The organism is Flammeovirga agarivorans (assembly GCF_012641475.1).
Taxonomy (GTDB): Bacteria; Bacteroidota; Bacteroidia; order Cytophagales; family Flammeovirgaceae; genus Flammeovirga; species Flammeovirga agarivorans.
Window position 1 is genome coordinate 555,989 of record NZ_JABAIL010000003.1, and the last position, 57,671, is coordinate 613,659.

General features: G+C 35.2%; 38 protein-coding genes (2 of these 38 running past the window's edge). 22 read left to right on the forward strand and 16 right to left on the reverse strand.

Annotation, left to right across the window (positions count from 1 at the left end):
• The 10 genes from HGP29_RS11310 to HGP29_RS11355 all read left to right on the forward strand — a co-directional run.
• Positions 1-1,625 carry the 3' portion of a helix-turn-helix transcriptional regulator gene (locus HGP29_RS11310; protein WP_168882513.1) on the forward strand. The gene continues 532 nt to the left of window position 1, outside the view, so the window shows 1,625 of its 2,157 coding nt (coding positions 533-2,157); its start codon lies beyond the left edge, outside the window; the stop codon is at positions 1,623-1,625.
• Between the two features lie 3 nt (positions 1,626-1,628).
• Entirely contained in the window at positions 1,629-2,747 is a 1,119-nt protein-coding gene (locus tag HGP29_RS11315) for a hypothetical protein (protein ID WP_168882514.1), read from the forward strand.
• Positions 2,748-2,868: 121 nt separating this feature from the next.
• Entirely contained in the window at positions 2,869-3,525 is a 657-nt protein-coding gene (locus HGP29_RS11320) for a DUF3299 domain-containing protein (RefSeq protein WP_168882515.1), read from the forward strand.
• A gap of 7 nt (positions 3,526-3,532) precedes the next feature.
• On the forward strand, positions 3,533-4,870 hold the full coding sequence (locus HGP29_RS11325; protein ID WP_168882516.1) for an amidohydrolase family protein: 1,338 nt from the start codon (positions 3,533-3,535) through the stop codon (positions 4,868-4,870).
• Between the two features lie 79 nt (positions 4,871-4,949).
• The gene (locus tag HGP29_RS11330) at positions 4,950-5,666 is read left to right on the forward strand and encodes an ABC transporter ATP-binding protein (protein WP_168882517.1); all 717 of its coding nucleotides are present in this window, start codon (positions 4,950-4,952) and stop codon (positions 5,664-5,666) included.
• Positions 5,638-6,858, forward strand: a complete 1,221-nt coding sequence (locus HGP29_RS11335; RefSeq protein WP_168882518.1) for an ABC transporter permease — start codon at positions 5,638-5,640, stop codon at positions 6,856-6,858. The genes HGP29_RS11330 and HGP29_RS11335 overlap by 29 nt, the downstream gene beginning before the upstream one ends.
• Before the next feature lie 12 nt (positions 6,859-6,870).
• Positions 6,871-8,151 carry a carbohydrate porin gene (locus HGP29_RS11340; protein ID WP_168882519.1) on the forward strand — a complete coding sequence of 427 codons (1,281 nt, stop codon included), beginning with the start codon at positions 6,871-6,873 and terminating at the stop codon, positions 8,149-8,151.
• 10 nt (positions 8,152-8,161) lie between these two features.
• Positions 8,162-9,340: a DcaP family trimeric outer membrane transporter gene (locus tag HGP29_RS11345; RefSeq protein WP_168882520.1), complete on the forward strand. Its 1,179-nt coding sequence runs from the start codon at positions 8,162-8,164 to the stop codon at positions 9,338-9,340.
• Between the two features lie 7 nt (positions 9,341-9,347).
• The gene (locus HGP29_RS11350; RefSeq protein ID WP_168882521.1) at positions 9,348-10,343 is read left to right on the forward strand and encodes a hypothetical protein; all 996 of its coding nucleotides are present in this window, start codon (positions 9,348-9,350) and stop codon (positions 10,341-10,343) included.
• 11 nt (positions 10,344-10,354) lie between these two features.
• Complete coding sequence (locus HGP29_RS11355) at positions 10,355-11,080, forward strand: outer membrane beta-barrel protein (protein ID WP_168882522.1); 726 nt, start codon at positions 10,355-10,357, stop codon at positions 11,078-11,080.
• On the opposite strand, the gene HGP29_RS11360 is transcribed toward HGP29_RS11355, so the two are convergent.
• Complete coding sequence (locus HGP29_RS11360) at positions 11,077-11,913, reverse strand: sugar phosphate isomerase/epimerase family protein (protein WP_168882523.1); 837 nt, start codon at positions 11,911-11,913, stop codon at positions 11,077-11,079. The genes HGP29_RS11355 and HGP29_RS11360 overlap by 4 nt on opposite strands.
• Before the next feature lie 199 nt (positions 11,914-12,112).
• The gene (locus HGP29_RS11365; RefSeq protein WP_168882524.1) at positions 12,113-12,703 is read right to left on the reverse strand and encodes an NAD(P)H-dependent oxidoreductase; all 591 of its coding nucleotides are present in this window, start codon (positions 12,701-12,703) and stop codon (positions 12,113-12,115) included.
• Positions 12,704-12,803: 100 nt separating this feature from the next.
• Here HGP29_RS11365 and HGP29_RS11370 point away from each other — a divergent pair, with 100 nt between their 5' ends.
• Positions 12,804-13,733 (forward strand): LysR family transcriptional regulator, encoded by a 930-nt coding sequence (locus HGP29_RS11370; protein ID WP_168882525.1) that lies wholly within the window; start codon positions 12,804-12,806, stop codon positions 13,731-13,733.
• 136 nt (positions 13,734-13,869) lie between these two features.
• On the forward strand, positions 13,870-15,522 hold the full coding sequence (gene pafA, locus HGP29_RS11375) for an alkaline phosphatase PafA (RefSeq protein ID WP_168882526.1): 1,653 nt from the start codon (positions 13,870-13,872) through the stop codon (positions 15,520-15,522).
• Between the two features lie 94 nt (positions 15,523-15,616).
• Here the strand turns inward: pafA and HGP29_RS11380 are convergent, their stop codons facing one another.
• The 4 genes from HGP29_RS11380 to HGP29_RS11395 all read right to left on the reverse strand — a co-directional run bounded on the left by HGP29_RS11380 (position 15,617) and on the right by HGP29_RS11395 (position 23,135).
• Positions 15,617-16,921 carry a TolC family protein gene (locus HGP29_RS11380; protein ID WP_168882527.1) on the reverse strand — a complete coding sequence of 435 codons (1,305 nt, stop codon included), beginning with the start codon at positions 16,919-16,921 and terminating at the stop codon, positions 15,617-15,619.
• The gene (locus HGP29_RS11385; protein ID WP_168882528.1) at positions 16,921-19,953 is read right to left on the reverse strand and encodes an efflux RND transporter permease subunit; all 3,033 of its coding nucleotides are present in this window, start codon (positions 19,951-19,953) and stop codon (positions 16,921-16,923) included. The genes HGP29_RS11380 and HGP29_RS11385 overlap by 1 nt, the downstream gene beginning before the upstream one ends.
• A 4-nt stretch (positions 19,954-19,957) precedes the next feature.
• Entirely contained in the window at positions 19,958-21,046 is a 1,089-nt protein-coding gene (locus HGP29_RS11390) for an efflux RND transporter periplasmic adaptor subunit (RefSeq protein WP_168882529.1), read from the reverse strand.
• A 193-nt stretch (positions 21,047-21,239) separates the two neighbouring features.
• Positions 21,240-23,135 carry a hypothetical protein gene (locus HGP29_RS11395; protein WP_168882530.1) on the reverse strand — a complete coding sequence of 632 codons (1,896 nt, stop codon included), beginning with the start codon at positions 23,133-23,135 and terminating at the stop codon, positions 21,240-21,242.
• Between the two features lie 293 nt (positions 23,136-23,428).
• Between HGP29_RS11395 and HGP29_RS11400 the strand changes: the two genes are divergently transcribed.
• The 7 genes from HGP29_RS11400 to HGP29_RS11430 all read left to right on the forward strand — a co-directional run bounded on the left by HGP29_RS11400 (position 23,429) and on the right by HGP29_RS11430 (position 34,929).
• On the forward strand, positions 23,429-24,991 hold the full coding sequence (locus HGP29_RS11400) for an arylsulfatase (protein WP_168882531.1): 1,563 nt from the start codon (positions 23,429-23,431) through the stop codon (positions 24,989-24,991).
• 89 nt (positions 24,992-25,080) lie between these two features.
• Positions 25,081-26,073, forward strand: a complete 993-nt coding sequence (locus HGP29_RS11405; RefSeq protein WP_168882532.1) for a helix-turn-helix domain-containing protein — start codon at positions 25,081-25,083, stop codon at positions 26,071-26,073.
• Positions 26,074-26,278: 205 nt separating this feature from the next.
• Complete coding sequence (locus HGP29_RS11410) at positions 26,279-26,851, forward strand: hypothetical protein (RefSeq protein WP_168882533.1); 573 nt, start codon at positions 26,279-26,281, stop codon at positions 26,849-26,851.
• Positions 26,852-27,198: 347 nt separating this feature from the next.
• A complete protein-coding gene (locus HGP29_RS11415) occupies positions 27,199-28,632 on the forward strand; it encodes a sulfatase-like hydrolase/transferase (RefSeq protein ID WP_168882534.1) in 1,434 nt (477 codons plus the stop codon).
• A 19-nt stretch (positions 28,633-28,651) separates the two neighbouring features.
• Positions 28,652-31,828 carry a glycoside hydrolase family 2 TIM barrel-domain containing protein gene (locus tag HGP29_RS11420; RefSeq protein ID WP_168882535.1) on the forward strand — a complete coding sequence of 1,059 codons (3,177 nt, stop codon included), beginning with the start codon at positions 28,652-28,654 and terminating at the stop codon, positions 31,826-31,828.
• Between the two features lie 59 nt (positions 31,829-31,887).
• On the forward strand, positions 31,888-33,447 hold the full coding sequence (locus tag HGP29_RS11425; RefSeq protein ID WP_168882536.1) for a sulfatase: 1,560 nt from the start codon (positions 31,888-31,890) through the stop codon (positions 33,445-33,447).
• Between the two features lie 3 nt (positions 33,448-33,450).
• On the forward strand, positions 33,451-34,929 hold the full coding sequence (locus HGP29_RS11430; protein ID WP_168882537.1) for a sulfatase family protein: 1,479 nt from the start codon (positions 33,451-33,453) through the stop codon (positions 34,927-34,929).
• A 155-nt stretch (positions 34,930-35,084) separates the two neighbouring features.
• Here HGP29_RS11430 and HGP29_RS11435 read toward each other — a convergent pair whose 3' ends face one another.
• From HGP29_RS11435 to HGP29_RS11445, 3 genes are all read right to left on the reverse strand, one after another.
• The gene (locus HGP29_RS11435) at positions 35,085-37,724 is read right to left on the reverse strand and encodes a beta propeller repeat protein (RefSeq protein ID WP_168882538.1); all 2,640 of its coding nucleotides are present in this window, start codon (positions 37,722-37,724) and stop codon (positions 35,085-35,087) included.
• Between the two features lie 97 nt (positions 37,725-37,821).
• On the reverse strand, positions 37,822-39,369 hold the full coding sequence (locus HGP29_RS11440) for a sulfatase family protein (RefSeq protein WP_168882539.1): 1,548 nt from the start codon (positions 39,367-39,369) through the stop codon (positions 37,822-37,824).
• 3 nt (positions 39,370-39,372) lie between these two features.
• The gene (locus HGP29_RS11445; protein ID WP_168882540.1) at positions 39,373-41,199 is read right to left on the reverse strand and encodes an arylsulfatase; all 1,827 of its coding nucleotides are present in this window, start codon (positions 41,197-41,199) and stop codon (positions 39,373-39,375) included.
• 250 nt (positions 41,200-41,449) lie between these two features.
• On the opposite strand from HGP29_RS11445, the gene HGP29_RS11450 reads away from it, so the two are divergent.
• Positions 41,450-41,890, forward strand: a complete 441-nt coding sequence (locus HGP29_RS11450) for a DUF523 domain-containing protein (RefSeq protein WP_168882541.1) — start codon at positions 41,450-41,452, stop codon at positions 41,888-41,890.
• Positions 41,891-41,963: 73 nt separating this feature from the next.
• Here the strand turns inward: HGP29_RS11450 and HGP29_RS11455 are convergent, their stop codons facing one another.
• Positions 41,964-42,320: a winged helix-turn-helix transcriptional regulator gene (locus HGP29_RS11455; RefSeq protein ID WP_168882542.1), complete on the reverse strand. Its 357-nt coding sequence runs from the start codon at positions 42,318-42,320 to the stop codon at positions 41,964-41,966.
• Positions 42,321-42,433: 113 nt separating this feature from the next.
• On the opposite strand from HGP29_RS11455, the gene HGP29_RS11460 reads away from it, so the two are divergent.
• Together HGP29_RS11460 and HGP29_RS11465 are read left to right on the forward strand one after the other, a co-directional pair.
• The gene (locus HGP29_RS11460; RefSeq protein WP_168882543.1) at positions 42,434-43,423 is read left to right on the forward strand and encodes a haloalkane dehalogenase; all 990 of its coding nucleotides are present in this window, start codon (positions 42,434-42,436) and stop codon (positions 43,421-43,423) included.
• A 75-nt stretch (positions 43,424-43,498) separates the two neighbouring features.
• Positions 43,499-44,125, forward strand: a complete 627-nt coding sequence (locus tag HGP29_RS11465; protein WP_168882544.1) for a short chain dehydrogenase — start codon at positions 43,499-43,501, stop codon at positions 44,123-44,125.
• A 105-nt stretch (positions 44,126-44,230) separates the two neighbouring features.
• On the opposite strand, the gene HGP29_RS11470 is transcribed toward HGP29_RS11465, so the two are convergent.
• The 6 genes from HGP29_RS11470 to HGP29_RS11495 form a co-directional block, all read right to left on the reverse strand.
• Positions 44,231-46,810: a VPS10 domain-containing protein gene (locus tag HGP29_RS11470; RefSeq protein ID WP_168882545.1), complete on the reverse strand. Its 2,580-nt coding sequence runs from the start codon at positions 46,808-46,810 to the stop codon at positions 44,231-44,233.
• A 2-nt stretch (positions 46,811-46,812) separates the two neighbouring features.
• Complete coding sequence (locus HGP29_RS11475; RefSeq protein WP_168882546.1) at positions 46,813-50,412, reverse strand: VPS10 domain-containing protein; 3,600 nt, start codon at positions 50,410-50,412, stop codon at positions 46,813-46,815.
• Between the two features lie 123 nt (positions 50,413-50,535).
• Positions 50,536-52,014 (reverse strand): hypothetical protein, encoded by a 1,479-nt coding sequence (locus tag HGP29_RS11480; protein WP_168882547.1) that lies wholly within the window; start codon positions 52,012-52,014, stop codon positions 50,536-50,538.
• 11 nt (positions 52,015-52,025) lie between these two features.
• Positions 52,026-53,678, reverse strand: coding sequence for a RagB/SusD family nutrient uptake outer membrane protein (locus tag HGP29_RS11485; RefSeq protein WP_211093271.1), 1,653 nt, complete (start codon positions 53,676-53,678; stop codon positions 52,026-52,028).
• Between the two features lie 12 nt (positions 53,679-53,690).
• The gene (locus HGP29_RS11490; RefSeq protein ID WP_168882549.1) at positions 53,691-56,792 is read right to left on the reverse strand and encodes a SusC/RagA family TonB-linked outer membrane protein; all 3,102 of its coding nucleotides are present in this window, start codon (positions 56,790-56,792) and stop codon (positions 53,691-53,693) included.
• Between the two features lie 261 nt (positions 56,793-57,053).
• Positions 57,054-57,671, reverse strand: the final stretch of a protein-coding gene (locus HGP29_RS11495) for a hybrid sensor histidine kinase/response regulator transcription factor (protein WP_168882551.1). 3,570 nt of this gene lie beyond the right edge of the window; the window shows 618 of its 4,188 coding nt (coding positions 3,571-4,188); its start codon lies off the right edge, out of view; it ends in the stop codon at positions 57,054-57,056.

Consider the following 57,671-nt stretch of genomic DNA (forward strand, 5'->3'; position numbering starts at 1 on the left):
CAATCATTGATGATGTAAAGAATAAGGCATCATTGTATTACAAAGAATATAATCCTATTCAATCGATCCAACTTTTACTGGATATTAATAAAGTGGATGAGGCCGTAAATACTTTTGATGAATTAAGAGTTCAACTAATGAACAAGGGGAAATGGGAAGAATTGCAAACTGTATTCCATGCTTTTAGTAAGGTCAGTGAAAGTACATCATGTTTACCGTTAATAGCAACAGAACTTTGGTTGAGCCATTTTGATAGTAATCTGGTTAAAATGAAATCGCTATTGTCGACATTTTTAGAGCTTCTTCATAAGAACGATAATAAAGATAATTTTGATGTTTTTTTAGGTGAGTATCATATTCTTAGAGCCTTTGTAGCTTACAAGTTGGAAATAGATATGGCAATGGCACATAAACATGCACATCAAGCTATTCAACTCTTGGATAAATATAATGAGTACACCTTGGGTATAGCTTGGGTTTTCTATGCTGGAGCATTACAAGGCCTTGGAAAGAAAGAAGAGGCTAAACATGCCATTTATCATCAATTAGAGCTAGGATGCTCTCTATCCTTAAAAGTAAATTTATACATGACTCTTTGTTATATCTATTGGTTTGATGGGGAGTTAGATGATCTACTATTAATTGCTCATCAGTTGGAAAGAGTGAGTAAGAAGTCCAATAACTTGGAGGGACTGGCGAATGCTCATTATTTTCAAGGTATAGGCTATTATTATAAACATGATCTATATAATGCAGAATCACACCTTGAGATATTATGGGAAAACCGAGAAAATACCATTCTTTCTCATAGGTTTTATGGAGGTATTGCCTATGCTTTAAACCTGTTTGAGGATGGTCAGAAAGAACAGTGTAAAGTTCTTATTCAGGAAATGGAGGATGAGGCTTATGATCATGGAAGTTCCAATTATTTAAACTTAATCAAAGCTGTGAAATGTTACTTTAATTGGTTTATTGATGCTGATAGAAGTGCTGTGGAATGGTTTATTAAAAATAAGGACTTACCTGTTACTGCATTATCAAATTTTACATCATTACAACTTTTACAGGTTAAAGTTTTAGTGACAGATCAATATGAAGGTTCTTGGAACATTGCTATATCCATTTGTGATAATGCTTTATCACAACTAAAAGGTAATTTTAATCTCATCTTCAATGTGAGATTTAGTATTGTCAAAGCGCTAGCACTTTACCGATTAGGAAAAGTAGCAGAAGGTAAATCTGTAATAGAAAAGGTATTGAAAAATGTTCAAGGGATGAAATTGGAAAAAGCCTTTATGTTTTATGGAGCAGTGATGAGAGAATTTCTAAATCAGACAAAATTTACGGAGCACAAACTAAATGTATATGTAGAGTATATCTTAGAATTCTTATTAAAGCATGATCACCAATTGGATACTTCTTCTAGTAATATCAATGAAAATCATTTAACAAAAAGAGAAAGTGAAATTATTTTTCACCTTCAGAAAAATAGGTCATACAAAGAAGTTGGTATGGAGTTATTTATCTCTGAAAGTACAGTAAAACGACATATTGCAAATATCTTTAAGAAGAAAAAGGTAAACAATAAAAAAGATCTATTGTCACTCTATTCTAAAACATCCTAAATAATGAAAATTTCATTTTCGAACTCTGGTCTATTTGCTTTTTTTCTTCGTCCCATCAAATCGAATAGTTTAAAGACGCTGTTGATCATTCTGATCGTATGGCTACCGATTGTTGTAGGAGCTTTTTTAATGAAAGGTGAGCATACTACTCTCTCAATAGTCAATGATTTTGAGTTTCATATTCGCTTTCTAATACTTATTCCATTAGTCATTCTGATGGAGAAAAAAGTAGATCAGCCTTTTAATGATTTTTTAATCCAAACGAAGGGGATTATTCTTAAAGATGAAGCCAATAGATTTCAAAAAGTAATCAATAATATCGCTTACATCACAAAATATAATGTTGCAGAACTACTGTATTTCGCACTGTTCTATTCCTTGTTATTTTTATATTGGGAGGATGTAGTTACCTCTTCAAATAAGGAATACTTTTTTGATATTGGAACAAAAGATTTGAATAGTATAGGGTGGTATTATTTGCTTGTATCACTTCCTTTTTTTCAATTACTTATTTTCCGTTGGGTTTTTAGGTGGGTAATTTGGGTTTGGATGTTATATAGAGTAAGTACTTTGAAATTAAATATTGATCCCGTACATGCAGATGGAATGGGTGGACTAGAGTACATAAATCTTATTCCATTTTTATTTAGCTTCTTGTCATTCTTAATCTCTTCAATCATTGCCACTCATATGGGTTCTGATATTGTTTTTGGGGCTGAAAAGCTAAAAGCATTGTCTATTCAAATTATCTTCTTTACTATTTTCTTTCCTCTTTTAAATTACCTTCCACTTCTGTTTTTCGTTAGAAAAATGTTTAAGGCAAAGACTGAAGGAATTCTTATGTTTGGGCGTCTGATCAGAGAGCACAATACTGATTATTTTTCGAAATGGATATACAAACGAGATGATAAGGATACCTTGTTAGGCAGTGTAGACAATTCATCACTTGCTGATATTAATGGCAGTTATGCAATGAATCAGTCTCTGCGTTTATTTCCAATAAATTCCAACTTTTTCCTCATTACAGTCGTAGTTAGTGCTTTCCCTTATTTTCCATTATTACTTACTCAATACTCAATAATAGACCTGTTTAAACAGCTTGTGGTACATTTCATTTCTTAAAAGTTAAAAAAAGTTAACCAAATTCAAGGTGAATTACACCTTTTTTTACACCCTTGATATATTGCAATTTTATGTGTCAGTTTTGATATTTGTTTACACGACTATTTTCTACTGACTTTCGATGAAAAAAGCACTCTTTATATTAATTACAGCCTTTCTATCTTTCAATCTTTCTGCTCAAGACTATCAAGAGTTGGATTGGGATAACCTGTTACCTGAAAACATTAGTTTTGATGATCCCTTTAAAGATTTATCAAGGTCTCAGTTATTGGATTTGAAAGAAATAGCCTATCTCATCAATAAAAAGAAGGCTTCACCTGAAGACTTTCCTGAGGAGCACCAAGAAAAGCTACAACAAAAGGAGCAATCACTAAAGGAACAAGGTATTGATGCTCATTTCTTCCTTTCCAAAAGAGAAGAAATTAAGGAAAAACGACAGCAATTTGCAGAGGCTGTTGTAGAGGAACTTAACCATGAACAAGTTAAAATTCCTGGATTCTTATTACCCCTTAACTTCTCGGGACTTGAAGTGACAGAGTTTTTATTAGTTCCTTGGGTTGGTGCTTGTATACATACACCTCCACCAAATAAGAATCAGATCATTTATATCAAATTCGATAAAGGATATGAAGTAACCTCTCGATTTGAATCGGTCTGGATAACCGGAGAAATGACAACTCAAAGTGTATCAAAAGAACTTTATTTAGTGGATGGGAAAAGTGAGATTTTCACAGGTTACTCCATTCATGCAAACCAAATTTTATCATACGTAAAATAATAGCAAAATGAGAAAACTCTATCTAACTATATCTCTACTCTTTATGAGTGTGCTCTTAGTAGTGGCGCAAGCAAAGAAAGAGACAACACATATTCTTATTCAAAATGTGAAGGTATGGGATGGTAAAGGCAAAGAAATTGTCGATGCTGATGTCCTTATTGAAAATAACTTGATTAAGGAAGTAAAAAAGGGAATTAAAAAACCAAAAGGTGCTACAGTCATCGATGGAAAAGGATATACTTTAACACCCGGTTTGATCGACATGCATACACATATTATGCTTAATGGCCCCAAAGCTTTTTATACAGGGCAAGGCGATTATGATATGTTTGCTGTAGGTGCATGGGCGTACAGAGATATGAACCTTTTATTGGATCAAGGCTTTACTTCAATTAGAGATATTGCTGGTAATTCATTAGGTATTGCCAAAGCGAAGAAAAATAAATTGATGCAAGGTCCAAGAATTTGGTCTTCGGGTCCTGCGTTTAGTTCTACAGGTGGACATGGTGATGCTGGTTTATGGAACCAAATGCCGGATGAAGACAACCAACCAAATAAAACAATGAACTTGGCTGTTGCAGATGGTATACCTGATATTATCAAATTCGCGAGATGGAACTTTAGACACGGTGCTGCCTATGCTAAAATTATGGCTTCTGGTGGTGTTGCTTCTGAGTTTGATCCATTAGAGATTACTGAATATACAGAGGAAGAAATGCGAGAAATCGTAAAGATATGTGAGGACAATAAAACATATGCTACTATACATGCTTACCATGATGATGCTATTAATAGAGCATTAGATGCGGGTGTAAAGTGTGTAGAACATGGCTTCTTGATGTCTGAGAAAACAGTAAAAAGACTTGCTAACGAAAATATTGTTCTTTCTCTTCAGGGGTATGTAAGTACCGTCCAATTTGCTCAAGCATCACAAATTCCTTGGTTCTCTCCTGAACAAGTTAGAAAAGCAACGCAAGTAAATGAAGGGGCGAAACAAATGATTGAGTGGGTGAAAAAATACAATGTGTTTGTAGTGAGTGGTTCTGATATGTTTGCAGAGAATACTCCAAATGCTAAAATGAACATTACAGTCGAAAAGAACTTTGGTTGGGAACCATGGGAAATCTTACAACACAACACATATAATGCAGGAAAGGTATTAGCCATGTCTGGCCCGGCGAGAAACCCTTACAGAGAAGGTCCTATTGGGGTAATTGAGGTAGGTGCCTATGCGGATATTCTAATTTGGGAAAAAAGCCCTCTTGAAGATATTGAAAATGTAATGCCTAATGATAACATCAAATTGATGGTTCAGGACGGCGATGTATTAAAAAATACTTTATAGTCAATTCATAAAGCAGTGAGGTAAGTTATAGATATGACTTACTTCACTGCTTTTTGCTTTATAGTGAACCAAAAATTGAATGGAATCAGTTATTCATCTTTCAGATATAAGTTTTAATTGGAAGGATAATACTACACCTCTTTTCAATATTCCATCACTCACAATTCAAAAAGGGGAAAAGGTTTTATTGCAAGGGAGAAGTGGTAGTGGTAAGTCGACCTTTCTTCATTTAATTGGAGGTTTTTTGTCTTCAAATAAAGGAAAAGTATCCATTCTAGACCATGACCTTTCTGTATTTAGTCCTGCTGAAAAAGATCAATTTAGAGCAGATCATGTTGGCTATATTTTTCAGCAATTTAATTTAATTCCTTATCTATCGGTGATTGAAAATGTGGTATTACCGTTGCGCTTTTCTACCATTAGAAAATCTAAAGTAAGGAAAGAGGTGAATACAGAAGCCGAAAAACTATTATTGAAATTAGGAATTACTGTGAATTTACATGGTAGTGAAATCAATACATTAAGTGTAGGACAACAACAAAGAGTAGCAGCAGCAAGGGCTTTTATTGGTCATCCAGAAATTATACTGGCAGATGAACCTACTTCAGCCTTAGACAGCTATTCTAAAGCTCAATTTATGGATGTTTTACTTCAATTATGTAAGGAGAATAATGCTACATTAATTATGGTTAGCCATGATGAGACCCTGACATCTTATTTTGATCAAATTCTTCCAATTTCTACATTCAATTCTACTTCTGAAGCTCTTGAAAACAATCATTTACCTTTCATATAAAAGTATCAAGTACCGTAGATATACGTTCTTACTCAGTGTTCTTTCAATCGCTGTGAGTATCACTTTATTGCTGAGTGTATTGAAGTTAAAGCATCAGGTAAGGGAAAGTTTTGTAGATGGTATACAAGGTATAGATTTGATTGTTGGGGCTAGAAACAGTGAAATTTCCTTATTACTTTACAGTATCTATCATATTGGGTCACCGAATAATAATGTAAGTGAGCAATATTATCAGAAGCTAAAATCAAATAAAAATACTCGATGGATCGCTCCTTTTTCTATGGGTGATTCTCACAAAGGTTTTCCAGTTATTGGTACTACTTATTCGTATTTCAATCAATTAGAAAAGCCTGATATGGTGATATCAGATGATTTAAAAAGTAACCATATCATCATAGGGGCTAAAGTAGCGAATGAGCTAGGATATAAAATAGGAGACCAATTAATATTATCTCATGGGAATGGAGAACATAGTTTTATTGACCATGAGCATATTCATTTTAGAGTGTCCAAGATTCTTCCTTTACAAGGGACACATCTCGATAAATCATTATTTATTGGTATTGAACAAATGGGAGAGATGCATCAGCAGTTTCACTCGCAAGTGTTTGATCCTTTTGATGATACATCTATTGACCAAAAGAAATCTTACAGCGGATTAATTTTGAGTGTAAAGGAGAAGAATGGTTTACTTGGATTACAAAGAACGATCAATGATGATAAAGTCGAAGCACTAACGGCCATCTTACCGGCAGTAACAGTTTTAGAACTTTTTGAATTTATTGCTCCAATTGAGAAGGCATTAATAATGATCTCAATAATTGTATTTATTGTAGCTGTAATTGGTTTAATGACCACAGTATTGACCAGTTTAAATGAAAGAAAAAAGGAGATGGCTATTCTTCGTTCTCTGGGTGCAAGTCATATTCAGATTTTCTTCTTGATCGTTGTTGAAACTTGTGGTATCACTCTAATTGGTGAAGTATTAGGCATTGTGATTTATCAATGTTCAATTTTAGTGTTATCGCCATATATAACATTAAAAACAGGAATCACTTTAACACATCATTTTGAGTGGATTGAAATAATATCACTGCTCTTACTCTTTTTAACTAGTATTATATTCGGATTTATTCCGGCATATCAAAATTATAAAAACTCACTTCATAAAAATTTGATTATTGCTTATTAAATCATCAACTATATGAAAAAAGCTATACTCTCAATCTTATTTCTTCTGAACTGTATTGTTGTATACTCACAAGAAGAAAAAACGGAAGGTTACCAGAATGAAGACCAAATGGGTGGTCCAAAATCTATTGGTAGTCAACTAGAAGAAAATAACAATAAGTACACTTTTGAGTACCGCTACCCCATTAAAGTAATGAAGGGGTGGTACGATCTTAAGCAAAAAATTAATGACAATTACGGTATTCAATTCGGAGTGAATTATACTAGTTTATATGTTCATTCTACTGAGACGATTACTTCAGATAATAATCCAAATGCGGCAAGTGGAATTTTAGATATACAAGCCGGGTGGACTTTCCTAAACCGTAAAAAAGGAAAAAACACGGGTACGCTTTATTTTAAAATTGACTCTCGACATAACTACAATGGAAGAGATGCTACTTCACCTATGTTTCATGGTATTTTTGAATCAGGCTATTATGGTTTGCCAGGTGTAGGTTACAATGACTATACAATTCGTATGAGAGAATTGAACTGGCAACAGAACCTATTTGATAACAAACTCATCTTTGTGGTTGGTAAAGTAGATGTTACCAATTATTTCAATTTCCATGGATTAGTTGTTCCATGGCAACACTTTATCGGTTATGGTTCTTCTGTATCAGGTACAGTGAATTGGGCTGATCCAGGTTTGGGTGGAGTATTTTCTTATCGTCCAACGGAGTCTTTCTATATTATGGCCGGGATTACAGATGTAAGAGGAGAGTTGTATGAAGATGGGAAATTTCTAGATTTTGGAAATTATTTCTCGGATGGAAGGTTTGAATACCTAGTAGAAGTGGGATACGTACCGACGTTTGCAGAACGTTATTTCAAGAAAATTTCTGTGACCGCATGGTTATCTGATAGTTACACAACAACGACAGGAAGTGCAATTGGTCAAGGTCAAGGTATTGCTTTTTCTTCTCATTGGTTCTTCAAAGATCGATTCGCACCGTATGTCCGTTTTGGATTCTCTAATGGGGTAGGTGAAAATGCTTTTTACAAAAAGGATGTTCAAATTGGTCATGGACTACGCTTTAGAAACTATGACCTGTTAGGGACATCTGTAAGTTGGAATCAGCCAAATGTTGATGGTGCAAAAGACCAGTATACTGCAGAGGTATTCTATCGTTTTAATCTTACCGCCCACTTTGAAGTAACTCCAAGTGCTCAATTTGTTCAGAACCCAACTTTCAACCCAGAAGCTAATAACCTCTTTTACTTTGGTATTCGAGGTAGAATAACCCTATAATATAACTTTCATGAAATACTACACTACACTCTTTCTAGCATTTTTCTCTTGTTCGTTATTTGCCCAAGAATCTGATAATCTTTCTACTCCCAATACAACGTTTAAGTTTGGTGGGTATGTGAAAGCTGATTTTTTATTTACGAACTTTCATAATGGTGAGCTACCAAGAACAAGTCCAATGCGAGACATTCATTTTCCTGCGCAAATACCCGTTGGAGAAGAAGACTCGTTTAAGGATACCGACTTTCATGTCAAAGAATCAAGATTTAATTTTGATGTAAAAACTACCAAGTTAGGGAAAGAAATCCATGGTTTTCTTGAATTGGATTTTATGCTTTCAGGTCAAGGAAATGAAAATGTATCGAATTCATATGCGCCGAGATTAAGACACTTTTACTTTGAATGGGATCGTATGTTATTTGGGCAAACTTGGACCAACTTTATGGTAGTAGTGATCCCTAATGATTTGGACTTTTCTGGAGCACCTGAAGGAATTGTTTTTGTGAGACAGCCTCAGATAAGATATAAATACAAGACATGGTCGTTCTCAATAGAAAACCCAAATACAACAATCACAACAAACGATGTGACCAATATCGCAACAGCCAATAGCTATATTCCAGATATTACTGCAAAAAAGAAATTTCCATTGAAAAAAGGATTTGTTTCTGTTGCTGGAATAGTAAGGACTTTATTTAGCTCACAGCCCGAAGATTATAAGAGTTTTGGTTTTGGAATCACTTCTGGTGGCTTAATAAAGGTAGGAGAAAAAGGGGATGATTTTCGTTTTATGGCGACTTATGGAAATGGCTTGGGTAGATATATTGCATTAGGTTTTTTAAGTGCTGGATATGACAACGATACATCTCTGGAAAATATTTCTTCTATCAATGGTTATGTTGCTTATAATCACTACTGGTCTAAAGTCTTAAGTTCATCTTTTAATGTTTCTGGACTTACGTCAGATAATCCTTCAAATATCAACCCACAAGCCAATAAAGTAGCGTATAGTGCATCCGTCAACTTAAAATATGAACCGATAAAAGAAATGCTTTTAGGTATAGAGTTTAATTATGGATATAGAGAATTGGTGGATAATACATCAGGAGCATTTTCGAGAATACAATTAGCCGCTAGGTATAAGTTCGGTTACCATAATTCTGAAACATCAGAGAAATATATAAAGTAATACAATTATGACTAATAGAAAACTACTCTTACTAATACTATACACTTTTTCACTTTCCTTATTTTCTTTTAGTACTGTTAAAGCACAAGGGTTTGATTCTACACAAATAGGAAAAGAGTATCCTTATATATTACCTATTTTGGGAAAGAAGGCGTATACAAAAGGATATAAACTACCCAAACCTTTTGGTATTATGGCCAATTCGATTTTTACAAAACAAAATATTGTTCTTGAAAACTTCGCAATGGACTTCGTTTCATTAGGAGAAGAGCCGGAATTGGTAGATCTTAGTAGTATTATTGATTTTGGTACATCAAAAGTGAAGGTACTTACGGCAAACGCTAGAATTGATGCTTGGATCTTACCATTTTTAAGTGTGGGTGGATATTACGGACGCTTTAAAAGTGAAACAACTATTGCTCTTGAAAAACCTTTAAAACTAAATGCACAATCCAATAGTGATGGAGCTTATTGGGGCTTTAACTTCTTAGTAGTTGCTCCGCTTGGGCCTATTAATTTAGGAGTGGATTACAGTTGGTCTTGGTCGGATAACAATCTATTAGATAAACCTGTACTAGTGAATGTTGCTGGGATTAGAGCCATTAAAAATTGGCCTATACGCAATAAACCAGATATGTTTATTGGCGCTTGGGTAGGAGCACAGTTTCAGTTTCTAGATGCAAAAACATCAGGACAGGTAAGGTTGGGAGATGTAATAGATATCGATGGAGGAGCAAGACAGGATTTAGAGGATTGGTATCAAGCCATTGAAGACCCTAGTAGTTTACATGACTACCTTTACAATAAAATTGATGAAAGTTTGGATGATGTTGAAAATACTACCGTCTATTATGAGTTCGACAAAAGGTTAGAAAAAAATTGGAACCTTGTTGTTGGTGGACAATGGCAGATTAATAGAGAATGGCAAATTCGTACGGAAGCAGGCTTTTTACCAGGTAAGTACCAAATAATGCTCTCAGGTAATTATAGATTTGGTTTTTAAATATAAATTAGATGATCTCAACTTTTCGCAAGTTCTTTCTTATTAGCATTTTATTGACAGCCAGTGTAACTGTTAGTTATGGTCAGGCGGCTATCTTGGTTTTAATTTTTGGAGATAAAGTAGCTTCTGAAAATTTTCACCTCAGTTTGGATGTGGGGGCAAATACTTCTTTTTATGAGAATGCTCCCGGTGATACTCAAATTGGTTGGAACTTTGGTCTGGGGACACATACTAAAATCTCGGATAAGTTTCAGTTAGTTGGTGAGTTTAAAATGGTGAGTGACCGTAGTAGAAGAAATACTCCTCGTATTTTACCTGTTCCTGATTTTGCGGATACACTGATTTCTAAAAGCTCTACCTCATGGGATGTAAGATACTTTGATATTCCAATATTAGTACGCTATTCTTTATCGGATAGTTGGCACTTGAGTACAGGCCCCCAATTTTCATTTAAAGCCAAAGCAACAGAAATAACAGAGCTAGATCTTACGAATGGCAATGAAGCGACAATCAATCAAAATATTAAAGATTCATTCCGTTCAGTGAATTATAATTGGGCTTTTGAGGTAGTAAAAAGTTTTGGAAAAGTAAGAGAAGGAAAGGGTTTAGATGTAAGGCTACGATATGTTTTGGGTATGTCCAATGTATTTAGTGACCAAGTCTCGTTAACATCAAGAGTAGATGTTTTACAATTTATCGTTACCATTCCTTTTATAGAAACAAACCCACAAAACTAAAACAGACTTTTAATGTACATCAGACTTGTTTTAATACTTTCGTAAGTATCCTGAGAATAATCTTGTTCAATAAAGTAGCGACTTACTTTTTGCCTTTCAGCTTCTTGGAGTATTGTTGGGAAATCAATAATCCCTTTTCCAAGAGGTACATATTGATCTTGCGGCATTTTTTGGTCATCATATCTTTTTTCATGAAAAGAATGAATATCCTTTAGATGAATAGAAGAGACTCTATGCTCTAAATTCTTCAACATTTGTATCGGATGGATACCTGCAGCTTTTAACCAAAAGACATCTATTTCAAACTTAACTAATTCATTTTCTAAACGATCTATTAAAATTTGAAAAGGTGTAGTATGGTTATCTTCTATAAATTCAAAGGCATGGTGATGATAGGATAATGTGATGTTTGCTTCTTTACATTTTTCACCCATTTGATTGAGTGCGTCTGCCCACTTCTTAAAATCATCGATGGATCTTTCTTCTTCAAGTAAGTATCCTAAGGTAAGGTGATTGATACCTAATTGGTAGGCAAAATCGATAAGTGCATCAATAGTTTCTATTCCTTTGATTTTATGGATTCCTCTTTTATTTGCCAACGCCCAATTGTTGGTAAGATACGGCCATTGAAAGAACGAACTTTTTATTTCTAGACCAATGTTTGAAGTGTATTCTTGTAGGGAGGCAACCTGTTGTAAGTGCATACCTTCGAATCTTCTATAACCCAATTCATATAATTTCTGTAAACAGCATTCTGGATTTTTTTCTAATTCATGACGAACAGTCCATAATTGAAGGCCAATTTTATCTAATATTGATGTATCTAATTTCATTACAGAAAAGGAATGTTTTATAGAAGTTTTAAGAGAGGAAGTCTTATATTTTTGACTAACAACAAACGTAATTATCCTGTATTAGAATTACTATCAATTTTAAGCGATGAAGTATAAATGATGTAGCATTGAATAATAAGAGAAGAGGATATCTATTCATTCAAGGGTTGAACATGATTAGATATCCTCTATTTATATTTTATATAGACAGTTGGCTTAAAAAGGTATTATAGTTTTGAAGTTCTTTAGGAACATCTGCATTTTTTTCCATGTCATAGAAATGATGAGTATCGATTAGTTCCATGCCTGTAAACGCATTCATTCTGTGGAATCCAAACATAACACCTTCATCTACGCTTTTTTGTTGGAAAAACTCATTTTCCATAGTAAATGCGGTATGTGGTGCATTCCAGCTTGTAGTCAATATATATTTTTTTCCATGAAGTTGTCCACCAGTACCATAATTGATTTCGGGATTTTTACGGCTTCTTCCATCATGTTTGTAGATACCATTCTGATGACCTGCTGTAAATACTTGATCGATATATTCTTTAAAACCGTTCGGTACTTGGAACCACCAGATGGGCACATGATAAACAACTACATCTGCCCATTTAAAGTTTTCTACTTCCGCGTCTGGGTCATATGCATCACCAATTTGAGTTGTTCTGACTTGGTATTCTTCTTTCGAAGAAAAGTACTCACTTGTAAATTCTGATAATGTTTTATTAAACTTTCCTCCTGAATGTGCGAATGGGTGTGCTGCGTTGATAATAAATATGTTTTTCATCTTCTTTTTGTTTTTATTTATTACAAAAGTATAAGCTGTTTTAGTATCATAAAAATAATACATTTTATACCTTTGTATTAAAATATTAATAGATGGTGAAATGGTAAATTTAGAATGGTATAGAACCTTTAAAGAGGTTTATGAAAATGGCACACTAACAAAAGCAGCCAATGCATTATATTCTTCTCAACCAGGTGTAAGTGTACACCTCAATGCATTGGAAGCTTATATAGGAAAAAAACTATTTGAAAGGACTTCCAGAAAAATGATTCCTACAGAAGAGGGTAAGTTTCTCTATGAATATATTATTGCATCTATTGAAAAATTAGAAAAAGCGGAACAACACTTTAGAAGGACTACACAAGAAAGAAAACCATCGCTACATATTGGGATGTGTTCAGAGATGTTTCAACTGATTTTAGAAGATGAAGTACCTCATTTTCAGTTTGACCTTATTGCTAAGTTTGGAAGCCATATAGACCTTATTAAAGATTTGAATAATGGCTTATTAGATTTAGTGATTACTCCAAAAACTCCTGATATTAAAAACAGTACCATTAAATATACTCCATTTTCGAAAGAAAGAATCGTGATGATTGCCGGTAATAAAGTAGATACGGATGCAATCTCAAAGCTAATTCAAGATAAAAAATGGAAAGAACTGGATACCGCTTTACAAGAAAATACTTGGTATAGTGCGTCTAATGAAATGGAACATTTTAGACGTTTTTGGTTTGAGAATTTAAATAAAAAACCAGGTTTTAAACCCAATTTTATTCTACCAAATATCACATCTATTATACGATGTTTGTATCATGCTGAAGGCTTGGCTTTAGTCCCTGACTTTTTATGTAAGCAAGCGATTGCAGATAAAAAAATCAAACTGGTTTGGGAAGGCAAGGTTAGTACTGATAACACTTTATATTTTGCCTCAAGATCAAATTTAAAATCAAAAGAGGAGCTCAATATTATAGAGGATATTTTTGTCAATAAATTCAATGAAATTGCTTCTATTGAGTATCACAAGTAACATTTTAACAGATTATAAACCTTAACAAACTTCAGATGTTATCTCAGTTTTACTATTGTATGAATAATTGATATTCTGCTTCAAAATTTCACAAAAGATCTATTGATTTGCCGGCATATTCAATTAGATCAAACCAATGAAGAGACTATCTAACAAATTAAACTTTTTCGTTCTTTTAAGCATTTTGTGTAATTATAGTATTGCACAGACTCCAGAAGAAAACCCAAAATTAATTGTAGGCATCGTCGTCGACCAAATGCGCTATGATTATATTTCTAGATACTGGTCCAAATATTCCGACGGAGGCTTTAAGAGATTATTCAACGAGGGTTTTTCTACATCAAACGGATACTTTAATTATGCGCCGACCAAAACAGGGCCAGGGCATGCTTCCATCTATACAGGTACTACACCTGCTTACCATGGTATTGTAGCCAATGAATATTATAGCAGAGATGAGCAGAAAGAAGTGTATTGTGCCGATGATGAAAATGAAAATACAATAGGCGCCGATACACAAGATGGAAAGATGTCTCCTCGCAGATTAATGGCAACTACTTGGACAGATGAACTGAAATTGGCGACCAATCAGCAATCGAAAATTATATCCATCAGTATGAAAAATAGAGGAGCAGTATTTCCTGCTGGCCACTTGGCTGATGGTGCTTTCTGGTTGGATGATAGCACAGGCAATTGGATCTCAAGTTCTTTCTATATGGATAAATTACCACAATGGGTGGCCGAAGAGAACGAAGGTAAAAGGAGAATTGATGAATTTGCGGCCATGAAATGGGAAACATTACTTCCTATGGATGCCTATACAGAAAGTATAAGTGATGACAATAACTACGAGAAGTTATTTCCGGGTGAAAAAACATCTACTTTCCCTCATGATCTTAAGAAGATTATTAAAGCAGCTAAGAAAAACAAGTTTGGGTATGTAAAGAAGAGCCCTTACGGAAATACCCTAACAACTGAACTAGCATTAAAAGCTATTGAAGTAGAAAATTTAGGAAGAAACTCATCGACAGATGCCCTTTTATTGAGCTACTCATCAACAGATAAGATTGGCCATATGTTCGCTCCAGCTTCTATCGAAGTGGAAGATACCTATCTTCGATTAGACCTTGAATTAAAGGAATTATTCGAAACTTTGGATAAGAAAATAGGAATGGAAAATGTTGTAATTTTCTTAACCGCAGACCATGGTGGATCACATAATCCACAATATTTAAAGGACCTAAAATTACCTTCAGACTTTTATGATGAAGAAGCAATTTTAGCAGAAGTAGAAAATGAGCTAAGTAAGACCTATGGGGCAGGGAAATGGATTGTTTATGGAGGTGTTTCTGAAATCTATCTAAATAGACCGTTGATTAAACAAAAGGGATTACAGCTGATTGAAGTACAAACGAAAGTTGCTGATTTGATGCTTTCCCATTCTTGTTTTAGGGACGTTTTAATTGGTGAGAATTTAAGGTTAAATGAGTATCAAAAAGGGTATACTGCTTTATACGATAATAGCTATAACGTAAGGAACTCACCAGATGTGATTGGTGTATTTGCAGGGAATTATTATGATAAACATAGCAAAAAAGGAACTGGACATAGTACTGCCTTTACGTATGATACTCATATTCCTATCATGATGATGGGCTGGAAAATCCCTCATAAAGTGTCTGATCAAAAAGTATATATCACAGATATTGCTCCAACTATTTGTTCTTTCTTACACATCAATCCACCATCAGCTTGTTACTATAATCCCATTCAAGGGATATTAAAATAAAACAAAATAGAGTATTTATATCTTGAACATTAAAAAAGGCCAACCAATTTGGGAGGCCTTTTTTCATCTACCGTCATGTAATCTGTATTTCTATTTAGTTGTAAAGTTCACCGGTGGCTCTAATTAAATTAGAACGTTTTACCATATGGTTCACTTTTGCGTTAATGTAAGCGACATAAGCCGCCTGCCAATTAATCTGAGCATTGATCACCTCAATAATAGGGGCTAACCCGTCTTGATATCGATCTGTAATCAAATGCAAGTTTTCATTGGCGTTGGATAAAGAATTCTCAGTAAGTATCACACGTTTAGTTGATTCATCCAATAGGTATTGTGCTTCACTGATATCCAAAACAATCTGATCCGTAACTTTTTCTTTTTGTAGAACTGCAATATTTGTCTGAATAGTTTTTGCTGCTATTTCTCTTTTCTTCTTCCCACCATGATATATCGGCATGGCAAAACCAATTCCTGCATAATAGTTTCCTTCGGCACCTCTTCCAAATTGAGGTGATGGAGCACCATACAATCCTTTAGCATATACATGTAATGAGCCTTTGTATTTAGAGGCAGTAAGGTCTTTTAGGGCTTGCGAAGCTCTAACTTCAGCTTCTGCTTGTTTTAATTCCCCTCTTTGTGTTAATCCTCTTTCTACTACATTATTGGTGTTGAATACAAAATTTTCAAACTTTACACTATCTTGAATAGCTGTTGGAATATTGACATCAACACCCATCAATCTGTTTAATTCCATAATAGAAACCTTCAGTTCGTTTTCTGCTTGTAAGACCTGTAAATCAGCATCGTTGAGCTTCACCTGAGCCATTAATAGATCATTTTTGCTGACAATCTCAGCGTCATATTTATTCTTGGCCACTTCTACTAATTTTTCTACTGAAACCTTATACTCTTGAGCTAAAGCAAGAAACTCCTTTCGACCTACAGATTGCCAATAATGTTGATCAGCATAATGTACCAATTCATTTCCTGTTAGGTTTTCGACTGCCAGCTGGATATCTTTTTTCGATTCTTGAAGTCTTACATTTGACTTCACTCTACCACCATTATATATATCCTGTCTGATAGTAACATTGGCATTGTAGTTATGATGAATAGGAAGCCATTCATCTGCGGGAGCACCCACAGGCTTTAGGTTTGTGGGATCAAAAGGTCTGCCTGTATAATTGTATTTTACACCAGCATCAATTCTAGGACCTTTATCGGATTCGGCCGCCTTGATATTAGCATCTGCAGCTTGTACACCTAATTGGGCAGAGCGAATATCTTGATTGTATTCCACTACCTTTTCTCTATATTTTTTGATATCCATGATGTCTTGAGCTACCGCCCCCTGAAGGGCGATAACTAATATGGAAAAACATGCAACTAATTGTTTCATTACAGTTGAGGCTTTTTAAGATTAAAGAAAATAGCGTAAAGTATTGGTAAGACGATAAGGGTTGCAATTGTAGCAGCAAAGAGTCCACCCATAATCGCTGCCGCCATACCACCAAATAATGGATCTTTGATAATTGGAGCCATTCCAAGAATTGTGGTCGCAGCGGCCATGGCTACAGGTATCGTTCTTGACAATGCAGACATGATCAAGGCATCGTATTCACCTAAACCATTATTCATTTCTATTTCAATCTGCTCTACCAAGACAATGGCATTTTTGATCACCATCCCTACTAATCCTAGTAAGCCTAGAATTGCCATAAATCCGATGGTCTGACCAAAAACTTTCATACCCAAGATGATACCAACCCAAATGAGTGGGAGAATTCCAAGAATTACCAATGGCTTTCTATACCCTTTAAATAGAACCAATAACACAGCGACCATAAGTACTGCTGCAATAGGTAATGGAGCAGAAATGGCCTCATTAGATTGTGTCTGATAGCGTTTTAGTCCATCCCAAAACAGGGTATACCCTTCTGGTAATTCCATACTTTCAATAAGAGGAACTACTGCTTCTTCTACTTCTGGCGATTCAAAACCAAATTCTACATCACATTGTGCTGCAATCATTCGTTGACGATTGAATCTCCATAACCATGCTTCTTCGAAACCGACCTCATAATGATCAATGATTTGATCCATTTGGATCGTTTTTCCTTCTTCAGAAATAACAGGGATGGCACCAAGGTTATTATTGTCATACGATTTTCTTGAGACATCTTTTACAAGTATGGGCATACGTTTATCTCTTTCTCTGTAAACGCCTACATTTATGCCTTCTCTCATCATACGAGTTGCTGTAGCAATATTACCTTTTGAGATGCCTGCTCTCCTTGCTTTTTCTTCAGAGTAAATGGGTTTCCAGAAAGGTGTTTTTTCTCTCCAATTGTCTCTGACATTTTGAGTTGTACTAACAGATCTCATTCTTCTCTTTGCCTCTTCTACAAGTTCTCTTAAAACTTCTGGGTCAGGGCCTAAGAAACAAGCTTCCAAATCTGCTCTTGGAGTGGGAGCCGCTTTAAACTGTTGGAAGATAGTCATTGCATGAGGCAAGTGTTCTGCACTATACTTTTTTGCTTTATCAAGTACTTCCTTTACTTTTTCAGCATCATGTACTTCGATCAAGAAAGAAGCTAGGTTTTTAGCATTCGACCATGAAACAGAAGCTAAATAATACCTTGGGGGAGTACTTCCAATAGTGATGGATACATTTTTCACTTCCTCTTGTTCCAACAACCAATTTTCTAATTGTTTACTGTCTTCATAAGTGAAGTTGATAGGTGCATCATTTGGAAGCCAGTAATCTACTTTAAATAATGGTTTTTCTACAAAAGGGAAGAAGCTTTGTTTCACTGAGTTTCCCCATAAAGTAAAGAGTACAAAAATACCTATCACACCACTTAAACTCCACCATCTTTTTTCGATTAATTTCTCTATGACTTTTTTATACGCTCTAAAAAATTTGTTGTCGTAAGGGTCAGCGGTTGTTTTCGGTGCCTTCAACATAAAATCACCATAGACGACCGTTTGTGTTAAAGCGAATACCCAACTTAGTAATAACGAAATGGACAGTACGTAAAATAAAGGCTGGATTGTTTCTGCGGTATCATCTGTTGCCATAGCTAATGGTAAGAAGGAGAAGATAGCAATAAATGTAGCGCCAAATAGTCCCCATTGAGGAACAGAGGCTCCATTGACTAAAGCTTCTTTTTTGCTAACCCCTCGTTTCATGGCATTGATCGCGTTGTCGGCCACTACAATTGCATTATCCACCAACATACCCATTGCAATAATAATTGCAGCAAGTGTTGTTCTATTTAGTGTGAGACCAATTTGATCCATGAAAACGAGGGTGGTAACAATCGCAAAAACTAAACTTGTACCAATTAGTAAGCTAGGTCTTACCCCCATGGCAAATACAAGAATTAATACAACGATGATTACTGACATCACTAAGTTGTCGATGAAATCCATATTAGCATTTTCGGCTACTTCATTCTCATGGTAAAGACCAACAAGTTCTAAACCTACAGGAATTGTAGCTTGTAATGCAGTAAGTTTTTCTTCTACAGCATGACCCGTTTCAACGATGTTTAAACCAGATTCATTTGCAATGGCAATACCAATAGCAGGTTTCCCGTTTACTCTCATCAAAACCTCTGCAGGGTCTTGGAATCCTTTAGAAACTTTTGCGATATCACTTAGTCTAAATTCTAATGACTTACCTTTTACTATCAGGTTTTTAATATCTTCTAAAGATTGAAAACCATTTGTCGCATCTACTTTTACGGCACTTCTTCCAACGTTGAAAGTACCTCCATCAACTACCTTATTGTGTTTTCTGATGGTATTAAAAACCTCTTGAGGACTGATTCCTAAATTAGAAAGTTTACTTTGATCGATCTCAACGTCAATAACAGGTTGTTGTTCACCGTATAAATCAATTTTTGATACTCCTTTTATAGGCTTTAGACTTTTTTGAATGTATATGGCATAATCTCTAAGTGTAGTTGCATCAATACCATCTTCTGCGGTTAAGGCATAATACATTCCTAATACATCACCGAAATTATCATTGATATTAGGCACACCTGCACCTTCTGGCAATTGTATTTCGGCATCTCTAACTCTTCTTCTAATTTCATCCCATTTTTGTTGTAGTTGGTCAGGATTGTAATTAGGAACAATTTCTACATCAATCTGAGAGAGCCCGTTTCTGGATTCAGATTTTATCTGCTTTAAATGACCTACCTTTTGAAGTTCTTTTTCTATAACTTCAGTTACTAATTCTTCTACTTCCCATTGGGTTGCTCCAGGAAACTCTGTTGTGATAATAACTTGTTTTATAGTAAAAGGAGCATCTTCTTGTTTACCAAGTTTGAAGAAAGAACTAATGCCTGCCACTAATAGAATTACAAGAAAAAAGTGAATGACTTTTTTATTTTCTATGGCATATTTAGAAATACTCATGATCTTATTGTTTTGCTATTTTTGAAGTCGTTGGATTGAAGTCGAGGACACGCACCTTTTGTCCATTTTGAAGAAGATTGCCACCGTATTCTACAATCTGTTCGCCGTTTTGTAATCCACCTAAAACTTGAATCTGATTAGTACCCGATAAAGCTCCTATTTGAATATCCTTGGTCTTCACTGTATGCGATGTTTTATCATAAGTCATCACTACATTTTTATTTTTTGATTGAACGATTGAATGGATTGGGATTAAAAAAATATTCTCTTTTACAGAGTAATCATTAAAGTGCATATCTACTTTACAGCTCATTCCAGCACCAATTGGGAAGTCATTCTTGATCTTTTGTAAATCAGTTAAATACAAATAAACAGGGAATCCAGATGCACCTTCCGCTTTTGCTCCGACTTCTTTAATTACGGCCTTGAAAGTTGTATTTGGATAAGCATTTACGCGAACATCAAAAGACTCAACCTGATCTATATACCTTACAAAACTTTCTGGAATGTAGAATTTTACTTCAGTATCTGAGAAGTCTAGAAGGCTTGCAATACCTTGTTTTGCTCTCACTTCCTGAAAATTTTCTACCATTTTTTCAGATACCACAGCATCAAAAGGAGAGTAAATCTTAGTGTCTTTTAGTGCATTTTGGGCATCCTCATAATTGGATTGAGCAATCAGGAAAGCAGCTAATTTTTGATCATATTCATTTTGTGGAATGGATTGCTTTTTTAATAACCCTTCATATCTATTTTTTTCGGCTTCAGCTTGAATATATTTTGCTTTCTTCGCCTGTAGTTCCACAATAAAATCTCTATCATCTATTTCAGCAATCAGTTGACCTTTTTTGATTTTTTGGCCTACTTCAGCATTTAGTTTTACCAATGGTCCTCCAACCCTAAAGGAAAGAATTGAGGCTTTGGTTTCTTTTGTTATAGCAGGGAATGTCTTATCAACAGAAGCATTATTGGATTGTACGGTTAATAGTTTAACTGGACGAATGACTTCCTTTTTTGTTTGTTCTTCTTCACTACATCCTATTAAAAATAGGAGCGGTAAGAAGTATTTGAAGATAGATGATTTTTTGTTCATGATGTTTCTTAAAACTATAATTTGATAATAATAGTTGATTGAACGATTGAATAGTTTTGTTGGTTGTTATAGTTGTGTTAATGAGATTAAAATGAGTGATATCTTTTTGATAAAAAAATAAGCCCAAGAATAATTCCTCGGACTTATTGTAAAAATGTGATATTAAGATGATGTCTGAAGTGATCTGATTACCTTAGTTTACATCGCTTACTTTTAGGATGTTATAGCCATCCAAAACATCATCTTTTTGTTCTAGAATATCAGAAATACCTTCATTTTTCTGAGCTTCCTCTTCTAATTCTATCCACACATCATAATGAAAATCTGATAGTAACTTTTTGACGTCTTTCTTATATTCTTTATTTACCCCATTCTTAAATTTTAAATATTCCTCTGGGATATGACCAAATTCGTAAAGAGCAGCTGTAAGTTCAATGCTTTTCTTTTTTAGCAGTGCTTTCCATTGCGTTTGAGTAGCATGATCTATTAAGAACCTTTTATACATTCTGTTGGTCTCAAAACTAGCTGTTAGATCACTACAATAATCACCCATTTCTTTATCAAGATTAGTAAAAGTATACGTTAACCAATCCATTCGTTCAGGTGTAGAGATAATGGCTTTTGGTGTTTCATATTGAATAAACTTTTTCCCATATCTCTCAGCATAAACTTTAACTTTACCTTCTTGCTTTGGAATTAAAAATTCATTGATTCCTTGTTTTGCTTCCCCCACATAATCGCCATTTGCATAAATTTTGGCAGGAGCATTCAGTAATGTCACAATTTCTATTTGATCTTCTTCTCCTTCATCAAATGGATTTTGACCATATTTTACAGTGACATTCGTCTTATTCATATACTTAGAATCATAGGCTTTATAAGAAGTCATTACTACTTCCTTCTCTACATATTCTTGCTTATTGATCCACAAGTTTTTGTAATAGTTGATAAGAATACCAAAACTGTATCCATGGTGCATTTCTGGGGCGATATGCGTACCATCATCAAAATAATTCCAACTTGACAAATCAATAAGGTCTACATTGTTTTTTACAGCGATCGCTAAATCGGTTCTAAATTTATAGGTGAGCTTTTTATTGTGAGCTCTTAAATAAACGAGATCAGGATTTATTTCTTTTGCCCATTTGGAGTTGATATTTAGTTTCTTGTTGTTCTTTTTGAGATTCAGACTGATCCCTAAATAATCGGGCATCACTACTTGAAATACTGGCTTATTTCTTCTTCGGCATAATTCGGCAATTCTTATGTAATTATTTTCATTATATAGAGCGTATTTACTAATTGTTATGGCAGCAAAAAGATCTAATACTCTATTGTTATAAGATTCGTTAGAAAGGTACTTTGTTTCAAAAACATACGCCAGTTTAGTATTTACTTCAGATTCTATCTTGTCAAAAGTTTCTCTAATCTTATTTAGATTCGTAAGAGAAGAGACATTTCTTATACTTTTAAATTGTTGGTGTGATGCATCGATAATATTATCGGTATAACTCGTGAATACAACGATTTCTTCCTGATTATTACGCATCCATTTCTTAGAGAAGTTGGTGCTTTTATAAAGCGCTGATAAAATACGTACGGTAGCATCGTACATTTCCTTTTCAGAAATTTTATTGGCATTTCTTTTAAAGTTGACATCTAATGTAAAGCTGAAATCAATATTTCGTTCTTCAGCGGTTTTTATATAAGCAGTGATGATTTCTACATACTTCTTGATATAAAAATTATTAGCATTGATAAAAACAGGAAATTTAAATCCATCGATCCCTGTTTTTTTAGCCATCAACATTTCATAGGCTACTGCATCCTCTAATTCCATAGGGTTGACCATATTGATGACTAAAGGGATATATGTCCTATACGCCCCGTTGACAGAAGTAGAATCACATCCTAGTAAGTTTTCATACTTCATCCCTTTAAGGAAAGCATAGTTTTTACTGTAATTTAATAGGGGTTGGTTAATGGCAATAACCATCTTCTTCTTAAAAAAATTGGAAGATTTTTGAGCATAAGATGTCTTGATAAAAATAAGACTAAAAAGAGTTATTATGAGAGGTAGTTTTTTCATGGTTTCTAAACATGTAGTTTTTTCAATAGCTTATTGATGTCCAAATACGTCTATTCTTTTAATAATTGTGACCATGTATTTTTTTAATCACAGCACAATTGTTTTTGTGTTATCAATTAGTAAAATCTGTGCTCAAGTCTAAAAAGTTTCCATTTTTAAGATTAATATCAAATTAGGCTAATATTTGACGTTTTAGGTATATTATTACCAATAAAGAGACTCGTTATGTATAGTAAGCTGTTAGATAAGACAGATAAGTATATAGTTATTTCTATCAAATTAGATTACGAAAAATGAAAAAAGCATTATTACTAGTACTTTCCTTTTTTTCTGTTATTCAGTTGATTGCAGACGATCAACCGACAAAAAAAGATCCTAAAAAGCCAAACATTGTCATTCTTTGGGGTGATGATATCGGACAGTTCAACCTATCTTTCTGGAATAGAGGGCAAATGGGTTATGAAACTCCGAATATCGATAGAATTGCCGAAGAAGGAATCGCATTTACTGATTACTATGGTGAGCAGTCTTGTACAGCAGGACGTTCTTCATTCCTTACAGGTCAGAACCCAATTCGTTCTGGTTTAGCAAAAGTGGGTTTACCGGGTGCAGATGCTGGTTTCAGAAATGAACATCCATCTATCGCTTGGTTACTAAAAAGAGAAGGGTATACTACTGCTCAATTTGGTAAAAACCACTTCGGTGATAGAGACGATATGTTACCAACAAACCATGGTTTTGATGAGTTCTACGGTAACCTATACCACTTAAATGCTGAGGAAGAGCCTGAGCACCCAGATTACCCTCAAGACGAATGGTTCAAAGAAAAATTTGGCCCAAGAGGTGTTATTCACTCTTATGCTGATGGTCGTATTTCAGATACAGGTCCATTAACTAAGAAAAGAATGGAAACTGTAGACCGTGAAATTACTACACGTACTTTAGAGTGGATCGATGAAAGATCTAAAGACGATAAGCCTTTCTTCTTATGGTACAATACAGTAGGTATGCACTTCCCAACGTATCCTGCAGATGATATTAAAGGTATCTCGGGTCAAGGTGGAGACTCATTCTATGCTGATGCGATGGTGGATCATGATAGAAACATCGGTAAGATCTTGGAAAAATTAGAAAAGTTAGGGTTAATGGAGAATACAATCATTATGTATTCTACAGATAATGGTCCTCACTACAACGAATGGCCTGACGGTGCGGTAACTCCTTACCGTTCGGAGAAAAACTCCAACTGGGAAGGTGCTTACAGAGTTCCTTGTCATGTCATGTGGAAAGGTCATATTCCAGAAGGTAAAATCTTAAAAGGTATCGTATCACACCAAGATTGGTTACCAACGTTAATGTCTTTAGCGGGCAAGGACGATATTAAAACTGAGCTAGAAGGTGGTATCGATTACGCTGGTCGTAAAGTTCAAACGACAATTGATGGATTTAACATGATGCCTTACTTCTTAGGTCAAGTGGATGAATCACCACGTCACAACTTTATTTATACTTCTGATGATGGAGATATTACAGCGGTTAGAATGGACGATTGGAAAGTAGTTTTCATGGAACAAAGAGCACATGGTATGCAATTATGGGCAGAACCATTTGTAACATTAAGATTACCTAAGATCTTCAATATCAGAAGAGACCCATACGAAAGAGCAGACACAGATTCTAATTCATATTGGAACTGGGTAGCGAAAAGAGCGCCTTGGATCTACAAAGGTGGTGCTACAGCGGGTATGTTTATTCAATCGCTTTACAAGTACCCACAAATTGAGAAAATTGATTCGTTCTCTATTGATCAAACAATGGAAGATTACAAGCAGTGGAACGAGGAAAGACAAAAGTAGTATCCTAATTACATTCTAGTTGAATCAAAACATGTTTTCTTATTTACCCCCGGGCTTTTCTGCTTGGGGGTATCTTTTTATTTTTGAAAATGATGAGAACACTCAATTATAAAGAAGGCTCAATGCGATCGATTATTGATCAGACATTGGAATTCGAAGGCGGAGCTTATAACAAGCAGGTGTACTTGGTGAATACCGATTATGTAAAAGGAAAAAGTAAATATTTTCAGTTACAGTCAGGAATTGAATTTTCTGTCAATACTTTTACCTATAAAGAAGATACCAAGGCGATATTTCATGGAGATAAAGAATCGGATCGTTTTATCTGTTTTCGCTTTACTTATGATGGAGATATCACACAAGCGAGTATTGATGCACATAATATCAATGACAGCAATAATGCAGACATCATTGTTTATGATACCTCAGTAACGACAGAATTTGTTTTCAAAAAAGGTGAAACACAAAAATGGGTTGGTGTCCGAATCAATAGGGCAGTAATGGAAAATGATGAACATCTCTTTAAAGAGTTTTTCGGTGATATTTTTACCAAAGAGAAAGGAAACGAATGGTTTCTATATGACAGCACTCCTTTGGAAATCCATATTTTGCTTAAAGACATTTATGCTATTGATGAAACGAAAACACCAATCATTCAAAATACATTATTAGTAGCGCGCTCCAGTGAAATGATCAGTATTTTCTTTGATCGTTTGATGAACAGAACTCATAAACCTAATAAGGGACTGCATTCACAAGATTTTGAGCAACTGCTACTCGTTAAAGATCACTTGTTATCGTCTTTAGATGATGTGCCTTCTTTGGATGAGTTATCAGAGATGTATGGGTTCTCCGTATCAAAATTAAGAAGAGATTTCCAACAAGTCTTTGGCACCTCTATTATCAAGTTTCACCTCAACTATAGATTGGAGAAAGCTAAAATTATGTTGGCTTCCAAATCTGTGAACATACAAACAGTCTCCAGAGCTTGTGGGTTTAAGTCATCTTCAAAGTTTTCATTTTATTTCAAGAAAAAATACGGGATTAAACCGAAGGAATTGGCTAAAAAGTACTTCCAATAAGAACGAATCACTCTTATTTTATACATAACAAAAAGTAGAAGCTGAAAGTCAAATTAGAATCAATAAAAATTATCAAAACAATTATTATTAGTGTATAAAATACGTATATTGTAAGTGCATTCAGAATTATCTCCAACTTTCTTAAAAGGTCATTTTTGACCCTAAAAGACAGATTTCAATAATAACCAATTAAATAAACTCTGCAATGGAAAGAACAAGTAGATTAATTCAGCATGAAATGCAACGCATAGATAAAATGACCAAAGCGCAAGCCCTTGAAAGTACATTGGAGTCCAATTATTTTTCACCGATTATGGATGAAGGGATATATGCTAAAATAGAGCCTTTGGTTATTCGTAACCCCAAAAAAATAAAAGAGTTATTTTGGTTACAGATGAAATCTTTTAAAGAGTTAAATCCCGAAAAAGAAAAACCTTACTACCGATTTATTTCAATGCTAGATGCAAGAGGGGATTTATTTTATAATTATTCTTTCCACACCGAAATAGAATTAGAAGAGAAAGTTCTTTCTGGAGAAATACTTCCTAAAAGATTAGTAGCCTATACGTTATTTGTAATTGATATGTCCACAAAAGAAAGACGAAGTATACATTTATGTAGTCCTTTTGTTTTTTGCCATAGACAAGCAAGAATATGGTTGATGGATAATTATAACGATCGTTTCTTCTTTTGCGATGATAAAGAATTAATGAAAGAGATTAAAATAGCTGGGGGTGAAGTATACAGATTCCCATTAGGCAAAAGAAAGAAAAGCTAGACATTTTTTTCGTGACCATATATATATGCGCTATTAATTTTCCATTGGAGAGTTGATAGCGCTTTTCTGTTATTTCTATTTTTTCCTTACCCAAATTCGGTTTTTGAACACATTTTCGTCAATTTTTAGGTGTAAATTCGTCACTGCTAAAGATAAATGGATATATATATGACAATGATTTAGAATGTGAGCTACTTTAAATTATTCTTTAGGGAAAGAGATTCAATGCAATACTATTTTGACTAGGTAATAATGATTATTGATATCTTTTAGTAAAATAATGCTGAAATCCCTGATTCTTTATTATCTAGAGTTTAATTGTAAAACAGACAACTTTTATGTTTGAAATGAAAAGATATTACTTACTACTTTTACCTTTACTAGCTTTTGTATTTACCGCATACAATAAGATAGATGAAGATAAAAAACCGTCAACTGAAAAGCCCAATGTGATTGTAATTCTAGCAGATGACCTTGGATACAATGATGTGAGCTTTAATGGTAGTCAAGAAATTCCTACTCCTAACATTGATAAAATTGCCAATGAAGGAGCAAAATTCACCAATGGATATGTGACCTATTCTGTATGTGGTCCTTCTAGAGCTGGACTCATAACAGGAAGATATCAAGACCGATTTGGTTCGGGTAGAAATCCACTTTGGGCTCCGAATGATATCTCTCAGGGTTTAAGTATTGATGAAGAAACAATGGCTACGGTTTTAGGTCGTGAGGGATATAAAAGTATGGCAGTAGGTAAATGGCATCTTGGTGCACATGAAGCGTTGAGACCTTTGAATAGAGGTTTTGATGAATTTTACGGTTTCTTAACCGGAGGTCATAATTACTTCCCAGAGTTGTTAACCTTAACAGATATCTCTCAGGTAAAAAGCCAATTTGCAGCTTACAAAACGAAGCTTCTTAAGAATGATAAAAGAGTTGAGGAAACAGAGTATATCACAGATGGTCTAACAAGAGAAACAGTACGTTTTATCAAAGACAACGCAGATGATCCTTTCTTTATTTATCTAGCTTATAACGCACCTCACTCCCCTTTACAAGCGACAAAGAAATACCTTGATAGATTTTCTCATATGGAAGAAGGAAAGAGAAAAACATACTGTGCAATGGTATCTGCTTTAGACGATGGTGTTGGAAGAGTATTAGACGCTTTAGAAGAGAAAGGTATCGCAGACAATACGATTGTGGTATTCTTATCAGACAACGGTGGACATGAAGGAAAATGGGGAGCAGATAATGGTATTTTAAAAGGGGAGAAAGGGTCTATTTACGAAGGTGGATTTAGAGTGCCTTTTGCCATGCGTTGGCCAAATAAGATCCAAGCAAATACAGTGTATGAAAAGCCAGTATCTTCATTGGATATTATGGCAACAGCAGTAGAATATGCAGGAGCTTCTCCAAAAAATAAATTAGACGGAGTAGATATAGTTCCTTATATCACAGGAAAGAAAAAAGGTTTACCTCATGAGTCATTAAGATGGAGAATGTTTGATTCTAAAACTTATGCAGTGAGGAAAGGAGATATGAAGTACATTCACAAAACCAATAAGAAAAATGGCAAAGTGATGACTTATTACTACAACCTTGCTAAAGATATTTCTGAAACGTCAAACTTGAAAGTTTCTAAATCAGAAAAGGAAGATCTTCAGGAAGAATATAATGCATGGGAAAAACAGATGATTGACCCAACATACCTAGGACTTGGTCAGGATAAGAAATATACATCAGAACATCCGGACCGCTTTAATACAGAAGTATACTAAACTATTGAGATAAAAAAGGATGAACAAAGTTTCTAAAGCATTAGCAAGTGTATGTGTGTGTTTATCACCACTAATGGCTTCAGCACAAGAAGTTGCTAACTGGGAAAACCCGGAAGTGATTAGAGTAAACACAGAAGAAACACATAGCACATTTACACATTATCAAACAGATAATTTTTCTAAGGACCTAAAAGACCTTGACAACTATAAATTATTAAACGGAACCTGGAAGTTTAACTGGGTACCAAAACCAGCAGATAGACCAGCAGATTTCTATAAAGTAGATTATGATGTGTCTTCTTGGAATGACATCGATGTGCCATCAGATTGGCAGATGAGAGGTTATGGTTATCCGATTTATACGAATATTATTTATCCATTTAAAATGGATGCCCCAAATATACCTCACCATAATAACCCTGTAGGTAGTTACAAGCGTTCGTTTAAAGTGAATGCAGATTGGATGGAACAAAACGTTTTCCTTCATTTCGCTGGAGTGAACTCTGCTTTTTACGTATGGGTAAATGGTGAGCAGGTAGGTTATGCTCAAGGTTCTAAAACAGCCATAGAGTTTGATATTTCTAAATACGTAAAGGAAGGAGACAACGATATTGCTGTGGAAGTATACCGTTGGTGTGATGGATCTTACTTAGAGGATCAAGATTTTTGGAGAGTAAGTGGTATAGAAAGAGATGTATATGTATATGCTACGCCGAAGACATTTGTTCGCGATGTTAAGATCAACGCAGGGTTAGATAAATCAAATTACGAAAATGGTTCACTATCGTACCGTTTTGATATAGAGAATGATATCGCAAAAAAGGTAAAAGGTCTCAATGTAGACGTTTCAGTGGTAGATGCGAAAGGGCAAAAAGTTTTTACAAAATCTCACCAAGTAGATCTCGACAAATCTTCTAATAAGTTTGTTGAACTAGAAGGAGTAGATCTAGGAAAAGTAGCTACATGGTCTGCAGAAACACCTAACTTATATGAATTGCAAGTAGTAATGAAAGATAAGAAGGGGAATATTCTGGACGCTACAAAACAACGCATTGGTTTTAGAACCACAGAGGTGAAAAATGGACAGTTGCTTGTGAATGGTCAACCAATATTAATAAAAGGGGTAAACCGCCACGAGCATGATCCTGAAAATGGTCATGTGGTATCTAGAGAGTTGATGAAACAAGATATCATTGACCTAAAAAAATACAATATTAATGCGGTTCGTACTTCACATTACCCTAACGACCCTTACTTCTATGAGTTATGTGATGAGTATGGAATCTATGTGTGTGATGAAGCCAATATAGAATCACATGGTTATGGTTATAAAGCGGGTGAAACTTTGGCTCAGAATGAGATGTTCAAAGAGCAGCATCTTGATAGAGTACAAAGAATGGTAAAGCGTGACTACAACCATCCATCAGTGATTTATTGGTCGCTTGGTAATGAAGCAGGTAATGGTGAAAACTTTAAAAATGCTTACGATTGGGCACATGAGTTTGATACAACAAGACCTGTACATTATGAACGCTCGGAGCATATGAAAGGAGACAATCTAAGAACTACAGATATCACTTCTTGGATGTATGCATTAACAGGAGAAGTAGAAAACAAATATTTTAAGAAAGAAAGTAAGTTACCGATTGAAGAACAAAGACCGTTCATCTGGTGTGAGTATAGCCATGCAATGGGTAATTCAAATGGTAACTTTGTAGATAACTGGAATTGGGTAAGAAAACACCGCAATGTTCAAGGTGGATTTATCTGGGATTGGCAAGATCAAGGATTAATCGGAAAAACTGACGATGGAACAGTTTACTATAAATACGGTGGCGATTTTGAACCAGATTCTATCCATACAGATAAAAACTTCTGTGCAAACGGTGTGATTGGGTCTGATAGAGCACCACACCCTGCAATTCAAGAAATCAAGCATGTTTACCAAAATATCCATGTCTCTGCATTAGAAAATGGAAAATTTGAAATTTATAATGAGCAGTTTTTCAATGACCTTTCAAAGACAACCATCAAATGGGAATTACTAGAAAATGGTAAGGTAGTCAAGTCAGGTCAATTGAAAGATGTAAATGTAGCCCCACAATCGAAAGCGGTAAAATCTGTTGATTTTGGTTACACACAAGATGCTTCAAAAGAATATTTTGTAAATTTCTATGTACTTAATAATGGTCTTGAAGAGTTATTAGACAAAGATTATATTCTAGCGGCAGATCAAATCCTTGTTCAAAAAGCAGAGGCTCAAAGTGTAGCACAGGAAGATGGAAAACTGAAAGTCAAAGAAGATAAAAAGTCTGGAAATATTGTTATTACTAATGAGCAGTATGTTATCTCATTCGATCAAAAGGAAATAGGTTTAGCCTCAGTGGTCTTTAATGGAGAAGAGTTATTGAAGGAAAGACCAAAAATGAATTTCTGGAGAGCAATGACAGACAACGATTATGGTGCTTGGAAAGCAAATAAAGACAAGTTCTACTTTGCTTACAGAGATTTAGCATCTACTGGAAAAATCACTGAAGTGAACAAAGAAAAAGTAGGAGATGCTTATCAGGTAACTTATATCGTTGCTTATGAATCTATAAAAGCTTCAAATGAAGTGACTTACCTTATACAGCCAAATGGTGAGATAAAAATAGATTCAAAGTTAAATGTAGAAGACCCTAAGACATTGAAATTCTTACCTCGTTATGGTATCACAATGGCGATCGATCAGCAATTTGATAATGTCACTTATTACGGTAGAGGACCAGAAGAAAATTATGTAGATAGAAATACAGGAGCCTTTGTAGGTTTATATGCTACAACAGCTACTGATATGTATGTACCATATATTCGTCCTCAAGAAAATGGTTATAGAACAGATGTTCGTTTTGTAAAATGGACGAATAAGGCAGGAAAAGGATTAGAAGTAGTAGCTACGGATAAAATCAGTTTCTCATCATTAAGAAATCCACAAGAAGATTTTGATGGAGGAGACTGGAAAAAACAAACGCATACTATTGATATTCAACCTAAGGATCTGGTTTATATCAATCTCGATTACAGACAGATTGGTGTAGCAGGTGATAATAGCTGGTCTAAAAAAGGCGGTATTGCTAAGCCAAAATACCGTATTGATCCAACGAAGTGTGAACTATCATTTACTTTATCTGCGATTACAGGTAAAACAGTACAATAATATATTTAGTCTGCTACCCCTTTTGGGTAGTAGACTACTTGATAATTAACACCAACGAAATGAAATACAATACACTCTTTCATAGAATTATTACTACAGGTGTACTACTACTTTTTTCAACATTAATATTTGCTCAGGAGAAGCCGAATATTGTGTTTATTATGTGTGATGACCTAAATGATTATCAAGGGGTTTTTGGTGGACATCCACAGGCAAAAACACCCAATATCGATAAACTAGCAAAGCTTGGAACAAGATTTACAAATGCACAATCGAATATACCAGTATGCCAACCCTCAAGAAATAGTTTGTTTACAGGTGTATACCCGCATGATTCTCAGGATTTTGGATGGGTACCACACTTCAAGCAAAAAGTACTTAAAAACAACAAAACATTTGTTCAGGTTTTACATGAAAATGGATATAAAACATTAGGTTCAGGAAAGCTTTTACATAAAAATGAAGAAGAAATATGGTCAGAATGGGGACTTAATGTAAAGCACAATTATGGGCCATTTGCATTTGATGGAGAAAAATTATCCGTACATCCCGATGTACCCGAACCGTATCGTTCTATAGGGCCTATTGATGGTTCTTATGGGCGTCTATCAGATATGGGACAAATCGTTGAAGGTTGGAACAAAAAACCTGTCAAGTACAATAACGATAATGATAGAGACCTTTTGTATGATGAAAAACATGCACAATGGGCAGTAAATCAACTGAAAGAACTTGCCAAAGCGAAAGATGCCGAGCCATTCTTTTTGGGAGTGGGTTTTGTTAGACCTCATACCCCGCTTCATGCTCCTGATAAATACTTCGATATGTTTCCAATTGATGAAATTGAATTAGACCAATGGAAACCCAATGACAAGGACGATACCTTCTTTGAAGAAATTATGGGTAAAGACAAAAAAGGTCCTAAATATTACCGTCAATTAGTTGAATCTTATGGAGGTGATAGAGAATTAGCGATAAAGCATTTCTTACAAGCCTATTTAGCTTGTGTTGCCTTTGTAGACGATCAAATTGGTAAAGTGGTGGATCAAATAGAAAAGTCATCTTTAAAAAATAATACAATTATCGTTTTTACAGCTGATCATGGATGGCAAATGGGCGAAAAGGATTACCTTTTCAAAAACTCGCCTTGGGAAGAAAGCTGTAGAATTCCTATGATTATCAAATCACCGAAAGGAAAGAAAGGACAAGCGATCGCACAACCTGTTTCTTTAATTGATGTTTATCCTACCATTTTAGATTATGCAAACATCGATGCATCGAATAAAAAATCTTCTGAAGGAGCTGAGATTGGAGGCTATTCGATGAAAGGTTTTGTAGATGGAGGTAAGAAGTTTGAATGGCAGGGACCTAATGGTGCATTAAGTGTAGTTGGTGTGTATGGAGCTTATGGTAAAACCTATGAAGTGGCTGCACAGAATTATTCTTATAGAACTGAAAATTTCAGATACATACATTACACAAATGGAGAAGAGGAATTATATGATCATTCTAAAGATCCATACGAGTGGACAAATGTGGCAAAGGATAAGAAATATGCCAAAGAATTAAAGCAATTAAGAAAAGAAGTGAACAACATTATCGGAGTAAACTTTCAATAGACAATGAATAAAATATTTAAACTAGTAGCTGCCTTTACCTTACTATTATCTGTAAATGTTGGCTATGCTCAAAACCAGCGACCTAACATTATCTGGGTGATGTTGGAAGATGTGTCTTTAGATACAGAGAGTTATGGAATGAAAGGAGTGAAAACTCCAAATATGAATGCTTTAGCAGAAGAAGGAACACAATATTATAACTGTTTTGGAACCGCATCGATTTGTTCTACAAACAGATCTTCGATGATCATTGGTACGCATCAATTAAAGACCAATACGATGCACCATAGAAGCAATAGAGAGATAGATCTTATCGACCCTTACAAGCCGTTTACTTATTGGTTGAAAAAGGCAGGGTATACAACTATTCTAGGGCATAATAAAGTAAAGCAAAAAGGAAGAAAAACCGATTTCAACTTCAATTATAAACCTGTTGGCGATTGGGATAAAGATAAAGGAGTTTTTGATCGTTTTGGTGTTGCTGAAAATAATGGTCAGCCATTTTTCCAACAAATTACTTTGCATGTGACACACAGAGGTGATTGGTGGGATAAAGTAAGAAAGCAATCAAAACACCCTGTAGACCCTGCAAGCGTTGAGCTTCCACCATATTATGCTGATGATCCAAGAATCCGCTTAGATTGGGCCAAGTACTTAGATCAGATGGAATATGCAGATGATGAGATTGGTATGTTGGTGCAAGAACTTAAAGATAAAGGGCTATACGAAAATACTGCAATTATCATTATTGGTGATAATGGACGCTGTAATGTTAGAGGAAAAGGCTATCTATTTGATCCTGCCTTAAGAATTCCACTTATCGTAAAATGGCCTTCAGGTTTCGAAAAGAAGACCAATACAAATGCAATTATTAGTAGTACAGATATAACTGCTACAATTCTAGATATCGCTGGGGTCGACATCCCAGATTACATGACAGGACAATCGTTTATTGCAGATGATTTTGATAGGGAAGAAGTATTCTCTTATAGAGGATTATGGGATGAGATTATGGAATCATCATATGCGATTTCGAATGAAAAATACCGTTACATAAGAAATGATCATCCTGAGATTCCTTATGATGCAAAACAAGCCTATTTAGAATTTTACCGTCCTGCAGTGCATGTGATGAGAGCTTTAAAGGCAGAAGGAAAATTGGATGAATTCCAATCTGCATTCTTTGAGACAAAACCTCAGGAAGAATTATATGACCTGGAAAATGACCCAATGGAAAAGAACAATTTGGTCAATGATCCGAAATATAAGAAATTACTTAAATCGATGAGAAAGCAGGTAGCATCATATAAAAAGGCCATGAAATCTGACAGTGATGTATACGAACCTGTAATTGCTAATGCAGTTGAAGTACTTCAAATGGTAAAAGACAAACATCCTGAAGAATATCAGAAAATGCTGGATGGCGAAGAAATTGGTTTCTACAAGTACGTTCAGGAATATAAAAAATCGATGATGAAGTAGTATTCGAATTAATATACGTAGAAGGATACATTAATTGTCTAATATAAAGAAGACCTATCAGTTAAAATGATAGGTCTTTTTTATATAAATACTCCCCCTTCCTTACGAAAATCTTCAAAGGAAAGGGGAGTGAAGTAGTCACAAGAATTATTTATTTACTGCATAATTTCTTTATCATAAGCGATATAGTATCCAGCTCCATAAGTAGAGCAGTAGTAAACACCTTTCTTATGATAGTCAATTTCTAAGGCATTGATTCTATCCGATTGAATATTACCTGCATTTATCTTTTTCCAAGTTTTACCACCATCCAATGATCTGTAAATACCTGGGTTCATCATACCCATTGTTCCATCAGAAGGGATAGCAGCAAGAATGATGTTAGGATCATATTTAGCTGTAGTAACTAAGCTTGCAAATTTATAAGGTAAAACCTGCTTCCAATTGTTATTTGATCTAACCCATACACCACCATTTTTAACTGTACCATCAAAAGTACCAGCAGTGATATATAGTTTTTTATCCTTTGAGAAATGAATATCATGTACACTTACAATACCTTTTGGTAGGTGAACTTTTTCCCAAGTAGTGCTTTTCTTGTTTAGCTTATATAGTCCACCGACTTGCTTTTGTGTTCCCATTACAGCAGCATACAACTCACCCTTGTTATGTTCATCGAATTCAATTTTCTGAACATGACCATTTTTTGGTAAGCCATTATTAATGACCTCAAAAGTTACTCCTCCATCTTTTGAAGTGTAAATACCAAAGTCTTTAAATTTTCCTCCTTTGAACTTTACATTATGCACTACTCTTTTCTTAGGAATCACAAAGTACAAATGCTCTGTTTCTGTTGGATCGATTCTTAAGTGACTTTGATGAATGATCATATTCAGTGGATTACCTAATTTATTAGGATCAAATATTCTTCCTTTAGGAGCCCAATTTTTTCCACCATCTTTTGTCTCCATGAGTTGACCAAAATAGGCTTGTCTAAAATGTAAAGCATACATATGGTTAACATCATTTGGGTCGATGGCCATGGTACCCACAGAACATTCTTCGGGCTTTTGTTTATTCGGAATACTGATTTTATATACTGCCTGAGCACCTTTTCTTACAAGGTCTCCATCATTTGTTGTTTTGAAAATAGAGTTTTCTCCAGCACAAAGGTAAATGTGATCCTTTATTCTTTCGTCTTGGATAATTTCCTCACCAGGTAAGTTACTATTACCCGCTCCCACCCAATGGTGATTACCAGGTTTCGTTTCTTGTTCATCATTTTCTAGCCATGTATCACCATTATCATTAGAAACACAAACAATCTTTGCAACCTGATACATGATTGTTGAACCGTCTGCGTTAAACTCAGCTACAGCACCTGCTTTTCGATCGTAGGCATCTCTTTCTTCCCATTCGTCTTGTCCAATCCAATCAACATTGATTTTGGTAGGGTTATTTCTGGTTTCCCAATTTGCTTTATCTCTACCGTTCCAATCTTTACCGTTTCTTAGTGTAACATACCAATGCTTACCACCGTCATCTGAACGCCAAAGCATTCCTCCTGGAAAAGTAAACTGAGATTTGTAGTTATTGATCACTAATAGGTGATTCGGATTTGTTGGATTGACTCTGATCATACTTACAGAATGCATCAGTTGATCTGGAGCCTTCGGGTACTTTTCTTTCGCCTCCGAGGCTGTGATGCCAAACCATTTACCTAATGCAAATTTATAATACCCTTTTTGGATGTTAGGGTTTTTAAGAATTGCTTTATTGATTGGCATATCTGAGTTGATATTGATCCAAGAATCGCCTTCATCTTCACTTTTGTACACACCGCCATTGTATGCAATCGTATTACCATTTGGAATATACTTTACTAGATCGATGGCATACAAAATCACTTTCTTAGAGGTCGGATCATAATACATATCCATTGAGCGGATGATATCATTGTCCATTCCATTTTTAACTTTCTGCTTCCATGATTTACCCCCGTTTTCAGATTTGTATAAACCAAAAGTAGTACCTGCAAATACCGTTTGAGGGCGGGCAGGGTGAACAAAAATTCTAGTGATTTGTGCTCTTGGATCAATGCCTTTTGGGGTAATGTTTTTCCAAGTTTCCCCTTTGTTAGTGCTCTTCCATATTCTTGCCTGATGTCCATAATCTGGGTTGCCATCATTTCCATGTCCGGCTTTCCCAACTTTTACTTTTGAACCAAAAACACCATGTGGATGCTTGTTGGTGTGAAAGAAGTGGTTACTGTCTCGAATATTACCAGAACCTGCGTACCAAACATTGTCATCAGTTGGATCCACTTTGATGGTATTTACATGGATATTCTCAAATTGAGCACTTACCAATTCATTGATTTTCCATGTTTTACCTTTGTCGAAAGTGAAATAAATATAATTAGCATCTTCAATAGTGCAAATGCCGAAATTCTCATCCTGTCTGGAAAAATCTGGAGCATAGATTTCTACTGGACCTCTTCTACGCGTTCTGTAAGACGGTCCATCCGGATCCATAATTCCTTCATAGGTTTCTCCTCTGTCTGTTGAGCGGTAAGAGTTACCCATATTGGGCCCTTGGTATACAGTGTTAACGTCGGTGGGATGCCAATAAATATGGTAATTATTCCCTGAACCACCGGGACCAAATTGTTGCCAATTTACCGTAGAGATGGACTCAATGCGTGTATGATCCAGCTTCGAGAAATCTACTGATTCTTGAGCAAAAAGTAGAGAAGCAACCAATAGTAATATATTGGAAAGTAATGTCTTTTTCATTTCAAAAAAATGCTTTTAGTCTGTTGTTGTATCAATGATTATGTATCACCTAGTTTCAAGTCATTTGCATTGAAACAGTGCGAGTAGTCACAATTTTTTAATTAAAGTGATTCTTGGGAGTCTTTCCCTTCATTTGTTCTTCATAAGTGCCTCTTAGGTAAGGCTGTTTATCTTCAATGGAAGAATTTCTGTCGAATAGCACACCATATTTTTGATAATCATGATAAGGTACAGCGTTGTCTTTCAATTGCTTTACTTGAGCATCGTACAAAGTCCTCATCTTGTTTAATTGCTTTTTGTATTTTTTTTCAGAAATCACATTGGTCATTTCTAAGCGATCTTTTCCAATATAATATAGTTCTTCAGTAGGTTGCATTCTTTCGTCTTCATACTGCCAATAGATGTATTTCCAATCTTTTGTCACTACTGCCATTTCTTGAATTTCATCATTTCCAAAGAAGTTCATTAAAGGAATATGGTCTCTTTTAATTCCCTTTTTCTTTTGCATCAATGGAATAAGGTTTTCTCCATCAATATGGTTGGGTACTGTTATTCCTGCCATAGTTAGAATAGTAGGGGCTATATCAATACTTGAGGTAATGGTCTCTCTTTTTCCACCTTTTGAGGTCATTCTTGGATCATAAATGAGCAATGGAGATTTTGATGGTTCTTCATAAGGAAGTACTTTTCCTCCTAAGTTATGAGCACCACAGCTATATCCATTATCACCTGCATAGATAATGATGGTATTATCATCTACACCAAGTTCTTCTAAAGATTTACGGATCATACCAATTGCATAATCCACACCATGTATAAGTTGGTTATAACGTTTGATGGCCTCTTGGTAGTTTTCTTCAGTATCTCTCCAAAACTCATATTGTTTGTATTGTCTCCCTGTTTTTGCCTGAGGAGCAATATGAGTGGCATTTTCAGCACCATAGTTAGCAGGTTTTTTATAGGTTTTACCTTCATATACTGCATCAAAATATACATCAGGTGTAAAAGGTAAATGTGGAGCCTTAAAGCTAATAGACATACAAAAAGGCTTGCCTGAATCTTTTGCTTCAAGAATAAAATCATGTGCCCAAGCAGCGTAAGCCCTTGTACTGTGAGGATATTTATCCGCGTATTTTTTTAGGTATTTATTTCTTCCTGTTTGATATTTGGTTTGACCTAATCCACCTGCCCATACATCAAACTCGTCTACAGGAAGTACATCCCATGTTTTATCAGAAGGATCTGTTCCATCAGACACTGCGAAACCAAATTTTCCGGCAAAACCTGTAAAGTAACCGGCATCTTTTAGCAGCATAGGAAAAGATTGTTGGAAGGTAGCTTTTTTCATTGGCCCGTGTTCAAAATTACAACCAGTTTTGTATTCAAACATGCCTGTCATATAAATGGCTCTACTTGCCATACAGATAGAAGTGGTGTTGTAGTGGTTCATAAACTGAACACCTGTTTCGGCCAACTTATCCATATTTGGTGTAACTACCTGATCATTTCCATAACAGCCTGTAGCGATACTAGTATGATCGTCAGATAGAAGAAAAATGATATTTGGACGTTGGTCTTCTTGAGCAGATAGTGTCCCTATCGTACCAAAAAAAATGACCCATTGAAGTATATATTTTAGTTTCATTGCTTATTTCTCTTTTGATATGTAAACATAAAATGCAGAAATGTCTTTGTTGTCTTCATCGGTAAATTTCCCTACCAATCTAGCTTTTCCCTCATTTAGGTATACTCGAAATGAAGTTCCTTTTGAAGACATATCGACATCCTGATACACTCTTAATGCATCAATTTCTAGCATCGCTTTTTTAAGTGGTATCACTCTTCCTTCTGGGCGAGCAATATACCAAGGTTTTGTTATCCCTAAAGCCTCTACTTTTGAATCAAACTGCAAATCAGCTTCTTTAGGCCAACGAGCTAAAGTGACTGTATAATATCCTTCTTGTTGTATATCGATTGTCCAAAAGCCATCATCTGTTAGAGCTGGCTTTTTACCACTCAAAGGATCTCTAATTAAGTCTTGATTCCATGCTAGAGGTTTATCAGAATGGATATCATGTACTGTTAATGCGGTTTCATCGATGCCATCTACACCCACCTTATAATATTCAAATTTACTGAAGTCTTTGGAAACATGCTCCCACCATTTTTCATAAGCATTTCTCATTTCCTTTACTTTTTCTGGATGCGATGAAGCGATATCATTTTCTTGCCCTACGTCCTCTCTGATATTGTACAATTCCTTTCCGTTGATGAGTCGCCAATCATTATCCATGACAGCACTAAGTTTCCATTTAACGGGATGCTGTGTTTTATTCTTATCCAATACAGCATATCGATTTGGCCAGTTCTTTCCTTCCCCAAAAATTAAAGGAGAGACTGTTTTTCCATCGTATTGAGTTTCTTTTGGCTGTTCTAAATCACAAAGGTCGATGAGAGTAGGAAGAACATCATAACTCATGACCAATTGATCAATGGATTTTCCTTTTTTCAACTTTCCATTTTTCCAATACATAAAAAATGGAACTCTGTGTCCTCCATCGTATTGAGAGCTTTTCAATCCCCTCATATTGGCATTAAAACCGTATTCTTTTCCTTTGATATTTCTCCAACCATATTGGGATCCATTATCTGTAGTAAAGATCAGGATAGTATTATCTATAAGTTTTAATTCCTTGAGTTTCTTTTCTAATCTTGTAATATTATCGTCGATGTTCGTGATCATCCCATAATATGCCTTTTGAAAATCTAATAGCTCTTCTTCGTCTTTATATAGATTATAGTATTCTTCTGGTACATTTAGTGGGCCATGTGGAGCATTGGTGGAAAGATAAAGAAAGAAAGGTTGATCTTTTTTCTCTTCAATATATTTCATTGCTTCATCGAAGAACACATCAGTACAATACCCTTCAAATTGTTCTGGTTTTCCATTTCTTAAGTACACATCATCAAAGTAATCATTATCCCAGAAATCGGGAGTTTGTCCGATACCACCTGCACTGTGATATAATGCTGTTTCAAAACCTCTATTTTCTGGTAAATAAGGGTAAGCATCTCCTAAATGCCATTTACCAAATAAGGCTGTAGCATATCCATTATCTTGGAACACTTGAGGCATAGCTGTAAACTTTTCTCTCAATAAGTTACAACCGGCAATCGTATGCCAAACACCTGCTCTGTGGCCTTCCATACCTGTCATTAATGCAGATCTTGATGGAGCACATGTGGAACCTGCATGAAAGTTATCAAAGGCAACACCTTGGTTTCTTAGCCTATCCATCGCTGGAGTTTTGATAATTTTATTTCCATGAGCGGCAATATCACCATACCCTTGATCGTCGGTTATAATTATAATAACATTTGGTTTGTTTGTTGGTTTTTTATCATCTGACTGAGCGTTTTGATGGAAAGCCATAAAAGCAATCAAGCCAAATAGAAATTTATTCCATTTTTTCATTCAACATTTCATTTCAATGGTTCGAAGAATAATAATCTATGTTGGCAAGGTAGTGTGAGAATAACACCTTAAACCTATTCACTATTGCTAGAAATAACCGATTAATTTTATTACCTCCTAATTTTTAGTTTTTACACCCTTTTTTAGTTCGAAAAACCATCCTAAACGTAGCTATTTATATGATTTTTTACTTCTTATCGCTTCTTTTGTAATCGTAATACCATCTTTTTGATATCTTCCATTTAAGAAAATGAAACCAAAATATATTATTAGTTCTTGTTTAGTTGGGGTAAAATGTAGATACAATGCTACTTGTTCTAACACAGTGAATTTAGTGGATATGATCGATTCTGGTGAAGCAATCCCTGTTTGCCCAGAGGTGATTGCAGGTTTACCTACACCAAGAGAACCAGTGGAAATACAACAGACAGATGATGGTTTGAAGGTGACGAGTAAAGAAGGAAACGATTACACTCAACAGTTTCTCTATTCAGCAGAGGAGGTATTAAAAATCTGTAAGGAAAATAACATAACAAAAGCAATATTACAGTCGAGAAGTCCTTCATGTGGATTTGGAAAAATCTATGATGGGACTTTCTCAGGAAAGCTAATTGATGGCAATGGGGTAGTAGCCGATAAGTTGTTTAAGAATGGAATCAATGTGGTGACGGATGAGGAGTTTAAAAAATAAGGCTGAATATATCACAAACCCATGAATTAATTCATGGTTTTGTGATTGTGGTAAGTATTCATTAACTTCTATTTCATTTCTTCCCAATAATCTTTTTTCGGTGCTCTACCCCCCAATTGTATAATGCTATTATAATATCTCTACTACTTTCTCCATAAGGTGTAATACGATACCGAATAGTGACTGGTCTTGTATCTATCACCTCTCGCTCAACTAACTGATTAACCTCTAGTTCTTTTAGTTCCTTTGACAACATTTTGGATGTAATCCCTTTTACAGATTCTTTTAATAGTTTAAAACTACATTCATCATAATACATTAATACGCTGATAATCTGTATCTTCCATTTCCCTTGGAAAATATCAAGAGTATCTCTAACAGGCATTAATTTACCTAGACATTCCTTCGGTGTTTTATATCTTTTTTCCATTATTTAAGAAAGTTGGTATCCTCAAGTATACTAGTATCTTTTGTATACTTAGTTGCTAAAATAAATCACATCTCCTAGTTTTACAAGCGTAATCAAACATAACCACACAAAAGATGAATAATCAAATTCAATTTATTCGAACACCTGATGATGCTTTTAAAAACTTAGAAGATTATCCTTATACAGAAAACTATATGGTATTGGAAGGAGGAGTTAGAATGCATTATGTAGAAGAAGGTAAAGGAAATGAAAAGACAATTTTTCTACTACATGGGCAACCTTCATGGAGCTATTTATATAGACATATGATAAAGTATTTTGTTGAAGCAGGTTATCATGTAATAGCTCCAGACTTAATTGGATTTGGGAAATCAGATAAACCTGTTGATCCAAAATATCATACTTATACTAATCATGTACTATGGATGTCTGAATTTGTTCAAAACTTAGGGATTAATAATGCAATCTCATTTATGCAAGACTGGGGCGGCTTGATTGGTTTAAGAGTCTTGGCGGAACAACCTGAATGGTTAAATCGCTTAGTAGTTTCAAATACCGCATTAGCAGAAGTTAAAGGCATAGGTAAATATTTGTATCCGGTTGCCATGAAATTAATGACAACATTAAGTAGTAATCCAACAATAGAAAAGTTTGCTTCAAATAAAACATTTGGGAACTGGAGTGGATACTTTGCAAAAGCAAAACAACCCAATATTGGTCTAATAATGCAGATTTTGACAAATAGATCTTTAAGTCAACCAGAAATGAATGCATACAATGCCCCTTTTCTAGATCAACAATTTATGGCAGGCCCAAGAACAATGCCTCAGATAATAGCAACAGATATCAATGAGGTCAATGACGCGTGGAAGAAATTAAAAAAATGGGAGAAACCCGTATTGACTCTATTCAGTGATAATGATCCTTTTTTAGCAGGAAAAGGATATGATACTCAGTTTCAAACCAATTTTAAAGGTGCAAAAGGTCAGCCACATATCACTATTTCTAATGCTTCACATTTTTTACAAGAGGATCAAGCTAAGGTATTAGTAGAGAACATATTGAATTGGGAAGAAGTCTTGCAGACTCATTCAATTTTATAAAACCCCTTACATCATATATAACATTATGTAAGGAAAATATTCAAATCTATTTATTTAATTTTTAGACATTTATTTATGAAAAAGATGAAAATCGCAGTAATCGGAGGAACAGGTACAATTGGTTCAGGTATCGTTGAATTATTAAGAAAAGAACATGATGTAATTTCAATTGGTAGGAAAAGTGGTGATTATCAAGTTGACCTATTAGATACAAATGGTATTAAGAAGATGTTTAATGAAATACAAGGTATTGATGGTATTATTTCTACAGTAGGTGATGGTAGTATGGGCTCATTAAAGGAACTTGAATTAGAAGCTTTTCATTATTCTCTCAATTCTAAAGTAATTGCAAATGTAAATCTTATTAAGGAAGCTATAAGTCACCTGAAACCTGAAGGTTTTGTAATTGTAACTTCTGGTTTAGCAAGTACTTACCCAATTCCAAACGCAAGTGCATTAGCTGTTGCTTGTGCAGCTTTAGAAGCATTTGTAAGGTGTATTACTGTGGAAGATACAAACGGTGTGAACATCAATGTGGTCAGTCCAGGCTATGTAAAAGAGACAATGGAAAGTATGGGAATGGACAGTACTGAGGGTATTTCAGTAGCAGAAATTGCAACAATTTATAAAGATATGATTGATAAAAAAGTGAATGGAATGATTGCTAAAGTTCCAGAGTATTTAGCATCTACAAGTATTTAGTTATAACTGACTAAGAATTTGAATTTTTGTGATAGTACAAATGTACAACTTCAATTAATCATTGATCCCACCTCATTTTTTTTGAGGTGGGAGACTAAGCATATTTTACAATTCCTCCTCCTTAAAAATCACATACCAACCACTACCGTAAGTGGAAACATAAAACTTATCAGGTGTGTAATTATCAATGGCAATATCATTAATACGGTCTGATTGACCATTACCTTTATTGATCTTTACCCATGTTCTACCTGCATCTTTTGAAAGGTAAGTACCTGGATTTTTTCTCTTATTGCTGATATTTGGTAGGGTGGAAATAAGAATAACGTTATGGTCATAAAGTGCTGTTTCTACTCTGACAGTCCAAGGATAATCAAAGATTTTCTCCCATGTTTTCATACCATCAGTGCTTCTCCATAACCCTCCATCATTAATACCACTTTTCTTACATCCAGCGGTGATATAAGCATTTCCTTTCTTATCAAAATGTATATCATTGATACCGAAGGAACCAGATATTTCTTTTGTCGAGCCTACCTTTTGCCAAGTATCACCCCCATCTTTCGATTTAAATAGACCTCCATTTTTATTTTGAACAGCCGCAAATAGAACATTTGATTTTTTAGGGTGCGTAGCAATAGCAGATACATCTGGATCAATTGGAAGACCGTTATTGATACTTTCCCAAGTTTTACCGCCGTCTTTGGAGCGATGTACTCCGAACCCTGCTTGAGAATCGCCTACATACTCTAAGGCTCTCGCATTTTTAGGAACATGGAAATACATAATATCAGGGTTTTCAATGTTGAAAGTGATATTCAATTGATGAACAGATTGATCTCCGCTATGTGCTTTGACATTCCATTTCGGAATAGCTTCCCCATGTGAATGCCAAGTTTTACCTGCATCAATAGTTTTGAATAATTCACCTCTGTTATGCTGTCTAAAGAAAAGTGCATATCTGATATTAGTATCGGTTGGGTGAATGGCGAAAGTGCTTAAAGATTGCTCATGCTCAGTGAATTTATGCACTGAGGCTGATTGTGCTCCTTTTCTGATTTCTTTTCCTAAGTCATTGGTGATCCAAAGGCTATTTTCACCTGCAGCACAAAACACCTGATGTGGTAAGTCTGGATGTTGGTAGAAACCGTGTCCTGGAAGATTAGAATTACCACCTCCAACATAATTTCCATTTCCGATTTCAATATCATCAATATCTACCCAAGTCGCTCCTTTGTCATAAGAAAACATTGAAATTTTGGCCATCTGAGTATGTAGAATACTTCCATCACAATTAAAGCGGACAAAATTACAACCCTTACGGTCATAAGGGTCTCTTGCCATCCATCTTTTGAGGTATTTCAATTCGACATTATTGCCGATAGGGTTGTTTCTTTTTGTCCAATAGTCAGCATCTTCGGAATTAGCTTCCCAATTTTGCCCATTTCTAAACGTCACAAACCAGTGTTTTCCTCCATCTTTGGTTCTCCAAAGTTGACCTGGCATAAAATTATTCCGAGAGGCATTAGAGTATTCATTGTTGACATAAATATTGTTGATGTCATTGGGATCGACTTCTATGGTATTGAATCGTTGTGTGATTGAAAAAGGTAATTCAGGGAAAGCCATTTTAGCTTCTTTGTCCTTCATGCCGAAGTAATAGGCAATGGCATGATAGTAACTTTTCATGATGGATGGAATTGATTTAAATTGTCGCATATCAATAGCAATATCTCCACTGATATTTACCCAACTTTCACCTTCATCATCACTTCTAAAAATTCCTCCTTTATCGTCGATTATAGTTTGCCCCTCTTTCTTCCAAGTCACGTTATTAATAACAAATAAGGTGAGTTTTTTCGTATTGGTATCAAAGTGATGTGTAAAGCTTCTCATTACTTCATGTCCAAAACCTTTTGTCTTTTGCTTCCAAGTTTTACCTCCATTGGTTGACTTGTAAAACCCTCTATTGGTACTTGCATATACTGTTTTAGAAGAGTTTGGGTCTACCAAAATAGATTCTACTTCTGTTTTTGGATGGATACCATTGACGACCAACTTCCAAGTTTTTCCACCGTTTGTAGTTTTGTAAATCTGACCTTGACTCTTGGGGTGAGTATTAGCTCCGTGAGGTTTTGACTGGGGAAATAATGCTCTACCCAGTTCTCTCATTTTTCCTCCCCCAACATACCAAACTTGATCGTCTTTTGGATCTACGGTGATACAGGCCATGAATTTATTATCGAACTGAGGCTCAAGTATATTCTGCCACTTAGCTCCTTTATCATATGTCACATAAATACCATTGTTGTTTCTATCTGTACAAAAACCAAAATCAGGATTTTGCCTTGAGAAATCAATGCTTCTAAATTCTCTGGGTCCTCTCAAGCCTTCGTTCAGGCCAGGGCCGTCAGGGTCTAATACACTTTCGTAGGTAAAGCCGCCATCTGTAGATCGATAAGAGTTCCCCATATTGGGTCCAATAAAAAGTACTTTTGGATCTGTTGGGTGCCAAAAGGCCGATTTATTATTACCACTCATACCAGGACCAAATTGATACCATTGATAGGAGGGGTCGGAGGCGACATCCTTTTCTTTTAAAGAATGGAAAAAGTGTTCCCCACCTTGCGCAAAGCAAGATAGAGAACACATCATCCATAAGATTGGATAGAGTATTTTTCTCATTTTTATTCTTTTAAGAACTTAAATTGATAAATCTTAGAAGCGGTTTCGACATTCAAAATATACATACCTTTAGCTAATGATGTCGAATTGATCACTAACTTATTGTTATTGACAAATTGAGGTACTGATTGTATTTGTCCAGATAAATTATAAATCGTAGCTTTTTCTAAGTATTCGATTGAACTATTTCCTTTGATATATATTTTCCCTGTTGTTGGATTAGGATATACCACCCAATTGATGCCTTCATCTGGAGGAAGGTTAACAGGTTCTTCTACGACATTGATTTCTGTTACAGCCTCAAGTGAAGTACCGATGATACGGGCATATACCTTAGTATTGCCTTCTGCTTTTCCCTTTACTTTTCCAGCCGATGTAATCGATGCAATAGTTTCATCTTCACTAACTAATTCAATACCTTGGTAGTATGCATTTTCAGGGTAGACCACAACTTTTAGTTGTTTTGTTGCACCAGGTCTGAGCTCAATATTTTCTTCTTCAAAGTAAATCAATTCAGGCTGGATCACCTCGTCTTGGTTTAGGGCCATGTACCAACCACTACCATATGTTGAAGCGTAATATTTTCCTGGAACAAATTGATCAATAGCAATATCATTCACCCTGTCTGATTGACCATTTCCAGTATTGATTTTTTCCCAAGTATCACCTGCATCTTTTGATAAATACAGACCAGCGTTTAACCTGTCAATAGTTGTATTGGCTAGGGTCGAAACTAATATCACATTTGGATCATATTTAGCAATTTCAACTCTATTTGTCCAAGGATAGTCGAAAATTCTACTCCAAGATTCCATATTGTCTTCACTTACCCAAAGTCCTCCATCGTCGGCATCTCCATTTTTAGATCCAGAAGTAATATATACTTTTCCATTGTCACTGAAATGTATATCATTAATACCAAAAGATTTGGAAATAGCAGATGTAGAAGCAACTTCGGCCCATGTTGTACCTTGGTTTTCTGATTTGAATAGACCTCCATTTGAATGTTGAACGCAGGCAAAAATTGTAGAAGTATTCTCAGGATGTAATGCTATTCTAGTTACATCAGGTTCATTGGGTAAACCACTGTTTACTTCCTCCCAAGTAACACCACCATCGGTAGATCTATGGACACCAAAACCTGTAACTGAATTTCCAACAAACTCTATGTTATTGGCTCTTTTAGGTACACAGAAATAGAGGTTTTCAGTATCGTTAGGGTCGATGGTTAATTGCATTTGATGAACGGATTGATCTCCACCTCCGTCAACCATATCCCATTCTGGAATGGCAGTACCTATTGCCTCCCATGTATCACCTCCATCCAAAGAACGAAGGCATTCACCTCGATGATGCTGTCTGAAGAATAAAGCATAATGTTTATCCGTATCATGAGGATCTATTGCATAAGAACTAATCGATTGTTCTGCGTCTGTCAATGATTTGTATTGTACAGCCTGTGCACCTTCTCTAATATGGTTTCCTTCGTCATTAGTAATCCATAATGAGTTTTCTCCAGCAAGACAATAGACTTGATTTAAATCTGGATGTTGGAAAAATCCATGTCCAGGTAAATTACTATTTCCTGCACCAACAAAATTATCTGAACCAGGTGTTACTTCGATGTCATCAATATCTACCCATGTATCGCCTTTATCATAAGACATCAGTGATACCTTTGCCATATTTGCATGAAGTACTTTTCCATCAGCACTAAAGCGGGCAAAGTTGGTCCCTTTTCTTTCATAGTCATCTCTTACCATCCAATGTTTTAGATAGTTGAGTGTGATATTACTGCCCATTGGGTTTCCTCTATTTTCCCAATAGCTTTTATCTGGAGAATCGCTTTCCCAGTTTTTACCATTCCTAAGAGTAATATACCAATGTTCACCACCATCTTTTGATCTCCACAATTGACCGGGTTTGAAGTTGTTTTTTGATGCATTTGAGTATTCATTATTAAGGTAAATATTGTCTACATCATTAGGGTCAACTTCAATCGTATTAAAACGTTGAGTGATCTTGGTGGGCAATTCGGGGTATTGTTCAACGGCCTCATTGTATGATATTCCAAAGAAATGAGCTACAGTAGTGTAATAACTCTTTTTAATGCCTGAATTATCTTCAAACTGAGTAAGATCTAAAGCAAGATCACCATTAATTTTTGTCCAAGATTCACCATGATCGGTACTTTTAAAAATACCACCACCACTATCAGTTACCGTCTGCCCATCTGCTTTCCAAGTAATATCATTAATGACAAAAAGAATCACTTTGTTGGTATTGGTATTATGGAAGTAGGCCATTGCTCGCATGACATCATGATCAAATCCGTTGGTTTTCTTTACCCAATTTTTACCTCCGTCAGTACTTTTGTAAAACCCTCTGTTTGTACTCGCAAATACTATCAGTGAGTTTTTTGGGTTAACCAATATAGTTTCCACTTCTGTCTTTTCATGAAGACCTTGGTTCATTAAAGTCCAAGTCTGCCCTTTGTCTGTACTCTTCCAGATTTTTCCTTGGCTGTTAGGGTCAATGTAAGTTCCATGAGGGTCACTTTTGGGAAATAAGACTCTACCAAAATCTCTCATTTTTCCACCACCGGCATACCAAGTATCTTCGTCATTAGGGTCAACAGAAACACAAGAGATATAAATTCCTTCAAAAGGTTCTTCATTGATCAGCTCCCATGACTTGCCTTTGTTGATGGTCTTATAAATACCTAGATTTCGTCTGTCCGTAGCAAAACCAAAGTCAGGGTTTTGTCTGGAAAAATCTATACTATATAACTCTCGGGGACCTCTTTCTCCTGTATCCATGCCTTTAGCGTCTGCATTTAACATAGACTCATAAGTTTCTCCTTGGTCTGTTGTTCTGTATACATTGCCCATATTCGGGCCGATAAATAAAGTATTTTCGTCAGTAGGGTGCCAAAATGCTACTTTGTTATTTCCACTCATTCCAGGTCCAAACTGAGACCATTTGACATTTGGATTTGACGTGACATTTGTAGTTTTTAATTCTTGGAAAAAATCATCACCGAGCTTCTTTATCAAGAAGTTGTCAAATAATAGCTCTCCTTTTCCTTCTGAATGTGATTGAAAAGAGAATAGTACATAACCATTTTCATCTGTAACAGAAGGAGTAAAACTAAATTTCACTTGTACCCATTCTGAACTTTCTAATGGTGAAAGATTCACTTGACCAATTTTAGTATCGTCAGATGAAAAGAATTTAATATTAGAATTCTGGTTGTCTGTTTTAGTTAATGCTTTATAGTAGAAAGAGATTTTATAGACTTTACCTTCTTCCCATTTGATATTTTTAAACGAGGTAAAGTTACATTTTTGATTTGTAGTATTGAATTGAATTCGACAGCTACTATTACCTTCAAATTGGTCTGAATTATATTTTTCAAATATAGGTAAACCATTATATATATTCGACTCCCATTCGGAAGAAATTTCCCCTTCAAAACCTGAAAAGAATAGAGTTTCAGCTTCTGAAGAAATTTTCAATGTTGACTGTTTATCCTCTTCACCCCATGTTTTAAAAAGTGTAGCAAAGGATAGTACAATAAGTAATAAGTAATTCTTTTTCATTTCGTTGTATTTAGGAAGTTGAGTGAAGTGAAATAGGGGCACACAGAAAAGAGGTAACAAGGAGGAATCGAAATTTTGAAGATCAAAATTCCTCCTTGTTCCTAGTATTTCTTTTACCTTAATTTAGTGTTGTGAAAAGACTAAATGATCTACTAATAATTGAGCAGTTTCATTTGGTTCTGCAATAAAATCGAATTGAACATTTGTATTGATAAACTCTTTTGTAATCGGTTCATTCGAGAAGTAAGTGATTTTTACCCATTCGCCATCTACCAATTGATCTTGGAAAGTTTTATTCATAGAATCTCCAGTATCTGCATCTTTTAGCGTTACTTTTAATACTCTGATATTTCCAACAGCTTTTGCATAGAATTCAAAAGTGTAGTTATATTCAGCTGAAACAGGGAAATAACCTTCTGTCATTTCTATGGTTAGTTTCGAGCCATTTCCATTTTTATGTTCGTAGGGTTCAAAATCTACTTGTAAATAATAATCTCCATCAACTGCAGTAGTTGCATCTTTGATTACATTCATTGCACCAGATCCTACCCATTTCCCATCATTGAAAGGAGCATAAGTACTATTTTCAAAACTGCCATTTGTAAAAAAGTTATGTTGATACCCTTCGACTTCCATATCAGTAAACTCTTCTAGTTTTACACCATCAATAGATTGAAGATCACCAGCTTCACCTGAATGATTGTATGTAACATACAATTGAGAGAAAGTAGGATCAACAAATAGAATAATCGTATTATTTACTTCCCCTGATGCAGCAAGGTGATTAATTGTAAGCACATTATTATCAGCATCTCTAATTGTAAAGTTGTTGATTGTACTGTCTGTGATTGTTTCTAAATCGAGGTCTCTGTTAAACTTCACAAAGATATTACCTTCTTCATCCTGTGTCATTTGATCCACTCTGAAAGGTACAGTTGATGGAACCACTTCGATTAGACCATTTTTGTAAATAGTATTTCCTGTGCCTTTTACAGGTTCTTTTCGAGAAGCAAAAAGGCCGATATCATAAACACCTGGTTTTACAAATTCAATTCTAGCCACAGAATCTTTTACAGTTTGATCTAATGTCGTTAACCATTCGAAAGTATCAGGTTGTCCTTGACTAGTACTCTTAAATGTAACAAAAGCACCAGATTCCATAATGTATTTTCCATTAGACTCTACATAATCACCTTCGATTTCAATCACTTCAAAGTCAGGAGTTACTGCTGAGTCGTAGACTGTAATATAGAATGTTGAATCATAATTTAATTCTTCATCACCGAAATCCAACTGGATTTTAACGGGAACTACACCGGTATTTTCAAATTGAACATGAGCAATATGTTCCGTTAATACAGTGTCTTCATTATTGGTGAAATAAGAAGGTCCGTCTATGGTCCATTCTCTTACATATTCACCTCTTGATGCATCAGTAAATGAAAAGGTCCCACCAAGTGTAGTCACTAAATCTTTACTATTCGATTCAGTACTAAAAACATATATATCTGTAATCTTGTCGTACTCAAATTCCTCCTTACAAGAGAAGAAAGTCATTAAGCAGAAAAGAACCATAAAAAAGTTTGTTCCTTTTAATTTCATTTTACTTCAATTTATAGGTTAGGATTAGATAGTAATTCATCAATTGGAATAGGGAAGTAGTTATGATAATCAGGTGTATAACTTGCTGATGCATCTTGGAATTCTTGTAAAACTTCTTCTCCTTTTGGACCTTCCGTTGCATCTTCCGGTAGTTCGAAAAGAATCTTCTTACTCATGTAATACTTCTTCTTTGCAAGGCGGTCATATTGTTCTTTTATCACTCCCCATCTTCTCATGTCTACCCAACGCGTATCATGACCTTCGAACATTAACTCCAACGGACGTTCAACATACATAATATGTTCCATTAGCTTTTCTGCAGTATTGTATTCGTTATGATCCAATGGCATTACTGCCGAACGAGTTCTAATTCTATTGATATAGTGTACTGCTTCAAAAGTACCACCATCACCATTATTTTGAATTAAACATTCTGCATAAAGAAGGTAAACATCTGCTAAACGAATCACTCTTTCGTTTATACCTGAGATCGTTTTTGTTCCAATAGCTTCATACTCATCCCACCAATTCTGGAATTTTCTTAAATAAGAGGACTCTTTGTTTTTGAAAGTACCGTGTACATCTGTTGGATGCTTTTGATAATATTCATAATCATCATCAGCCATAACAATAGAATATTGAGAACGGATGGAGTGTGTTAAACCATCATTTCTAGGATCTGTAGGATCCATTTCGTCGTTTTGGAAAAGCATTGTGATCCAATAAGAAGGCATTGATAATCTACTACCATTTGCACCACTTGGAGCCAAATAAACACCTCTTCTTGTACCTTCTGTACCCGATGGGCCATCTACAATTACACCACCACCATTAGGTTTCTGAGTATCTGAGAATGAAACTTCAAATATTGACTCAGAGTTAAATTCATGGTCTTTATCAAAGTTCCAACCAATTTCCGGAGTCAATTGATATAAATCGTCTCTTTCAATAATTTTAGCAAACTCATCTTGTGCTTTCACATATTCATGCTCATTGATATATACCTGACCCAAAAAAGCAGTTGCAGCTCCCCATGTTGCTCTACCTTTGTAGATATCATCCCATGTTTCAGGAAGTCTTTCTTGTGCATAAGTCAAGTCGCTAATAATCAAGGCAAGCACATCTTCTTTTGCACTTAAAGGTTGAGCAATTTCATCTTTCCCTTTCGCAACAGTGGTATGTAGAATGATAGAACCATGGTTGTAAGTACTATACAACCAATAGTAGCAAATACCTCTGATGAAGTGAGCTTCTGCTAAACATAATTCTTTAGCATCCTCCTCCATATCAATAATATCTGGTACTTGATCTAAAATCTGGTTTGTTCTAAAAACTGTTGTATACAGATCAGCCCATTTCAACTTGACAATACTCGTGTTATCATTAAACAATAGTTTTGATAACTCGACATACTGATCATTCCAAATACTAGGTCGGCCAATATCAGATCTAGTGGGCATTTGAGCGGCAGAATTGCCACCCATTGATCCATGGTTTTGAAGACCGCTATAAGCTGCCATTAATCCCATAAAAGCCTCTTCTTCATTTTGCCAGAACTCTCGTTCTTCGATCGTATTTTTATTTTCTATATCAAACCAATCCTGACACCCAAAGAGGGTGAAAGCAATTAGTAAGCTTATGTTTATTTTTAATAGATTTTTCATCATGAGTAGTTTTTAGAATTGTAATGAAAGACCTGCTCTGTACGTTGCTGCCACTGGATATTTACCAGTATCTACACCACGATAGAATACATTTTTAGAACCAATTTCTGGATCGTATCCTGAGTAATTTGTAAATACAAATGGATTTTGTGCACTTACATAGACTCTGAAGTTGTTCATTTTTAACTTTCTAATAGTCTTGTCAGAAAGTGTGTATCCGAATGTGATATTTTGAATTTTTAAGTAAGAACCATCTTCCAAGAAATAATCAGAGTAGGTTCTCACGTTCATATGCGATGAACTTCTTCTTGGTGTAGGTACGTTTGATGTAGGATTTTCGGGAGACCAAGCATTCACTAATTCTTTGCTTGTCTTTTGCTGATAAGCATAAGCTTTCGTTCCGTTATAGATCTTTGCCCCATACGAACCAAATAACATCACACTAAGGTCAAATCCTTTGTAAGCGAGGTTGACAGACAAGCCAGCTTCCCAAAGTGGTGTACCACTTCCTTGATATACTCTGTCGTTTTGATCAATCTCTCCATCTCCATTTACATCTACATATTTTAGATCACCAAGTTTTGCTGTTGGTATCATCTTTTGGTATTCCTCTAATTCTTCGTTGGTTTTGATAGTACCCTCTGTTGGAATTAAGAAAAACGCACCGGCTTCATAACCAGGAATCAAGAAAGTAGTAGGTTCCGAAGAATTACCTAAAGGACGTCCACCAGGTACTGATTCCATTGTTGGAGCCAATTCTGTAACCTTGTTGAAGTTTCTTGTAAATGTACCGTTTACTGTAAGCTTAAGCTTCTTGATATCAGTGTTATATCCCAAGCCTAATTCAATTCCCTCATTCGTAAGGTTACCTACATTTTGCCACATTTTATTATAATTTCCAGTAACTGTACCACCTGCTGATGGAGGTAACTCTACTGGCAATAACATGTCTTTCTTTTCAGAACGATAAAGGTCAAAGTTGAAGAATAAGCGACCGGCAAATAGCTCTCCATCTAAACCAATATTTTGAGAGATATTAGTTTCCCATGTGATGTCTTCATCAACATAAGTTGGATTACTTGTACCAGGGTATAAGATGTCATCTTCACCAATACCTAATACATAGTCGATCTGAGGAGTAACGATAGCAACATAAGGTAAATCTGCAATTAAGTTACCTAGGCCTTGCCCAGCTTTATCACTACCAGTTTCACCATAACCACCTCTAATTTTTAAACTACTGATGGTAGGTTTTAAGGCTTCAAAAAACTTTTCTTCACTTATATTCCAACCTGCTGAGAACGATTTGAAAGTTCCCCAGTTATTACTTGGATGGAATCTTGAAGACCCATCACTACGAACACTCGCACTAACCATATACTTTCCGTCGTAGCTATACTGCACACGACCTAAGACACCGATATTGCTACTGGCTGTATATCTTTGGTCAATACCTCTAACATCTTGAGCTACACCTAGGTTAGGAATATTGTTCGGCATATTAATAGCATGAACAGTTCTTCTATTTGCTTCTGCTGTCTCCCAAGTATTGCCGGCCAATAAACTCACATGATGTTTCCCCCATTTCTTACTATAAGTAGCAGTATATTCTTGAATGGTTCTTAAGCTATAGGTATCGATATATCTTAATTCATTAAGAGGTTTAGATGCTCTTGTGATGTATTCTCCGTTGTTGTTATACACATCGAAAGTTGGGCTGAACCAAACATCGTTGTTGATACCATAAGATCCACCGATATTGGCATTTAGTTTTAACCCTTTTGCCAATTCATAAGTGATTTTTGCATTACCATTATAGTTGTTTCCCCTAGTTTCATTCGTCTCGTTGATACGCGCTAAAAGGTTTGTCATTCTTTCAGGGTTTGAACCTTCGATTACGTATTCATCACTTTGTTGAATACCTGGTCTAAACGGATCTTGACGAAGGGCTTGGTACTGTATATTATTTGGAGGGTTGTCCTTATAACTATTCTGATAGCCCATATTGATTTGTACTTTCAACTTATTTTTTTCAAAAGTTGTATTCGCTCTCAATGTCTTTCTTTGGTAGGCAGATGAGATCTGAATACCCTGCTGGTCAAATAAAGTACCTACAATAGAATACGTTAAGTTCTTAGAACCGCCTGATAAACGTAAAGCATGATTTTGAATGGGAGCCATGTCTACCTGTAATTCTTTTAGCCAATCCGTATTGTAATGCATAGCATTAGGATTGTTTTCTAAAGGATTTGGAGTACTTGGATCTCCTTTCCACATTAAGTGGTTGATGTACATCGCATCTGTAGTATTGGCTAAGTGAACATCAGAAGTGATTTTCTGAACACCATAATAAGAATCCAGCGTCACTAACATTTTCCCTTTTTCACCTCTTTTTGTGGTGATTAAGATAACACCAGCCGAAGCTCTAGAGCCATAAATTGCAGCCGACGCACCATCTTTTAGTACCTCAACAGATTCGATCTCTTGAGGAGAAAGGTTAGGGTTTGAAGTATACGTGACTCCATCTACCACATAAAGAGGTTCCGATCCACCTTCTTGGAAAGAAGAAACACCCCTAACGGTAATGGTAGCGTTTTCACCGGGAGCTCCTGATGCAGAACTCACACTAACACCTGCCATTTGTCCTTGAATAGCTGTTCCTAAATCTGATGTGGCCAAAGTATTGATCTGATCCGACTTAACTTGAGCAACAGAACCTGTTACTTCTCGTTTCTCTTGTTGACCATAACCAATCACGACAACTTCTTCTAGCGTTTCAGTATCCACCTCCATTTGGAGATTGATCTCGGACTTTTTACTCACCTCTACTTCTACAGGCTTGTATCCGATATATGAAAAGACAAGAATACTGTTCTTATCATATACCATGATGTTGTAGTTTCCATCAAAATCGGTTACCGTACCTATTGTCGATCCTTTGATAAGAACATTCACTCCAGGAATTGGAGCTTGTTCTTCATCGACAATTGTACCACTTACTTTAAAGGTCTTTTGAGCATAGAGTTTTGAGGTCATTCCTACTGTAAAAAGAATACTTAGAAAAAATATTCTCCGAAATAGAAGCTGATAAATTACTGATAATTTTCTTTTCATTTCATAAAAGATTAGTTCTTAATAATGACTCCAAAGCTAAGCGTACATATGACACCTATTGCGTACGAATACCTATAAAAAATGGGGGTGGTAAATATCTGATTAGCGAAAAAAAAAATCCCTTGATGATTGGTGTAAAAATTATTTCCCCCTTCTTTTATAGTGTCTCTATTATTTATCTTTTAATATTATGGTAATCATGGTGTTATATCCTTTATTTTTAGTGTCTGATTAAATTTTATCGGTGGTAAATGCATATGTTTATTGCATTTCTGCATCCTCAATTTCTTCTTCTTTTTTCTTTTTATTTCTCAAGAAGTGAGAAGGAGGGACACCAAATTCTTTCTTGAAACAGTTTCTAAAATATTTTAAATCACTGAATCCTACTTCGTAAGTGACATCACTTACACAGTATCTACCCATCTTCAGTAATTGAGCAGCTCTTTTTAATCTAATATTTCTAATAAAGATTTTTGCCGTTTGCTCAGTCAATGCTTTCAACTTCTGATTAAGACGTAGTGGATTCGTACCGTATTCATGAGCAAGCTTTTCAACGGTAAACTTCGGATCTGAAATATTTTCCTCTACAATATCTATCAGACGGTTTAAGAAACGTTCATCGATAGAAGTAAATGTAACTTCACTCGGTTGGGTATCAATATTCGTTCTGAAGTTCTTTTGTAGACGTTTTCTATTCTCAACAAGCGTGTTTATTCTTGCCATCAATACTTCAGTATTAAAAGGTTTAGTAACATAGGCATCGACACCATATTCATACCCTTTTAATTTACTGTCATTAGAGTTTTTAGCCGTTAGAAGTATAATCGGTAAATGACAAACCTGAACATCTTCTCTAATTTTTCTCGTTAATTCATATCC

Coding starts and splice junctions, on each gene's coding strand:
- HGP29_RS11315 (WP_168882514.1), top strand. CDS start 1,629: ATGAAAATTTCATTTTCGAACTCTGGTCTATTTGCTTTTTTTCTTCGT.
- HGP29_RS11320 (WP_168882515.1), top strand. CDS start 2,869: ATGAAAAAAGCACTCTTTATATTAATTACAGCCTTTCTATCTTTCAAT.
- HGP29_RS11325 (WP_168882516.1), top strand. CDS start 3,533: ATGAGAAAACTCTATCTAACTATATCTCTACTCTTTATGAGTGTGCTC.
- HGP29_RS11330 (WP_168882517.1), top strand. CDS start 4,950: ATGGAATCAGTTATTCATCTTTCAGATATAAGTTTTAATTGGAAGGAT.
- HGP29_RS11340 (WP_168882519.1), top strand. CDS start 6,871: ATGAAAAAAGCTATACTCTCAATCTTATTTCTTCTGAACTGTATTGTT.
- HGP29_RS11345 (WP_168882520.1), top strand. CDS start 8,162: ATGAAATACTACACTACACTCTTTCTAGCATTTTTCTCTTGTTCGTTA.
- HGP29_RS11350 (WP_168882521.1), top strand. CDS start 9,348: ATGACTAATAGAAAACTACTCTTACTAATACTATACACTTTTTCACTT.
- HGP29_RS11355 (WP_168882522.1), top strand. CDS start 10,355: ATGATCTCAACTTTTCGCAAGTTCTTTCTTATTAGCATTTTATTGACA.
- HGP29_RS11360 (WP_168882523.1), bottom strand. CDS start 11,913: ATGAAATTAGATACATCAATATTAGATAAAATTGGCCTTCAATTATGG.
- HGP29_RS11365 (WP_168882524.1), bottom strand. CDS start 12,703: ATGAAAAACATATTTATTATCAACGCAGCACACCCATTCGCACATTCA.
- HGP29_RS11370 (WP_168882525.1), top strand. CDS start 12,804: ATGGTAAATTTAGAATGGTATAGAACCTTTAAAGAGGTTTATGAAAAT.
- pafA (WP_168882526.1), top strand. CDS start 13,870: ATGAAGAGACTATCTAACAAATTAAACTTTTTCGTTCTTTTAAGCATT.
- HGP29_RS11380 (WP_168882527.1), bottom strand. CDS start 16,921: ATGAAACAATTAGTTGCATGTTTTTCCATATTAGTTATCGCCCTTCAG.
- HGP29_RS11385 (WP_168882528.1), bottom strand. CDS start 19,953: ATGAGTATTTCTAAATATGCCATAGAAAATAAAAAAGTCATTCACTTT.
- HGP29_RS11390 (WP_168882529.1), bottom strand. CDS start 21,046: ATGAACAAAAAATCATCTATCTTCAAATACTTCTTACCGCTCCTATTT.
- HGP29_RS11395 (WP_168882530.1), bottom strand. CDS start 23,135: ATGAAAAAACTACCTCTCATAATAACTCTTTTTAGTCTTATTTTTATC.
- HGP29_RS11400 (WP_168882531.1), top strand. CDS start 23,429: ATGAAAAAAGCATTATTACTAGTACTTTCCTTTTTTTCTGTTATTCAG.
- HGP29_RS11405 (WP_168882532.1), top strand. CDS start 25,081: ATGATGAGAACACTCAATTATAAAGAAGGCTCAATGCGATCGATTATT.
- HGP29_RS11410 (WP_168882533.1), top strand. CDS start 26,279: ATGGAAAGAACAAGTAGATTAATTCAGCATGAAATGCAACGCATAGAT.
- HGP29_RS11415 (WP_168882534.1), top strand. CDS start 27,199: ATGAAAAGATATTACTTACTACTTTTACCTTTACTAGCTTTTGTATTT.
- HGP29_RS11420 (WP_168882535.1), top strand. CDS start 28,652: ATGAACAAAGTTTCTAAAGCATTAGCAAGTGTATGTGTGTGTTTATCA.
- HGP29_RS11425 (WP_168882536.1), top strand. CDS start 31,888: ATGAAATACAATACACTCTTTCATAGAATTATTACTACAGGTGTACTA.
- HGP29_RS11430 (WP_168882537.1), top strand. CDS start 33,451: ATGAATAAAATATTTAAACTAGTAGCTGCCTTTACCTTACTATTATCT.
- HGP29_RS11435 (WP_168882538.1), bottom strand. CDS start 37,724: ATGAAAAAGACATTACTTTCCAATATATTACTATTGGTTGCTTCTCTA.
- HGP29_RS11440 (WP_168882539.1), bottom strand. CDS start 39,369: ATGAAACTAAAATATATACTTCAATGGGTCATTTTTTTTGGTACGATA.
- HGP29_RS11445 (WP_168882540.1), bottom strand. CDS start 41,199: ATGAAAAAATGGAATAAATTTCTATTTGGCTTGATTGCTTTTATGGCT.
- HGP29_RS11450 (WP_168882541.1), top strand. CDS start 41,450: ATGAAACCAAAATATATTATTAGTTCTTGTTTAGTTGGGGTAAAATGT.
- HGP29_RS11455 (WP_168882542.1), bottom strand. CDS start 42,320: ATGGAAAAAAGATATAAAACACCGAAGGAATGTCTAGGTAAATTAATG.
- HGP29_RS11460 (WP_168882543.1), top strand. CDS start 42,434: ATGAATAATCAAATTCAATTTATTCGAACACCTGATGATGCTTTTAAA.
- HGP29_RS11465 (WP_168882544.1), top strand. CDS start 43,499: ATGAAAAAGATGAAAATCGCAGTAATCGGAGGAACAGGTACAATTGGT.
- HGP29_RS11470 (WP_168882545.1), bottom strand. CDS start 46,810: ATGAGAAAAATACTCTATCCAATCTTATGGATGATGTGTTCTCTATCT.
- HGP29_RS11475 (WP_168882546.1), bottom strand. CDS start 50,412: ATGAAAAAGAATTACTTATTACTTATTGTACTATCCTTTGCTACACTT.
- HGP29_RS11480 (WP_168882547.1), bottom strand. CDS start 52,014: ATGAAATTAAAAGGAACAAACTTTTTTATGGTTCTTTTCTGCTTAATG.
- HGP29_RS11485 (WP_211093271.1), bottom strand. CDS start 53,678: ATGAAAAATCTATTAAAAATAAACATAAGCTTACTAATTGCTTTCACC.
- HGP29_RS11490 (WP_168882549.1), bottom strand. CDS start 56,792: ATGAAAAGAAAATTATCAGTAATTTATCAGCTTCTATTTCGGAGAATA.